The following is a 56,457-nucleotide window of genomic DNA, read 5'->3' as shown; positions in this document are numbered from 1 at the left end:
GGCAACCTGTCCAACCTGTTCCGGCAGATGGCGATTACCGGCATGCTCGCCTGCGGTATGGTGTTCGTCATCATCGCCGGCGAGATCGACCTCTCGATCGGCTCGCTGCTCGGCCTGCTCGGCGGCGTCGTGGCGATCCTCACCGTCAACGAAGGCTGGGGCACGTGGCCGGCCATCGGCGCGGTGCTCGTCCTTGGCCTGCTGCTCGGCGCGTTCAACGGCTTCATCGTTACCAAGATGCGCGTGCCGTCGTTCATCGTCGGCCTCGGCGGCATGCTCGCTTTCCGCGGCATCGTGCTGTACGTCACCGGCAGTTCGACGATCGCGCCCGCCCCCGACGACCTCATCGCGCTCGGCCAGGGGTTCGTACCGCAGGCGCTGTCGCGCTGGATCGGCGCCGTGATCTTCCTCGTGATGATCGGCCTGACCGTGCGCCGCCGCATGCGCCGTTCGACGCTGGGACTCCATCAGGTCGCGGTGTGGATCGACGTGGCGCGGCTGGTCGCCATCGGTGCGTTCGTCGCGGGCTTCATCCGCATGCTCAACGATGCGAACGGCATCCCCATCCCGGTGATGATCCTGCTTGGCCTGCTGGCCGCGTTCACTTACGTGTCGACGCAGACCGTGTTCGGCCGGCACATCTACGCGGTGGGTGGCAACATGGAGGCCACGCGCCTGTCCGGCGTGAACGTGGCGCGGGTCAAGCTGGTGGTATTCGCGTTGATGGGCCTCATGTGCGCCTTCGCCGGCATCATCACGGTGGCGCGCACGGGCTCGGGTTCGCCCTCGGCCGGCACGGGCGGCGAACTCGATGCCATCTCGGCGTGCTTCATCGGCGGCACGTCCATGCGCGGCGGATCGGGCACGGTCTATGGCGCGCTCATCGGCGCCCTGGTGATGGCCAGCCTCGACAGCGGCATGCAGCTGATGGACGTGGACAACTCATGGCAGATGATCATCAAGGGCGTCATCCTCGTGCTGGCTGTGTGGGTGGACGTACTTTCCGGTTCCAACCGTAACGCCTGACCCGGCCACGACATCCGACGTGTAGGAGCGCGCCCTGCGCGCGACAGCTTTTGAGGCCGAGAGCACAGGCCCTGTAGCTCTCGGCGAAAAGCTGTCGCGCGCAAGGCGCGCTCCTACAGCGCGTCGTTACGGCAAGGTCCTGGCCATCTTCAGATAGTGCTTCAACGTCGGCAGGGTCTTCGTCGCGAAGGCTTTCAGCTGCGGGCTGGAGCCCTTCTCGATCTCGGTCTCGAAGATCGCCACGGCCTCTTCGTGGTCGGCGACCATCATCGTCGCGTAGGCCTTGTCGAACTCGGCACCGCTCATGCGCGACATGGCGTCGAGGTTCTTCTGGCTGTCCGGTGGGGGCGCATCGACCAGCGCGTAACCCTTGTCGCCGGATTTCAGTCCCGCGAGTTCTTCGTTGACCCGGGTATGGTCTGCGACCATCTTCTGCGCGAATGCCTTCACCTTGCCGGAGGACGACTGCTTCAGCGCCAGCTGGCTCGCAGCCACTTCGGTGAGCCCCGAAGCTCCCGCGTTCTTGAAGAATCCGCTATCGGTAGGCGTGCCACCCTGGCTGTCCTTTTCCTGGGCTTGCGCAGACAGGCCCAGCGTGGCGGTGAGAAAGGCGATGGCAAGGGCAGGGCGGCGGCGGCGGTTCATGGTGAGATCTCCGGCAGGGAAGGGCTAAGGTTTCGCACCACGCCCATGAAGTGCTTGTGACAACTGCCGTGGCACGTTGCGTTGGCGCCGCGGCCTCTTGGTCGATGCCGCTGAAGGGTTCGTCTCGCGTGTTGTAGGAGTCGCCATGGCGGCGAGGGAGTCTTGCGAAACGCCGCCATCGAAAGCGACATAGGCCTTAGCGGCGAGGGGCACGGTTGCCGGCTGCCATCACGTCCTACGAAGCGAAGGACCACGAAAATGCTCATTCTCCGCATGCTGATGCTGCTCGTTAAAGAACGCCGCAGGGGCGGTCGTTGTTAGCCGAAAAAGCTCGACGACTCCCGATTACAGCGCAAATTTGTTTATCACATGAATGGACACCGTACCGAAAACCTTTGCGTCCATGTTTCTCAAACAATCGCCGAAGCGAACTGATAAAAGGTCGCGGCGAACATGCCACTCCGTCCCACGTCTGTAGGACAGGGCGTTCGCATAGTCAGACTCGCCAAGGAAACTCAATGAAGAGCATCTATCTGAAGCTGTCCGGCCCCGACATGAAGGGCGAATCGATGGATAAGGAGCACAGCCAGTGGATTGAACTGAGTGCGCTGCACCATGAAATAATGCAGCCCGCGTCGCGCAACGCGTCGACCGCAGGTGGTCACGCAATGGGGCGCACCGAGCATGGCGACATGACCGTGGTAAAGGACCTTGATATGGCCAGCCCGTTGCTCGCGCAGGCCGTATCCAGCGGTATCACCTTCGATGCTGCGCAGATCGTGTTCTATCGCGCTGCCGGCGATGGCAAGCGGGTGAAATATCTGGAGATCCAACTCAAGAATGTCCTCATTTCTCGTCTTGAGCTAAGCGTCAACGATGTCCTTCTCCCAGTCGAGTCCATATCACTCAGGTACGCCGCGATCCAGTGGAAGTACCAGAAGCAGAAGATCGACGGCGGAGTCGCCGGCAACACGTTGGGCACATGGAGCCTGACGAAGAACGATAAGACGTTCTCCGTCTGATGTCAGATCGGAAGGAGTGAATCATGCTAGATGGCGTTTTCAAACTGAAGCCCGATACGGCGCTGGTCATTGCCGGGTTTTCATTCCCGGCGTTCTCCGGTCTCGGCGAACTTCGAAATCGGCGTACACATATGTGTGTCCCCAATCAAGGGCCCATTCCCGTAGGAATGTATTACATCGTCGATCGGCCCGAGGGAAGGACTTTCGGGCTAGTCCATAAGTTGTTCAAAGGCGATTGGTTTGCGTTGTATGCGAAGGACAAGGTGATCGATGACGAACGATATTGTGCAGGGCTACTGAGGGGGCAGTTCCGATTGCATCCGAAAGGTTCCAACGGAAGGAGCGAGGGATGCATCACTGTTGAGCATCAGTCAGATTTTGACTTGCTTTACAGCTTGTTGAAACAAACCGGGAAGGAGTCGATTCCGGGGACGGACTTCATGACCTATGGAACAGTGCGGGTGTCATGACCGTAGTCGGCAGAATTCTCGGGTGGGCATCGTGGCTGGCCGTCGCGGCATGGCTATATGGAGTCATCTGGACACATCTGGATCATTCTCTGGACTTTTCATTCCCAGAAAGCTTCTATTCCTGGTGGGGAGACCTGCTGGACGTTCAATCACACGATGGCTCCCACTACCTGTTCATATGGGGGACTTCGCTTCCCATGGTTTTGGGCTTGCATGCCGCTGCTTGGGTAGTCCTTCATTATGTTGGTTTCGCGTCCGGCCCTCATCGTCTGGTCTACCTACGATGGCAGCGAAGGGTCTCTGCCATCGTAGGCTGGACTAGTTGGCTGTTAGTGGTAACACTCGCGGCCCTAGCCATCAGCGATGCGATCGACAAGGCGAAGGATGGCGAGCTCACGAAATATTCCGGCAGCGAAATTGCGATAATTGTCGCCAGCGTGTTTTGCGCTGTCGGAATCGTTCATCTGGTCGCCCTGCGAATTGCACGTCGACGCAGGCTTGCCGCGAGCACCCATCGCCGCTGATTTGAGCGGTGAGGGGCGTACCCCGACGCTTCTCGCCAGACGCAAACGGCGTGCGTGCCAAACACGATGGCGAAGCCGGGCCCGGACAACCCGGACATAGGAAAGAGCCAAAAAAAACGGGCACCCGAAGGTGCCCGTTTCATCCGGCAGGTGGCGTCCGCTTACTTGCGGGCGACCTTCGCACCAAGGCCTGCGGCGTCGCGCAGGATCTCGGCCTTGTCGGTCTTCTCCCAGGAGAACGCCGTGAACGTATTGCCGTTCTTGTCGGTGATCTCGTAGGGCTTGCGACCGAAGTGGCCGTTCGAGGCCGTCGGCTGGTACATCGGGTGGACCAGGTCGAGCATCTTGATGATGCCGTACGGGCGCAGGTCGAAGTGCTTGCGGATCAGCTTCTCGATCTTCTCGTCGGAGATCTTGCCGGTGCCAAACGTGGTGACCGAGATCGACGTGGGCTCGGCCACGCCGATGGCGTAGCTGACCTGGATCTCGCAACGGTCGGCCAGGCCGGCCGCCACGATGTTCTTCGCGACGTAGCGCGCGGCGTACGCGGCCGAGCGATCGACCTTCGACGGATCCTTGCCCGAGAACGCACCGCCGCCGTGACGGGCCCAGCCGCCGTAGGTGTCGACGATGATCTTGCGGCCGGTGAGGCCGCAGTCCCCCACCGGGCCACCGATGACGAACTTGCCCGTCGGATTGATGTGGAACTTGGTGCCCTTGTGCAGCAGCTTCGCCGGAAGCACGGGCTTCAGGATCAGCTCGCGCACACCTTCGATGAGATCCTTCTGCTTCACGTCCGGATCGTGCTGGGTGGAGAGCACGACGGCGTCGATGGCGACGGCTTCGCCGTTCTCGTAGCGCAGGGTGACCTGGCTCTTCGCGTCCGGGCGCAGCCACGGCAGCGGCGAGTTCTTCTTCTTGCGGACCTTGGTCTGCTGCTCCACGAGACGGTGGGCGTAGTGGATCGCCGCCGGCATGTACTCGCCGGTCTCGTTCGTGGCGTAGCCGAACATCAGGCCCTGGTCGCCCGCGCCCTGTTCTTCAGGCTTCTTGCGGTCCACGCCCTGGTTGATGTCCGGGGACTGCTTGCCGATGAGGTTCAGCACGCCGCAGGTTTCGCCGTCGAAGCCGACTTCGGAGGAGTCGTAACCGATATCCAGGATGACCTTGCGGGTCAGGGCCTCGAGGTCGATCCAGGCACTGGTGGTGATCTCGCCCGCGACGATGGCCACGCCGGTCTTCACCAGCGTCTCGCAGGCCACGCGCGCGCGCGGATCCTGGACCAGGATCGCGTCCAGGACGGCGTCGGAGATCTGGTCGGCGATCTTGTCCGGATGGCCTTCGGAGACCGACTCGGAGGTGAAGAGGTAGTTGCTCATCGGGGCGATATATCCTTCTTTACGGATAAAGAGATAAATGGGGCGCGCCATGATACACGGCCCCGGTCCGTTTTGCAGCGGGGAGGGTACTGCCAGGGGGTGACGATTGCATGGATGTTCAGGAGGCCCGGCCTCCGGACGCCCGGGCAAGGCGCCAGGGGCGGCCCCTTCGCCGCTAAAGCGGCTCCTGAATAATCAGAAGCCCTCCAGGGGATGCGGGCCGTAAGCGTCTTCCAGGAGCGCGGTTTCCTCGGCGCTGAGAACGAGGTCGATCGCCGCCACGGCATCGTCGAGGTGGTGTGGCTTCGATGCGCCCACGATCGGCGCGGTGACGCCCTGGCGATGCGCCACCCAGGACAGCGCGACCTGCGCGCGGGGCACGCCGCGCTCGTCGGCCACCTTCTTCACCGCCGCGACGATCGCCTTGTCCGAGTCCACGGTGGCGTTGTACAGCGTGCCGCCGAACAGGTCGTTGTCCTGCCGCGCGCTGCGCTCGTCCCAGTCGCGGGTGAGGCGGCCGCGGGCGAGCGGGCTCCATGGCAGCACGGCGATGCGCTGGTCGACGCAGAACGGAATCATCTCTCGCTCCTCCTCGCGCTGGAGCAGGTTGTAGTGGTCCTGCATGCTCACGAATTCCGTCCAGCCATGCAGGCGCGAGGTGTATACCATCTTCGCGAACTGCCACGCGTACATGGACGACGCACCGAGATAACGCACCTTGCCGGCCTTTACGACGTCGTGCAGCGCTTCCATCGTTTCCTCCACGGGAGTAGTGCGATCGAAGCGGTGGATCTGGAGCAGATCGATATAGTCGGTGCGGAGGCGCCGGAGGCTGTCGTCCACGGAATGGAAGATCGCCTTGCGCGACAGGCCTCCGGCGTTAGGTCCTTCGCGCCAGCGGTAGAAGGTTTTCGTGGCGATCACTACTTCGTCACGCCTCGCAAAATCCTGCAGGGCGCGACCCAGGATGTCTTCCGACGTTCCGTCGGAGTAGAAATTCGCCGTGTCGAAGCAATTGATGCCCAGATCCAATGCCTTGCGGATGAAAGGACGGCTTTCTTCCTCGCCGAGCGTCCATGCATGGGTGCCGCGATCGGACGCGCCATACGTCATGCAGCCCAGCACGAGGGGAGAAATTTCGAGGCCGGTGCGGCCCAGTTTCACGTAGCGCATGAAGGAACTCCGTCGGTAAGTCGTTCTTGCCGTAGTGGCGTAGACGTTACATATACCCGCCAGGGCTATCTTCAAAGGTCTCACCCCTTTGGAGAAGCACCATGTCACCGATCGGCGCTACGCGGCGCGCGCCACGCATCACCGGCATCGTCGTCGGCATCCTGGGACTCGCGCTTGCCCTGGGCGGCATCTGGCTCGTCGCCCTGGGTGGCAGTGTTTATTACCTCGTTGCAGGTGCGGCTGCGTGAAGGACCTCAAAGTCGCATGGACGGCGCGCACCGGCGACACCATCCGCCCCGGTGAGGACAAGGGCGGCACCGATGCGGGCCATGAGTTCAATTTCGAGAACACGCCCATCAAGGTCGGGGACACGCTTTCCGTGTGTACCGGGCATAGCTGGGTGGTGGCCTTCGATGCCGCCACCGGGCAGAAGAAGTGGAGCTTCGATCCCAAGGCCGACACGGAAGCGGATGTCTATCTCGCTTGCCGGGGTGTGGCCTATTACGAGGCGCCGCCGGGAACGCAGACCGGCTGCCCGCGCCGGATCATCGCGCCCGTGCTCGATGCCCGCCTCATGGCACTGAACGCCGACACCGGCAAACCGTGCGAAGACTTCGGGCAGCATGGCTTCGTATCGCTCACGCAGTATCTCGGCCACGTGCCGGCAGGCTTCCACTTCGTCACCTCGCCGCCGCTGGTAATCAAGGACCGCGTCATGCTGGGGGGATGGGTGTACGACAACCAGGCCGAGGGCGAGCCCTCCGGCGCGGTGCGCGCCTTCGATCCCCTTTCCGGGAAGCTCATATGGGCATGGGACGTGGGGCACGATCCGCAGAACTGGACGCCGGGCCCGGGCGACCAGCTGACCCGGGGCACGCCCAACGCGTGGGGCGTCTATACCGCCGATCCGGACCTCGGCCTGGTCTACCTGCCGATGGGCAATGCCACGCCGGATTACTTCGGCGGCCACCGTCGCCCGATCGACGAGAAGGTGTCCAGCTCCACCGTGGCGCTGGATATCGAAACCGGTGCGCCGAAGTGGGTCTACCAGAACACGCACCACGACGTATGGGACATGGACGTGCCGACGGGGCCTTCGCTGGTCGACCTGCCGGACCGGCAGGGAGGCAGCGTTCCCGCGCTCGTGCAGACAACGAAGCGGGGAGAGTTCTTCGTACTCGACCGCCGCACGGGTGCGCCGTTGACCGACGTACGCGAAAAGCCGGTGCCGCAGGGTGCGGTGCCCGGCGACTTCACGTCGCCGACGCAGCCATATTCCGTCGGCATGCCATCGCTGGCGCCTAAGGACCTCACCGAACCGTCGATGTGGGGTGCGACGCCGTTCGACCAGCTGATGTGCCGCATCGAATTCCGCAAGGCGTACTACAAGGGCCAGTTCACGCCGACGCAACGGGAGGACACCATCGTGTATCCGGCGTTCGACGGCGTGATCGACTGGCATGGCGCGTCCATCGATCCGTACAACAAGCGGCTCATCCGACGAACGCACGGGCAAGGAGTTGTGGAAGGCACGCCTTCCGGCCGGCGGACAGGCTAATCCGATGTCATATTCGGTGAACGGCAAGCAGTACGTCGTCATCGCCGCCGGCGGCCACAGCGGCCTGGGCACGAAGTCGGGTGATTACGTGGTGGCGTACACCCTGCCGTGAGGGCGATTCCTGCGAAGCGAGCCCTTGAATCCGTGAGAACACCCCTTATCTCAGCTGCCAGCACGGAAACACGCCTTGGCGGAAATTAAATCAAGGCGTAACATTTCCACCCGTCACGAGAGCCAACACCATGTTCCGCTGCAAGCACGATTTGATGCACATCCCAACGATCGCCCCACGGGCGCGTCGCGGGTGCGCGCGCGCCGTGCTTGGAGTTACATCGTCATAAGACCATGTTCCGGCCTCGAAGAACCTGAAAAGCACCCGCAAGGGTGCTTTTTTTTGCCTCCAGGAACCGTAGCCATGAGTACCACCCGAGAAACCCGTATCCCCGTCGACCGCTGGCGCAACCTCGGCATCATCGCGCACGTCGACGCAGGGAAGACCACGCTCACCGAGCGCCTCCTTTACAAGACCGGCACGATCCACCGTACGGGCGAGGTGCACGACGGTGCGACTACTACCGATCATATGGAACTCGAGCGCGAGCGTGGCATCACGATCGGCGCCGCGGCCGTGCGCGCGAACTGGGCGCCGGATGGCGGCCAGCCGCACCGTCTCACCCTCATCGACACGCCGGGACATATCGACTTTGCGATCGAGGTCGAGCGGTCGTTGCGCGTGCTTGACGGCGCGGTGACGGTGTTCTCCGGCGTAGCCGGCGTGCAGCCGCAATCCGAAACCGTGTGGCACCAGGCGCGTCGTCACGGCGTGCCGCTCATGGCCTTCGTCAACAAGATGGACCGTCCCGGCGCGGACTTCGACGCGGTGGTCACGCAGATGCGCGACAAACTCGGTGCGAATCCGTGGGTGGTCGCGCGGCCGATCATCGAGGGCGAGCACATGACGGGCCTTGTCGACCTCGTTGCTGAACGCATCTGGCGTTTCGACGATGCCGGCAATCCCGCCGCGCATGCCTGGAACGAAGACGAACGCGTTGCTTACCGGGAATCACGCGCCGAACTCGTGGCAGCCGTCGCGGACCGCGACGAAACGCTGGCCGAGCTGTGGCTTGCCGAGCGGCCTATCGATGCCGTCGCGCTTACGGCCGCGCTCCGGCGCGGCACGCTAGCGGGTGCCGGTTCGCCGGTGCTACCGGGTTCGGCGTTCCGCAACGTCGGCATCGAACCCCTGCTGGATGCATTGGTGGCGTACCTGCCTTCGCCGCTCGATCGCCCCGCGGTCGTCGCTCATACCGACGACGGCGACACGATGGTCGCGCCCGAAGCGGACGCGCCGCTGGCCGCGCTCGTCTTCAAGGTCGTGAACCAGGCGCATGGGCCGCTGGCCTTCGTGCGGCTTTATGCGGGCCGCCTGAATGTGGGCGATGCTGTTTGGCGCAGCGGTACCGATCGCGTGCAGCGCATCGGCCGCCTCGCCGTCGTGCGCGCGGAAGAGACCGAAGCGGTGGAGTCTGCCGAAGCGGGCGACATCGTCGCCATCGCGGGCTGGAAGGACGTGTCCACCGGCGAAACCCTGGCCGACACGCATCGGCGCGTGCGGCTGGAGACGATACAGGCGCAGCCTGCCGTGTTGTCCTGGCGCCTGTCGCCCGAGCGTTCGGCCGACCTGCTCAAGCTCGGCAACGGATTGGCGCGCCTGGCGCAGGAGGATCCGTCCTTCCGCGTCGGCACCGATCCGGACACCGGTGAGACCCTGGTCTGGGGCATGGGCGAACTGCACCTCGAGGTGATGGTGGAGCGCCTGCGCCGCGAATGGGGTGTGCAGGTGCGCACCGGTTCGCCACGCGTGGCGTACCAGGAAACGCCGGCCGCCGCGTCGGGTGCGATCGAAGGGAAGCTTGCGAAGCAGACCGGTGGCAGCGGCCAGTTCGCGCGCGTCGTGCTGTCGGTCACGCCGAACGGCGGCGAGGCCAACACGTACGAAGATCGCACGACCGGTGGTGTCATTCCGAAACAGTTCCAGGCGGCGGTGGCGAAGGGTGCCGCCTCGGCACTGCTGGAGGGACCGCGCGGCTATCCGGTAGTCGGCGCTGCGGTCGCTGTACTGGACGGACAGGCGCACGCCGTGGACTCGAGCGAGATGGCCTTCCATCGCGCCGCGCAGATCGCCGTGAAGTCGGCGCTGGACGCGACGGGCACGGTGCTTCTGGAACCGGTGATGCGCGTCTGCGTGAGCGCGCCGGGTCCGGCGGTCGGCGACGTGCTGGGCGACCTGCAACGGCGTGGCGGGCAGATCGTGAACCTGGTCGACCGGATGGAGCGCACGGAGATCGAGGCCGACGTGCCCCTGGCCCAGCTGGACGGATACAGCACGGCATTGCGCTCGCTGAGCCAGGGCCGGGCCTCGGCGACGGTGGCTTTCCATGCGTACCGCCCGGTGACGCAGGAGCCGTCCCGCCGTTCGGCGTGAGAACGCCGGCTTTGTAGGAGCGCGCCCTGCGCGCGACAGCTTTTGAGGCGGCGAGCAACCGGCCCCCGCTGCTCTTCGCGAAAAACTGTCGCGCGCTGGGCGCGCTCCTACACGAGCCGGCTGTGGCGAGGTACGCTTCAGTCATGATTTCTTATCCCGACGCGCTTGCGCTCCTTCTGAACGAAGCCCAGCCCCTCGGCAGCGAAGACGTTGCGCTCGATGGGGCCACGCGACGATTCCTTGCCGGCGACATCCGCGCCCCGTTTGTGCTCCCTTCGTTCGACAACGCGGCGATGGATGGTTACGCACTGCGCGCGAGCCACGAAACGATAGCCGCCGGTTCGACCTTCGCCGTCGCCGCCATGCAGGCGGCAGGCGATGCGACACCCACCTATCCACCCATGGAAGCCTGCGAGATCGCCACGGGCGCGCGCATGCCCGAAGGTTTCGACACGGTCGTGCCCGTGGAGCGCAGCGATCGGCAGGGCGAACGGGTACGGTTTCCCGTCGAAGAACGCCGTGGCCAGAACGTGCGCCTCGCGGGCTCCGATATCGCGCTGGACGCGCAGGTACTCGAGCGTGGTCGTCGCGTCGACGCCGCCGCGGCGATGCTGCTTGCCGCGCTCGGCATCGAGCGCGTCGACGTCATTCGGCGACCGCGTGTCGCCATCGTCACGACGGGGAGCGAACTCAACGCCGCGGGGCCCTTGCCGCCCGCGGGTATCCACGATTCGAACGGACCGTTCCTTGCTGCGAGCCTGGCCCGGTGGGGCGTCGAAACGCTGTCGCGTTCACGGGTGCGGGATTCCGGTGGCGCGTTCGCAACGACGATAAGGGATGCGCTCGATGCACACGCGGACCTGATCGTCACCACCGGTGCCGTATCGGCCGGACGTTTCGATTTCGTCCCGGCGGCGCTCGCCGCACTGGGTGCGCGCGAACTCTTTCACAAGGTGGCGATACGCCCCGGAAAACCGCTGCTTGCGGCGCGCTTCGACGGCGGCCCGCTGGTGCTGGCGCTGCCGGGCAATCCGATGGCGGTCGCCGTCGGCTATCGCTTCTTCGTGGCGCCCGTGCTGCGCGCGATGGCTGGCCTCGCACCGGAACGCCCCGATCGCGTTCGCGTGGTCGCACCGCTTCGCGGCCGCGAAGGCATGCAGCACTTCGCCCTCGGCCATATCGGGCGCGACGCGGACGGGCGGCAGGTGGCGCGCATCACCCAGGCGCAGGCCGCCTACCGCATCCTGCCGTATGCGCAGGCGAACGCATGGCTCACAGAAGCCGACGGCGCCGATGACGTGGGCGATGCGTGGCCCCTCGATCCGGCGGACGCCCCATGATCGTGGGCCTCGTACTTGCCGGCGGCCTCTCGTCGCGCATGGGCGAAGACAAGGCGATGCTGCGTATCGACGGCCGCAGCTTGCTGGAAATGACGATAAGGACACTGTGGGATGCCGGCGCGGGCGGGGTGGCGATCAGCGGCACCCGTGCGGGGGGCATACCGGACCGCTGGCCTGGCGCCGGGCCCGTCGGCGGTATCGCGAGCGCCATGCACGGGCAGCCGGATGGCGAATGGCTCGTGGTGCCCGTGGACATGCCGCGTCTGGGCAGCGAGGTACTCGCCCCGCTGCTTGCCGAGCGTAGCCGTGCCGCGACGCACTGGCGGGATCATCCCCTGCCCATGCGCCTGACCATGGATGCCGCCGCGCGCGAGGTCCTTGACGAACTGATGACCCGGCCCGGGCGCGCCTGTTCCATCGCCGCGTTGCAGGCGCGACTTGGCGCGACGGCGCTGCCGCTCGACGGTCTGGACACGCGGCTGCTGGTCAACTGCAATACCCCCGACGAATGGCGCGAGGCGAACGCATGAGAGTGCAATTGGAGGAGGACACGATCCGCGTGCGGATCGACGAGGACGAGCTGAGCGAACTGCTCCAGGACATCGCATTGCTGGGGTCCACCGCGTTCGGCAGGGCCTTTACCATGCGTTATGCGATCGACGCCACCGACAACGGCTGCACCTTGTCCGGTACAGCGCACGAATGGCGCATGGAGGTGCCGCGCGAGGCGTTGCGCGACCTGCAGTCGCGTTTGCCGAGCAAGGACGGTCTCGTGTTCGACATCCCCGGCTACGACACCGTGGCGACCACGGTCCGCTTCGACGTCGACGTGAAGGACAGCCTGCGCCGGCGCAGAGGCTAGCGGATACGTTCCGGGCGGCTGTAGATGTTGAAGCGGCCGGGGCGTGCGAAACCGAGCAGCGTCACGCCGCAATCCACCGCCAGATGCACCGCGAGTGCCGTGGGAGCCGAGATGGCCACGACGATCGTCATGCCCGCGACGGCGGCCTTGGTAACCATCTCGTAGCTGGCGCGGCTGGTGATCGCGAGGAAGCCGTCGCGCGGATCGGTACCCGCGACGAGCATGGCGCCGATAAGCTTGTCGAGCGCGTTATGCCGGCCCACGTCTTCGCGCACGTCCACGATCGTGCCGTCCGGCGCGGCCCAGGCAGCGGCATGCACCGAGCCGGTGAAGGCGTTGATCGGCTGGCGCGAGCGCAGCGATTCGAGCGCGTGTTCGATGGCATCCGGGCCGATGACGGGTCCGGCGGCTACCGGTGGAGGATGGCGTACGACGTCCTCGAGCTCCCGGCTACCGCAGATGCCACAACCGCTGCGGCCTGGGAGTTCGCGTGCACGCTGCGGCGCTAGCGATAATCCGGAGGCCGTGCGCACGTCCACCACGATACCTTCCAGCACCTCGCGCACCTCGATGTCGACGATGTCGGACACCGATTGCACCTTTCCTTCCGTCAGGGAGAAACCCCGGGCGAAATCCTCGAGGTCGGCCGGCGTGGTCATCATCACCGCGAAGGGCTCGCCGTCGAAATGCATCGCGACCGGCACTTCTTCGGCCAGGCGATCGTCGTCCTCGCTGCGCCGGCCACGCTCGAAGCGGATCACGGGGCGCGTGGCGCAGCCGGGTGGCGAACGTCTCTCAGGTGGCATGCGCCGCCTTCGGTCGGGCCGGGCGGGAGGCGGGCGCGGCTGCCGCCTCGATGCGTACAGGCACCGACTTGTACGCCGGCGTGCCTGAGCGGCGGTCGTGACTTTCCAGCGCGATGAGCACGTTGCCTTCCGGGTAGTACATCGCCACGGAACCCTCGGCGATGTCGTACGCCACGGCGACGAAGTTGCGCACGGCGCGCAGCTTGCCGTCGGCCGCGTTCGCGCCCGTGGCGAACACATCGATGCGGTCGCCATGCGCGAGTCCCCGCGCGGCGAGGTCGTTCGCATGCATGAAGACCACGTCGCGGCGACCAGTTACACCGCGATAGCGGTCGTTGAGGCCGTAGATCGTGGTGTTGTACTGGTCGTGCGAACGCACTGTCGTAAGCATCAGCCCGTTCACGTCCAGCGGCGGATTCTCTTCAAGGCCAGGGGCAAGAAGGAAGTGCGCACGCTTGTCCGGCGTGGCCCAGTCGCGCTCGCTGGCCGACACGCGCAGGCGGAAGCCGCCGGGCACGCTTACGCGGCGGTTGAAGTCGCGGAAGATCGGGAAGACTTTCTCGATGTCGTCGCGGATGAGGTTGTAGTCGCCGACGAGGCGAGCCCAGTCCACGCGCGTGCGCGGCAGGGTGGCCTTGGCGATACCCGCCACGATCCACGGTTCGGAACGCAGGTGCCCGGAGGCCGGCGCCAGGGTGCCGGCGGAGGCGTGCACCATCGACATCGAATCCTCCACCGTCACCGCCTGTGGGCCGGTGGCTTGCTCGTCCAGCTCGGTGCGGCCGAGGCAGGGGAGGATGATCGATTCCTTCGCCAGGATCAGGTGCGAGCGGTTGAGCTTCGTGGCGATGTGCACCGCGAGGTCGAGCTTGCGCATCGCCTCGAAGGTTTCCGCGGTATCCGGCATGGCGACGGCGAGGTTGCCGCCAAGCGCGATCAGCGCCTTCGAACGGCCCTCGCGTATCGCGATCACCGCTGCGACGGCGTCGTGTCCATGCGCCACCGGCGGCTCGAAGCCGTACGTGCGGCGAATGCCTTCGTTGAGCTCGTCGTTGGGCTTTTCCGTGATGCCCACGGTGCGGTCGCCCTGCACGTTGCTGTGTCCGCGCAACGGGCAGATGCCGGCGCCCGGGCGGCCGATGTTGCCGCGCAGGAGCAGGAGGTTGGCGATCTGCTGGACATTCTCCGTGCCATGCGCGTGCTGGGTGATGCCCATGCCGTAGCAGATGATCACGTTCTTCGCCTTGGCGTAGATGTCGGCAGCGTCTTCGATCTCGGCCCGGGTGAGGCCGGAATGGCGCTCGATGGCCTCCCAGGACGTGCGGGTGACGTCCTCGGCGAGTGCCTCGAAGCCGGTGGTGTTGGCTGCGATGAACTCGCGGTCGAGCACGCCTGGCATGCCTGCGGCCATGGCGCGTTCGTCGACGGCGAGCAACGATTTCATCATGCCCTTGAGCACGGGCACGTCGCCGCCGATCTTCAGCTTGTAATAGGTGGAGGCGATGCGTACCGACTTGCCGGTGAGCATTTCCACCGGATGCTGCGGGGAGGTGAATCGCTCCAGGCCGCGTTCGGGAAGGGGATTGAGCACGACAATGGGTACGCCGCGCAACGATGCCTCACGAAGCGTGGACAGCATGCGCGGATGGTTGGTGCCCGGGTTGTGGCCGATGCAGAAGATCGCGTCGCACAGTTCGAAGTCGTCCAGCACCACCGTGCCCTTGCCCGAACCGACCGATTTCGGCAGGCCCACGCTGGTGGCCTCATGGCACATGTTCGAACAGTCGGGAAAATTGTTCGTACCGTATTCGCGGACGAACAGCTGGTAGAGGAAGGCGGCCTCGTTCGACGCCCGGCCGGAGGTATAGAACTCGGCCATGTTCGGATCGGGCAGGGCGCGCAATGCCGCACCGATGCGCTGGAAAGCCTCGTCCCAGGCGATCGGCTTATAGGTGTCGCTGGCGCGGTCGTACGCCATGGGGTGGGTGAGCCGGCCGAGACCCTCGAGGGCATAGTCGGTGAGGTTCCAAAGGTCCGCCACCTTATTGCTGGCGAAGAACTCGGGCCGAACCCGCTTGGCCGTCGCTTCCCAGGAGACCGCCTTCGCGCCGTTCTCACAGAATTCGAAGGAAGAGGTTTCCTTGGGATCGGGCCACGCGCAGCCGGGGCAATCGAAGCCCGTGGGCTGGTTCACCTTGTGCAGCGCGAGGGACTCTCGTGCGATGGCCATCTGGCCGCTGATCGCTTTGGCCACGGCACCCAGCGCGCCCCAGCCGCCAGCCGGACTCTCATACGGTTCGAAGCCAGGTACGGATTTCTCGCTCATAGGGGCGCTCGACAAGGAATGGACTCAGCCCGAATCATTCTACGCGCGCGTCGGGCGATGCAATTGAACGAAGGTACGACGCCCGCAAGGCGACGGAGGCCTCTGCCGCGCCGCCACATGCGAGAGCGTGATGGACGTCACGAGGCGGCACGGAGGGTTTGTGCAATGCACAATAGTCATGACGTAAGTTAAGTCATGCATTCCATGCATAACTGATAGTGGCATGATCGCATTGTTCCCACCGCCCACGGGGACGAGCATCGCCACCGCTCCGCCGGCGTTTCGGCGGGTTCGGGGGTTCCACCATGACATTTCGCCGCTTCGCCATCGCCGCGTTCGCAACGCTCGCCGCATCTACTGCCTTCGCGCAGAGCACGCCGGATGCGCAGCAGCCACGCCAGACCGCACCAGCCGCCACGAAAGACGACAAGAGTCCGGTCGACCGGTGGCGCGACGAAGGCGTGTCGCTACGCTTCGTCTGGTCGAACGACTGGGCAGGCAGTGTCCGCGGCGGCGAACGGGTCGGCGCGACCAATGGTGGCGGCGCGGTCGGCGGCGCCGACCTCGACATGGCCAAGCTTGCCGGCATCGAAGGCGGCAAGGTGCACATCACGTTCTCGCGCTACTACGGGCACAGCGTGGCGGCGGACGATATCGGGGTGGTGCAGAAGATCCAGGGCTACTGGTATCCGAAGCGTCAGTGGGAGCTGGCCCAGCTGACCTGGGAGCAGCAGTTTTCCAGCAGCCACATCAACGTGCTCGCGGGGCGGATGAACGCGACCTGGCAGTTTGCCCGTTCCACTTACGGCTGTCGCTTCGTCAGTGCACCGGACTGCCCGTACCAGCTCACCAACACGTCGGGTGGGTTCACCGGCTTTCCGTACGTGAACTGGGGCGCACGCGTGAAGTACCAGCCCGATGCACGCTACGTGTCGATCGGCGCGTTCGAGATCAATCCGGACCGTCGCAACAACAATGGCCTGGACTGGGGTATCGGCAAGGCGACGGGCGTGCTGATTCCGGTGGAAGTGGGTTACGGCACAAGCTTCGCCAACGACCCGTACCCGAAGCACCTGATGATCGGTGGCTGGTATAACTCCGCCCGGTTCACCGATCCCGAACTCAACACACGAGGCCTGCATCGTGGCCTCGTTGGCGGTACCGCGCGCAATTACGAGGGCGGGCGTTACGGCCTCTACCTCCTCGCCGACAAGGTCGTATGGAAGCCGGATCCCACCAGGAATACTCGCAACCTCGCACTGTTCGGCTCGGTCACCGGCCCCATGGATAACGCCGAGAACTACACGCTGCAGTCGACCGTCGGCATGTTATGGACCGGTCTTTCCGCTGCTCGCCCGACCGATTCGCTGGGCTTCCAGGCCACGCTGTTCCGTTTCAGCAGGAAAGCGGTGGGTTTCGAAGACGACCTGGTCCACAAGAACAGCGGCGCGAACGATCACTTCGCCCGCAACGAATGGATGACCGAGCTCAACTACAGCTACAAGCTGCTGCCGGTGGTGAGCCTGGTGCCTAACCTGCAGTACATCGTGCATCCGGACATCCTCGGCAACACCGTGGGCGTGAATCGCGTGTCGGCCAATGCGATCGTGGTCGGCCTGCGCGTGATGGTGAACATGGGTGGGCCCGGTAGCCGGTGAAGCACCCTGCGCCCCGTTCGGCACATAATCGGGTCACCCTGAGCGGCTGGCGCGTGGCACACCCGTGGACCTGAAACACCTGCAGAGCTTCATCCGCATCGTCGAGTTCGGCAGCCTCACGCGGGCCGCCGCCACTCTTGACGTGTCGCAGTCGCTGCTGAGCCGCCAGGTGCGCCAGCTCGAGATGGAACTGGGCACCCACCTGCTGGAGCGCAATGGCCGGGGCGTGGTCGCCACCGAAGCCGGACGCGAACTGGTCGAACATGGCCGCGGCATCCTGCGTCAGGTGGAAGTGGCGCGCATGCAACTGGGCCAGGCGCGCGGCGTCTTTGCCGGCAAGCTCGCCATCGGCTTGCCGCCCAGCGTGGGCGGCTTGCTCACCGTCGACCTCGTCATGCGCTTTCGCGAACGCTACCCGGCCGCGCAGATCAGCGTGGTGGAAGCCCTGAGCGCCAGCCTGCTCGAATGGCTGCAGCTCGGCCGCCTGGATTGCGCACTGCTGTACAACCCCGCGGTGAACGCCAACATGCGCTTCCGCCACGTGCATACCGAGCAGCTCTACCTCATCGGCGGCATGAATGACGGCCACGAGTTGCCAGAGAGCGTGCCGCTGGCGACGCTCGGCCAGTACCCGTTGATCATTCCTTCGCCGCTACACTCGGTGCGGCAGCTCATCGAAGCGGATGCCGCGCGCTATGGCGTATCCCTCGACATCCGGCTGGAAATCGACTCGGTCCGCTCGCTGCTGGACCTGGTCGAGCGCGGTGTCGGCTATGGCGTGCTTTCCCGCAACGCGGTGCTGGCGCGGCGCGGTCCCCACCAGCTGCGCGCCGTGCCGATCGTGATGCCGAACATCGTCACGCGGCTGGTCGTGGCGACGCCCACGCAGCGTCCGATGAGCCCCATCACGGAAAGGGCACTCGTGCTGGTGGACGAACTGATCGCGGAAGGAAAGCTCGACCCGCTGAACTGAAAGCCGTGCTGCATTGCATCAAATGCAAGACACCCGTACAGATATGACGATTGTGCATAACAGATAGGCGTTTGATCGCGTTGTACGCCCCCGTCGACGGGAAGACCATCCTTCCGTTGACTCCTCTTTAGGCGAAAGCCATGGCGCACGAAATTCCCTGCTGGTACATGCGAGGCGGCACCTCGAAAGGTCCCTTCTTCCTTGCCCGCGACCTGCCTGGGGACCGTGCCACCCGCGACGCCGTGATCGCGGCGGTCATGGGCTCGCCGGATGCCCGTCAGATCGACGGTCTGGGTGGCGCGAAGACACTCACCAGCAAGATCGGCATCCTCTCCATCCCGACCGATGGCGTCGCCGATCTCGATTTCCTGTTCGGCCAGGTCGGCATCGCCGATGCGACGGTGGACACCACGCCCAATTGCGGCAACATGCTCGCGGCAGCGTTGCCGGCGGCGATCGAGTCGGGACTGATCGAGGGCGACCACGGCACCACGACTCGCCGCGTACGCACGGTGAATACCGGTGTGGTGGCCGAAATCACCATCGAGACGCCATTCGGCAGGCCGGTGTACGACGGCGACGCGCGCATCGATGGCGTGCCGCGCCCCGCGGCGCCCGTAAGCTGTGGATTCCTCGACACCGAGGGGTCGCTCACGGGAAGCCTGCTGCCCACCGGCAACGTACGCGACACGATCGACGGCATCGAGATGACGCTGATCGACAACGGCATGCCGGTCATGGTCATTGCCGCCGCGGCACTCGGCGTGCGTGGCGACGAGAGCCCTGAGGAACTCGACGGCAACGCCGCGCTGAAGGCGCGCATCGAGGCGCTGCGCCTGAAGGCGGCGCTGCTCATGAATCTCGGCGACGTCAGCAACAAGCCCGTACCGAAGATCACTCTGGTGTCGCCGCCGCGTGCCGGCGCCATCGGCACGCGCACCTTCATTCCGCACGACGTGCATACCTCGATCGGCGTGCTCGGCGCCGTCACCGTCGCGACGGCAGCCGTCCTTCCCGGCTCGGTGGCATACGACGTCGCCAATCCGGGCGAGGGCGACGTGCGCACCCTTTCGATTGAACATCCCACGGGCGAGTTCAGCGTCGAGGTCGGCATGGAAGGCACGCGCGTGGTCCGCGCGGCGCTCCTGCGCACGGCACGGCTGCTGATGCGCGGCACCGTTCCCGTCTCCCTATCGATCTGGCGCGGCCCCGCCGCCTGATCCCATTCCCTGGAGCTAGCCATGTCCGAACAGAAGACCGCGCTTATCGTCAGCGCTCATTCCGCCGATTTCGTCTGGCGCGCCGGCGGCGCCATCGCGCTGCACGCTGCCCAGGGATGGCGCGTGCACATCGTTTGCCTGTCGTTTGGCGAGCGCGGCGAGTCCGCGAAGCTATGGCGCCAGCCGGGCATGACGATGGATAAGGTGAAGACCGACCGCCGGGCCGAAGCGCAGGAAGCCGCGGACATCCTCGGCGCCAGCGTGGAATTTCTCGACATTGGCGATTACCCGATGCGCGCGGACCTCGACGTGGTGTTCCACCTCGCCAAGGTCTACCGCGAACTGCGTCCGTCCTTCGTGCTCAGCCACTCGCTGAAGGACCCGTACAACTTCGACCATCCGCTCGCCACCCACGTGGCCCAGGAAGCACGCGTGGTCGCCCAGGCGCACGGCCACGAGCCGCAGGTGCCGGTGATCGGCGCGCCGCCGGTGTTCCTGTTCGAGCCGCACCAGCCCGAGCAGTGCGAATGGAAACCGGAACTGTTCCTCGACATCACATCGGTATGGGAGAAGAAGCGCGCCGCTTTCCAGACCATGCGCGCGCAGGAGCACCTGTGGGAGTACTACACCCGGGTCGGCTTGCAGCGCGGCGCCCAGGCCACGCGCAATTCGGATTTCAAGATCACCTATGCGGAAGCCTTCCAGCGCGTGTTCCCGCACGTGACACAGGGGACGCTCGCATGATCGGCGTGGTCGTTCGCAACCGGCCGTCCATCGGCGCGGAGCGGGCCAGCACGCTGGCCGCGCTCGGCGTCGCCACGGTGCACGAGGCGCAGGGCCGCACCGGCCTGTTCCAGCCGCCGATCGCGCCGATCCAGCAGGACCGCGCCATCGCGGGATCCGCGGTCACCGTGCTGGCCCAGCCGGGCGACAACTGGATGCTTCACGTGGCCGTCGAACAATGCCGTCCAGGCGACGTGCTGGTCGTCGCGTGCACCACCGAGAACACCGACGGCATGTTCGGCGACCTGCTCGCCACGTCGTTGATGGCTTGCGGCGTGGCCGGCCTGGTCATTGATGCCGGCGTGCGCGACAGCGCGGAACTGCGCCGCATGGGCTTTCCGGTCTGGGCGCGCGCGGTGCACGCGCGCGGCACCGTGAAGGCCACGCTGGGCTCGGTCAACGTCCCCGTCGTCATCGGCGGCCAGGTGGTGAAGGCGGGCGATGCCATCGTCGCGGACGACGACGGGGTGGTCGTGGTGCCTTACGCGACCGTGGATGCCACCATCGCCGCATCGCGCCAGCGCATGCTGAACGAAGAAGACAAACGTAAGCGCCTTGCGGCGGGTGAACTCGGCCTCGATATCTACGGGATGCGCCCGAAGCTCGAAGCCGCCGGCCTGCGCTACGTCGACGACCTTCCGAACGAGTAACCCATGAAATCCTGCCTTCCCCCCGATCCGCATCCCACCAGGCCGCAGCAGGCGCTCCCGCCGCTCGCCTGCGATGCGCACTGCCATGTGTTCGGCGCCGCCGACCGCTTCCCCTTTGCGCCGGACCGCACCTATACGCCACCCGACGCGCCTTACGAACATCTCGTCGCGCTCCACGACTTCCTCGGCCTCGACCGTGGCGTCATCGTGCAGGCCAGCTGCCACGGCACCGACAATACGGCCATGCTCGACGCCATCGCGCGTGGCGAAGGCCGTTATCGCGGCGTGGCCATCGTCGACGACGGCATCGACGACAAGGGCCTCGAGGCGCTGGACCACGGGGGCGTTCGTGGCGTCCGCTTCAACTTCGTGCAGCATCTCGGCGGCCGGCCGGACATGAATGTGTTCTGGCGTGTGCTCGGCAAGGTGGCGGAGATGGGCTGGCACGTGGTACTGCACCTGGACGCCAATGACATCGTGGAACTGAACGACGACGTGCTCGCGAAGATCCGTGTGCCCTTCGTCATCGATCACATGGGCCGCGTGCAGGCCGCCAAGGGCCTGGAACAGGAACCTTTCCGCCTGCTGCTTGCGCTCATGCGGGACAACCCGCTGGCGTGGGTGAAGGTGAGCGGTGCCGAGCGTGTCTCCGTCGGCAAGCGGCCGTTCGACGACGCTATCCCGTTCGCGAGCGCGCTGATCGAGGCCGCACCCGATCGCGTGCTCTGGGGCACGGACTTCCCGCACCCGAACATCTCGAAGGACATGCCTAACGATGGCGGCCTGGTCGACCTGATGTTCCGTTTCTGCCCGGACGAGGCCATGCGCAGGCGCCTGCTCATCGACAATCCCGCGCGCCTGTACGACTTCGCCTGATCGATCCACGTCACGAGAACCCCATGTCCGATATCGCCGCCACCGTTCCGTCGTCGCAGAAGCCACGCAAGCCGTTCTACCGGCAGCTCTACGTCCAGGTCCTGGTGGCGGTGATCATCGGCGTTATCCTCGGCTACCTGTCGCCAAAATACGCCGTGGCGATGAAACCTCTCGGCGACGGCTTCATCTTCCTCATCAAGATGGTGATCGGGCCGATCATCTTCTGCACCGTGGTGACCGGCATCGCGGGCATGCGCGACATGCGCAAGGTCGGTCGCGTGGGCGGCAAGGCGCTGCTCTACTTCGAGATGATTTCCACGTTCGCGCTGTTCTTCGGGCTTGTCGCCGCGCATGTGTTCCATCCTGGCACAGGCTTCAACGTCGATCCGTCCACCCTGAAGGCGGACGAGGTGAGCAGCCTCGTCGCCCAGGGCCACAACATCGAATCCATCGGCTTCCTGCTGTCCATCATCCCGACGACCTTCGTCAGCGCGTTCGCGAAGGGTGACGTGCTCTCGATCCTGCTCATCTCGGTGCTGTTCGGCAGTGCCCTGGCTTCCGTGGGTGCCCGTGGCAAGCCTGTCTACGACGTGATCGAGGCTAGCGCCCAGGTGTTCTTCAAGATCGTCCACTACATCACGGCGGTCTCGTCCATCGGCGCATTTGGCGCCATGGCCTTCACCATCGGCAAGTACGGCGTGGTGTCCCTGGTGCCGCTGATGAAGCTGATCGGCAGCTTCTACCTCGTCTGCGTGGTATTTGTCGTGGTGGTCCTTGGCGCGGTCGCGCGCTTTACCGGATTCAGCATCCTGCGCTTCTGCGCGTACATCAAGGACGAACTGCTGATCGTGCTCGGCACCAGCTCGTCGGAAGTCGTACTGGCTCCGTTGATGCGCAAGATGGAAGACCTGGGATGCCCGAAGGAGACGGTGGGCCTTGTCGTGCCGACGGGCTATTCGTTCAACCTCGACGGCACCAACATCTACCTGACCATGGCGATCCTGTTCATCGCGCAGGCGCTGAACATCCAGCTCTCCCTCGAACAGCAGATCACGGTGGCAATCGTGGGCATGCTCACCTCGAAGGGCGCCAGCGGCGTCGCCGGCGCCGCACTGGTGATGCTGGCCTCCACGCTGAGCGTCGTGCCGGTGGTACCGGTGGCAGGCATGGTGCTGATCCTCGGCATCCACCGCTTCCTCGGCACCGGCCTCGCGATGACGAACCTCGTGGGCAACGGCGTGGCCGTGATCGTGGTCTCGGCGTGGGAGCGCGAGCTCGACCGCCCGAGAATGGCGGCCGTACTGAAAGCGGCATAACGATCCGTGGCTCCTGCGCTTCGCTCCGTCGCCTACTGGATCGGGTAGCCCGCTGGCGCAGGCTCATGTCCCGTGCGGCTTCGCCGCCGCATCCTTGACGTGCTTCGCTTCGTAGGGTGGGCTCGCCTTGCGGCCTCGCGCGCGGCGCTTGCGGCGTGGCGGGGAAGCCGGCAGCCGTCGCCCTCGCCGCGAAGGCTTGCGTCGTTCCTTGGGAAAGGATGCCGCTGCGCGGCAGTGTCTTATGGCTTACGCCCCGGCGGACCCGGGCGTCCGGGCGGGGGTCTTCGACTCGGCATCCCTGCCTCGACGAAGACGGCCGGCCATCCAGGCCGGCCCCCTGCGGGCCTTTTCCGCCCGAACGCCCTCGACTCCAGACATCGCGGCGAGGGCGACGGCTGCCGGCTCCGAACGATACGGTGACGTGCGGGAGAGCTGGGGTGTCGATGCTTGGTGTGGGAGCCGCTTCAGCGGCGATCCCGCGGCAGCGGGCAACCTTGCCTCAAGCACCCATCGACGCTGAAGCGGCTCACAAAGCGATAGCGGCTTCTGCATGTTCGCTTCCACGTGAGGTGGGGAGTCGTCGGGTGTCGCCCTGGGAGCGATTGCGCAGGGAGGCGAAGGCCGGACGAGCACTTAGCGACCAGGGTGACGCGCGGCGACTCCCCTGCCTCACCGCCAAGAGCGGAACACGATGGCGAAGCCGAGCCGGCAGTGTCTCAGGAAATACGCGAAGACCGAAAAACGACTCTGGCCCCTTTTTAAGCGGCCAGGGAGATGCCCGCTTCCAGTGCGTCGAAATACTCGCGGGTGAGCCGCAACTGCGTTGCTGCATCTTCCGCCTTGTTCACCACGTGGCGGAATGCCGCGTTTTCTGGACGATCCTTCGCGTACCAGCCCAGGTGCTTGCGTGCGATGCGCACCCCCATCGTCTCGCCGTAGAAGGCGTAGAGGTGTTCCAGGTGGCCGGTGAGGATGTCTCGCACCTCGCCGGGCGTGGGTTCCGGAAGGAAGCCGCCTGTGTCGAGGTGGTGGGCGATTTCGCGGAAGATCCATGGACGGCCCTGTGCGCCGCGGCCGATCATCACCGCATCGGCGCCGGTCAGGCGCAGCACTTCGCGGGCCTTTGACGGGTCGACGATGTCGCCGTTGGCGAGGACGGGAATGGAAACGCTGGCCTTTACCGCGGCGATGGTCGCGTACTCGGCTTCGCCTTCGTATTTGTCGGCACGCGTGCGCCCATGCACCGAGAGGGCGGCGATGCCCGCGTCCTCAGCGATGCGCGCGATGTTCAGAGCGTTGCGATGGTCGCGATCCCAGCCCGTGCGGATCTTCAGCGTGACCGGTATGTCGACCGCCTTCACCACGGCATCGAGGATGCGCGCCACGAGCGGTTCGTCCTGGAGCAGGGCGGAGCCCGACCACACGTTGCAGACCTTCTTCGCGGGGCAGCCCATGTTGATGTCTACGATCTGCGCACCGTTGTCGGCGTTGTACCTGGCGGCCTCGGCGAGCATGCCAGGGTCGTAGCCCGCGATCTGCACGCTCACCGGCTCGGGTTCGCCGTCATGGTCCATCCGCCGCAGCGACTTGCGCGTATTCCACAGGCGCGGATCGGCCGTGGTCATCTCTGACACGGCAAGCCCGGCCCCCATGCGTTTGCACAGGAGCCGGAACGGCTTGTCGGTCACGCCAGCCATGGGCGCGAGCACCACGGCGGGCGCGATGGAGTAGGGGCCAATACGCATGGCCTTGATTTTACTGCTTTCTGGCCTCTGCGCCCAGCGCGGCGACAGCCGCGGCGGCATCCACCTCGAGCATGCCGTGGGTGACGCTGCTCGTGCGCAGAAGGATGTCGCGCGCCGTGCGTGCATCCAGTCGTGGCGACAGCGAAAGCAGCAGGGCGAGGATGCCACTGACGTGCGCGGCGGCCATCGAGGAGCCCGAGGTGAAGTCGTAGCCGCCGCCGGGCTGGGTGGTGAGGATGTCCTTGCCGGGTGCGCTGAGGACGCCCGCCGGCGCCGGGGCGGTGTCGCTGGAACGCACCACGATGACGCCCGGCGCGCTGTCGGGAAATCCGCCGGTGCCGCCGCCGGGCGGCAGCGCGGCCACGACGATGCGGCCACTGCTCAGCAACTGCTCGAGCAGCTTGCCGAGCAGCGGATCCGGCGGTCCGCCCAGGCTCATGTTGACGATGCGCGCATCGGTATCGTTGACCGCGGCGAGCGCCTTGGCGAGGGTGAACGAGTTGCACCGCGCACCTTTGGCGGGATCGGGATACCAGCAGGCCTTGTATACGCTGATGCGCGATGTCGGCGCGATGCCGACCATGCCCTGGTGGTTGTCGCCCTCGGCGGCGATGATCCCGGCCACCTCGGTCCCGTGGCGGTCGCTATTGAATGCGTTGGTGTTGTTGTCGTCGACGTCATCGCCGCCATCGCGCACATGGTCGCGAAGATCGGGATGGCTCATGTCGGCGCCGGTATCGACGACCGCGATGTGCACGCCGTCGCCCTGTGTGACCGTATGGGCGACTGCGGCGCGTGTTTCGACGAAGCCGCGCTGAAGGTCCGTATAGGGGTCGTTGTAATGGCGGCCGTCCTGGGGCGCCGCCTGCTGCGAGCCATTGTCGTTGCCGTAGACGGAATACTCCTGCAGGGGCTGCGCCAGTTGTACGCGCTTGTCCGCCGCGAGCCGCGCGATGAGCGCGTCGCGATCCACGCCAGGTGGCGGCCGCAAAACGACGCAGTAAAGCCCCAGCGCCTTGATCGGCCAACCCGTGATCGTGCGCACGCCATAGGCCTTCTCGATATCTGCCAGGGCGGATGCTGCACGCTGTCCCGCGCCGTAATTGGCGGACGGTGTGTAGCCAAGCAGGTTAGACCCTGCATGCGTCGCCGCTGGCTCCAGCGGATTGGCCACGGCCAGGACGATATCGCGCTTGCCGTCCATGGATGCGACGTCCCCGGTTGGGGACGCGCCGCCTGCGGAAGTGCCGCGTGGGGGGCGCACCGCTGCGCACCCGCCGAGCATGGAAAGAACCAGCGATGCCGAAAGGACGAAGAGCAGCCGCTTCATGGTGCTCCGCTGACGGGCTCCGCAAAGCGGATGCCCGGTGTGGCGCGCAGGCGCAGCAGGGTCTGTGTCGACGCGGCCTTGCCGTCCTCGGAAACCAGCGTATAGGCACCCACGTCGTTGGGTCCGCCCGTGACGCGCAGGTGGAAGTCCTGCAGGACCTTGTTCCACTCGGCGACTTTCATGGTCGACTGTGGAACGACGCGCAGCGCGCCCGGCACCATCGGGGCCTCGGCCTGGCTCAGCGTACGGTATGCCGGCGCCGGCGATTCCTCGCCACGCAGCTTGATGCCGAGCACGCCGATGCCGATGGCCTGCACGAGCACCGCGGCGACCAGGCCACGGACCAGCCAGCCCGACGAGGTGAACCGGCGCGTCACCGGTGGCTGTGCCTGGGCTTCGTCGATGCGAGCCATCAGCTGGGCAAGGCCCGCGTCCGCGTCGACAGGGAGGTCGGACGGCAGCGACAGCGCCGCGCGCAGGCGTTCCTGCTGCGCGAATTCCTCGCGGCACGCAGGGCAGCCGGACAGATGGGCCCTCAGCCAATTGCCCTGTTCGGTGGGGGCATCGCCCCGGAGTACCCAGGGCATCGCTTCCCAGGCTCGTGTGCAATCCCTGCCAGCATCCTTTTGGAGGGTCATGGCGCGTTCTCTCTGTTGATGGTTCGCTCCCCGGCCAGTCCGGGAAGCACATTGCGCAGCTTCACGCGCGCATGGAATAGCCGTGCCTTCACGGTGCCCACCGGGCACCCCATGATCGTCGCGACGTCGTCCAGCGTGTGGCCGACGCCATACACCAGTTCGACCACGACGCGCTGGTCGGCGGAAAGTCTTTCAAGGCCCTTGCCCAGCCAGTCGCGCAGCACGCGGTCCTCGTCGGGATCGTGAGCCGGCGTGCGATCTTCGGGAAGGCTGTCCTCGTCCACGGGTTCGGCGCCGTGCTGGCGCAGCGCCTTGAGGCCGCAGCGGTAGGCGATGCCCATGATCCACGTGGATACGCGGGAATCGCCCTGGAACGTGGCGGCCTTCTGCCAGGCGATCCAGAAGCAGTCATTGATGGCTTCCTCGACGATGTCCGTGCGCCGGGTGATACGCGACAGAAATCGGCATAACCGCCCGTGATAGGCGCGGTACATGACCGCGAGCGCGGCCCGGTCGCCGTCGGCCATGCGGCGCAGCAGCTGGCGATCGGTCGCGTCAGCCTCGTTGTCGGCATGTCTCATGGGCTGGCCCATTGGTTCGGATGACTCGTGGGTTCCGGCCGGACGGCAAAAGGTTGCCTCTGTTACCTTTCAGAACGCCCGCGAGACGGTTGCTGTCCACGGTGAGATTTCGGGCTGGAAGGCACGGCGATCGCGATTGCTGGTGATATGGGCGACCTCGATCCGCCACGGCCCGTTATCCCATGTGAGGCCAGCGTGCCCGTAATAGTAGTGGTTCCGGCGCTCATAGCCGGCCCCGCGCGGGGGCACCAGCTCCTGGGCCGCACCGGCGCTCGCCGAGAGCGAGAATCCGCGGGCCAGCGGCCAGTGGAGTCCGAGGTCGGCGGCGCCGCGCGGACGCTGGCCGCCGTAGCGGTTCAGATGCGAGGCGGACACCCCGAACGTGAGCACGTCACGATAGATCCAGCTGACGCCGAGCTCCGTACGGTCATAGGTTCTTCCGCGTCCGTGGCTCGGATACCGGTAATCGAGGAGGTTCGCCTGCATCTGCCAGTCGGTGGCAAGCGACCAGGAGTGAGCCACCTGGGCGACGAAGCTGACGAAACCACGCGGTGTACGGGCCTGTGCGCTGGCGGAGACACCGGCGGACCATCCGGAGGGCGAGGTCCAGTTGATCGCACCCTGAAGGACGGGCCCCGGCGGGGTGATGGCCATGCCGCGGTCCACCAGCTGCGAACTCAGCGCGAAGGTGCCGGTCAGCGGCGAGGTTTGCGCGTCGGTTGCCGGGGAGGCCAGGATCAGGGCCACGACGAGGAAACCCGGACGGGCCCGGGGGCTCGCGTAGGTGTGGGTGACCTGTCGCTGGTCTAGGGCATGCGGGAACGCGGCACCATACTCCCTCTGCGGTATCCGGCCGATCCGGGCGCCAGGGACGCCGGGATCCACTCTAGTGCTGGGTGTCGAGATAGGAAATCAGATCGTCCAGGTCCTTCGCATTATCGAGGCCCTCGTACTTCATTTTCGTGCCTGGGTTGGCCTTTTTCGCCGGTTGCGAAAGGTAGGTATGCAGCTGTTCCGGTGTCCATGTCCACGCACTCTGTTTCAGCGCGTCGGAATAGTCGTAGTCAGCAATGCTTCCGGCCTTGCGCCCCACGATGCCGAACAGGCTGGGGCCCTTCTTGTTGCGGCCCTCCCTGACGGTGTGGCACTCGGCGCACTCGGATTTGAAGACGTCCTTGCCCGCGTCGGCATCGCCGGCCCGGGCCGGCGGTGCTGCCCAGCCGGCGGCGACGATGACGAATAGGGCGAGATGCAGGTTTTGTCGCAGGGTGGATGTCGACACTCGAACGGCTCCCTTCATGGTCAGAATGCGATGCTGGCCGAGAGGGAAAACGCGTTCAGGTCGTGCGCATCGGTCGTCTGCGTACCTGGTGGCGCGAAGAAGATGTCGTCTTCCCTGCCGGCGAAGCGGCTGAAGCGGAACCAGGTAGCCGCAATCTTCAGGTTGGCGATCGAGGTATACGAATCGTCCTTGCCGAAGGGTGCCCAGTACACGCTGATGAGGTTAGTGGTCGTGTCCGGATCGCCCGAGGGTCCGAAGCGCGCCAGGTCGTGCGACCCGGTGCTCTTGAAGTGGGCGACGCTCACGCCGTAGGTCTGCTTGAACGTGTAGGTCACGCTCATGGTCTGGTCGTGCACGATGCCGTCGTCGCGTGCGATGACGCCCCCGATGACCGGCGTGCTGCCGTAATCGCGCTTCTCCAGGATGTTCACGTAGGCAAGCTGCACGATGTGGTCGCGGTTGCCCAGGTACTGATAGGTCAGGTCGTAGCCCATGTCGACAAGGTCGTCGCTGGGTCCGGACCGGGGCAACTGCCGTTTCGTCGTCAGCCCGACCACGCCCGCCGAGAAGAATTGTTTCTTCATGTCCTTCATGTACGCAAAGCGAACATAAGCCATATCGCTGAGGCGTCCCGGGTCGCCGCCGATGTCGTACCCGAGGTTGTCCTGCTGCGACGTGGACAGGGAGCGGTAGCTGCCCACCTCGCCGTACCAGTTCTTGTCGAAGAGCGCATAGGCCGTCGCACCGATCACGCGATTGGACAGTGAGTTCGCGCTGCCGGGATTGAGCAGGGTGCCGGTGACGCCGGCGGGTCCGAGGAAGCTCGAAGACGGCAGCACGGAGATGGGATCGTCGAAGCCCGGGCTGTTGTTCACGCTTACGCCGAACAATGCTTCCTTGCCGCCGATCTTCAGTTCCTTGGCGACGAAGCGCAGGTCCACGCTGCTGAGCTTCGTGTTGTACGTGTTGTGGCCGGTATGATCGGCCTCGACTTTCACGTAACCGCCGATCTGGTCGGTGAGCCGCCCGGCCAGGTACAGGTCGCCCTCGGTCAGGGCGGTAGTGCTGTCGCCGCGCGCGGGGTTGGTATGCGTCTCGGTCAGCTGCATCGCCAGGGGGATCTTCGTGCCCTTGCCATCGGTATCGGTATAGCCGCCCAGCTTGAAGCGCATGCCATAGGGCGTGAGCGCGGGGCCATAGGCGCCCGCATGGCAGTCCGCGCAGGCCGCGCCGGTCTGGCGCGCATAAGCGGGAATGGCCTGTGCGGTCGTAGTGGCGAAGAGCAGGAACGCGGCCACGAGGCCGCCGAGGAGCAACTTGTCGGTCCTTCGCTTCACGCGTGGGCTGGATAACGGCAGCATGGTCTGTTCCTTCTTCCTATCGATGGGTCGCAACGTGCAGGCCACCGCCGCCCATCAGCGACGACGCCTCGGTAACATCATTCGGAGCGTGTGGTCGCGCAGCACGAAGTGGTGCCAGAGCGCGGCGGCCAGATGCAGCGTGGCGAGCACGAGCAGGGCCCAGGCGGCATCCACGTGCAGGGACTGCAAGGCGTCCGCCAGGTCCTCGTCCTCGCCGACCAGCGCCGGCAGGGTCAGGCCAAAAAAATGCACGTCCTTGCCCGCGGCGCTGGACATCGTCCAGCCCAGGAGGGGCAGGGCGAGCAGCAGGGCATAGAGGGCGACGTGGGTGGCGCCAGCGCAGATCCTCACGACCCGCGGATGGTCGCCGCCCGGCTGCAGCTTGCCGTAGCGGATGCGCAGGCCCACGCGGGTGCCGAAGAGCAGGAGCACGAGCAGCCCGGCATGGCGATGGCCCTCAAGCAGCCACATGCGCACCGTGCGCCCGTCCAGTTCGCTGCGTACCAGGATCAACATCGCCGCGACGACGACGCACAGGACCGTGAGCCAGTGGAGCGCCACCAGCGTGCGTGGGCGCATCGGTACCGGTGCCTCGTTCGTCATCGCCAGGCGTCCTCGTGTGCCATGTCCGTTTTGAGTGCCGGCCGGCGGGAGGAAGGTTGCGCCCGCGTCCCGCAACCTTTTGCCGCCGGCACCGGCACTCAGGTGGGAGTCCGCCGTGAGCCCAGCAGGTCGCCCCAACATGGACATCCAACCGATCCTCCTGCAGACGCACGGCGACAGCCGCGGCATGCTCGTCGCACTCGAGCAGGAGCGGAACGTGCCTTTTCCCATCCGGCGCGTCTATTACCTTTTCGCGACCAGCACGGAGGTGCATCGCGGCATGCATGCGCACCGGCACCTCAACCAGCTGGCGGTGGCCGTGCGCGGCAGCGTCACCATTCTTCTCGACGACGGCACCGGGCCTGCGCAGGTGACCCTCGACGATCCCGCCAGGGGATTGCTGCTGGGGAGCATGGTGTGGCGGGACCTTTACGATTTCAGCGACGACTGCGTGCTGATGGTGCTGGCCGACCAGTTCTACGATCCGGCCGACTACATCACTGATTACGATGAATTCCTGAGCGAGGTACGGGGCGATACGAGGCGCGGAGGAACCGCGTGGTGACTGTCGCGTCGCCCGCGGTGCCGTTCCTTGAGCTACGCGAGGTCAACGCGGCCCATGCCGATGAGCTGAAGGCCGCCGTGGCCCGCGTCATCGACTCCGGCCATTACGTGCTGGGAGAAGAACTGTCGGCATTCGAGCGTGAGTTCGCCAGGTGGTGTGGCGTGCGCCATGCGATCGGCGTGGGCAATGGCCTGGATGCCCTTTCGCTGGTCCTGCGCGCCTACATGGAACTCGGCGCCATGAACGAGGGCGACGAGGTGATCGTCCCCGCCAACACGTTCATCGCGAGTTTCCTGGCCGTGAGTGCCAACCGGCTGGTCCCGGTACCCGTGGAACCGGACGAGGAATCGTTCAACCTCGATCCGGCTCACGTCGAGGCGGCCATTGGGCCGCGTACACGGGCCATCATGGCCGTCCATCTCTACGGCCGCCTCGCTGACACACGGATGCTCGCGACGATTGCGCGACGATACGGCCTGCTGCTGATCGAGGATGCCGCACAGGCCCATGGTGCCGCTTACTGCGGGCGCAAGGCGGGTTCGTTTGGCGACGCGGCGGGTTTCAGCTTCTATCCGGGCAAGAACCTCGGCGCACTGGGCGACGCGGGCGCGGTGGTGACGGACGACGACGCCCTTGCGGCCGCCGTTCGCGCGCTGCGCAACTACGGCTCCGTGGAGAAGTATTGCCACTCGCGTGCAGGTGTGAATTCGCGTCTCGACGAGATACAGGCGGCCGTGCTTCGCGTGAAGCTTCGCCATATCGACGCGGAGAACGCGGCGCGGCAACGCATCGCCACCGTTTACCGGGAAGCGATCGCCAATCCGGCGATCCGCCTTCCCGCCGAAGGCCATCCTGGCGGCCATGTATGGCACCTGTTCGTGATACGCAGCGCGTGGCGCGAGGCGTTGCGCGCGCACCTCGCCGATGCGGGCGTGCAAACCCTGGTCCATTACCCGATCCCGCCGCACAGGCAGGGGGCTTATTCCCCGTTGCACCGTCTGTCCTTCCCGCTGACGGAGCGGATGCACGACGAAGTGCTGAGTTTGCCGATGGCGCCTAACCTGGGCAACGAGCAGGTCGAGCGGGTGATCGACGCCTGCCTGTCGTTCGTGGCGCCATGAACTTCGTTCGTTCCAGTATGTATGCGGCGGCCGGTACGGCGGCGCGCCTGCTTGCCGCGCTGCTGGTGGTAAAGCTCGTGGCCTCTTTTGCCGGTCCTGCCGGCGTGGGGCGCCTCGGTCAGTTCATCAGCCTGATGTCGCTGCTGGCAGTCTTCGCCGGCGGAGGCATCGGTTCCGCGGTGGTGAAATACGTGGCCGAATACCGCGAGGACAGCGCTCGCCTGTCGCGACTGCTGGCCGCGGCGCTCTGGTACGCCTTGCTCGCTTCCTGCGCGATGGGCGTGGTGACCTGGCTGTTCAGCGCGAAGATCGCCGTGTGGCTGCTGGGCGACGCGAGCTACGCCAGCCTGGTTCGTGTCCTCGCCTTCGCCCAGCTGGGCGTCGCCGTCGTCAACTATATCCTCGCGGTCATCAACGGCTTCATGGACGTGCGCCGGCTCGCGCTCATCCATGTCGCGGGCTCGGCGCTGGCCATGCTGGCCGCGCTCACGCTGTCGCGCTGGCTGCATCTGTACGGTGCCTTGCTTTCCCTGGTGCTCGGCCAGGTACTGTGGCTCATCGTCGGCCTGCCTGCGTGGTGGCGCAGTCCGTATTTCAGCCGGGGCATGCTGCGCATGCGCTTCGACCGCGAGATGACCGGGCGGCTCGCGGCCTTTTCCACGATGACGCTGACGTCGGCCCTGGTGCCGCCCCTGGTCAACATCGCCGTCCGCGACGACCTTGCCAGCCGCTTCGGTTGGGAGCAGGTCGGTTACTGGCAGGCGGTGACCCGCGTGTCGGACGCCTACCTGCTGTTCATCGTCACGGCGATCAACATCTACTACCTGCCGCGCCTGGCGGCGGCGAAGCAAAAGGGCCCACTGGTCGCGGCGCTCCGCGAAGCCTGGCGCTACCTGCTGCCGGCCGTGACGCTGGTGGCCGCCCTCATCTACCTGCTGCGCGATACGGTGACCGCGGTGCTGTTCAGCGGCGACTTCGCCGCGGCAAACGCGCTTTACGCCCCGCAGCTGATCGGCGATGTCCTGAAGATCGCTTCTTTCGTCCTGGCCTACCTGATGCTGGCCAAGGCGATGACCCGTCTTTTCATCGTTTCCGAGCTGGTCTTCGCGGCCACGTACTTCCTGCTCGTCCATGCGTTCACCGCACAGTTCGGGCTCATCGGCGCGATGTACGCATTCGCCGTGAACTATGCGATCTACCTGCTCTTCAATCTCGTGGTGGCGCGGCGCTACCTGGGAGCCCTTTGACATGGCCGCTTCAGTCGCCTCGATGCCGCTGGTGTCCGTACTGGTCCCCGCTTACAACCACGAAGCCTTCGTGCAGCACTGCCTGGACAGCATCCTGGCCGACCCGTATCCGGCCAAGGAGATCGTCATCATCGACGATGGATCGACCGATCATACCGCCGAGCGGATCGAGGCATGGCTGGCGCTGCACCGCGACCATATCCAGGTGGAATACGTCAGTCGCGAGAACAGGGGTATTGCCGCCACGCTCAACGAACTGGCCGCCCGCGCGCACGGGGACTTCCTGCGCATCGGTGCCAGCGACGATTACCTCCTGCCGGGCGGCTCGGAGGCGTTGGTCCGCTATCTCATGGCGCATCCGGCCAAGGGGGCGGCCATCGGCGACTGCGTCGTGGTCGACGGTAACGGCAACAAGATCCTCGACAGCGGCATGTGCGACCTGCACGGTGCCGACAAGCGCCTCTACCGGTCCGACGACGGCATCCGCCGGGCGGTAATCAGCCATTGGGCGATCGGTGGTCCGGTGACGATGCTGCGCAAGGGTGCGCTGGAGACCGTCGCGCGCTGGACCGAGGGCTTGCGCATCGACGATTGGGACCTGTTCCTGCGTCTGGCTGCACGCGACGCCATCGGCTTCATCGACGTCAAGGTGTGCGCGTACCGCCTGCATGGCGCGAACTTCAGCAAGACACGACATACCGCCACGCGCATCGTCAACCTTACGGAAGCGCGGGAGGTGGCTTTGCGGCGGGTTTGCATGTTCGCCGAGCCCGATCGCACGCGGCTGCGCGCCGAGGCCTGCCACATCGGCGCGAAGATCGCTTTCCTGCAGGGCCGGATGGGACGCGTCGCCGTGCATATGACGGCCTATTTCTCGTTGCTGGCGATCTCGAAGCTGCGCTTCGTCCACGCGCGTCACCGTGTGGGCGCTGCATGAAGGGGCTTCTTCGCCTGCCGTCGTCCTACCTTTGCCTGCCGATGCTCCTGGCGTGCGGCGTCACGTTGCTCACCTACGACCTGCCGGCAGGCTATGGGCAGGGGATCCTGCTGCTGGTGCTCGTGGCAGTGGGCATCATGCTGGCCGACATGGTGTCCGGAACCAGACTACCCCCGCCGGAGCGATTTCGCGCGCGGCACTACGCGGGAACGCGCGAGGCGTTCGTGGCGCTCGCGTTCGCTGCCGTGGTGGTCGTGTTCTGCGTGCTGGACGTAGCGCTCTACCCGGTGCCGCTGATCAGCGACCCCTCGTCGTATGCCACCCTGGCGCCCGGTCGCGAGCATCTCCGGCATATCTCCGACATGTGCTGGATACTGCCGGTCATCGGCCTGCTTTGCGCGCGCCACCCGGGGCTGCGTTACGGGCTGGTGGTCGTGGGGCTGCTGTTCCCGGTGCTGGTGATCGACCGCAATCGCATCTTCGCCGGGTTGTTCTCCATCGCTTTCGTGCTGACGTTCCGTCGCGATGTCGCGCGACCCCTGCCGTGGAAGGCCATCGGCCTGCTGGCAGTCCTCGGCTGCGTGGTGTTCTCGGTGCTCGGTACGCTGCGCTCAGGTTCCATCGAGCAGGTGAGGTTGCCCTTCGGCGATCTCTACAAGGCAGCGCCGCAAGGCGTGAAGTGGTTGTTGCTTTACGTCAGTGCGGGTCCGTACAACTTCGCGTCGATGCTTGCCAAGCATTACGCCAACCCGGATTTCCTCTTCCACCAGCTCGTACCGGGTAGCGGGCCGCTACTCACGGCGGATACCGATATCCCGTTCGATGCTGGCAACATCAACGTCGGCACCGAATACCTTCCCTTCCTGCTGGCCTGGGGCGTAGGTGGCGCGATCGCGTCCATGCTGGCGGCATATGCGCTGCTGCTCTGGTGCGTTCGGCGGTTGAGCGCGGGGGTATCCCTGTTCGGCCTCCTGATGTTCCTGCGCATCGCCTATGTCTCGGTCATGGCGCCGTTCGCACCCCAGATCTTCATCGGGATGAACGGCGGCTTCCTCGTGCTTTGCCTCCTGCTGCAGATGCTGGCAGGGCTGCTGCCGAACCGGCGCCTGGCACTCCCATCCCGTTCCACCCATCGTGAGTTACCGGCATGGCAAGCGACGACGAAATCTATTTGATCGACATGTGGCGCATCGTCGTCCGCGAGTGGCGCTGGTTCATCAGTGTCGGTTTCGTGGTCCTCGCGGCCACCTTCGCCTATCTGCACCATGCACGTAACCAGTGGGAGGCCACAGCCTGGATACAGATCGGCCAGGTGGGCACGACCCCGGTGGGGCAAGACCCCCACGTCGAGGCTTTCTCGCGCACGGTCGAACGGCTGGAAACCGCGGCGTTCCAGGACGAGGTGCTGAAGAGCGTCGGCGTGCCCGTGGACGCGGCCGAGGGCAGGCTGTATCGCCACAGCATGAAGATCGAGCAGCTGGCATACGCCAATCTCATCAAGCTTCGGGTACGCGGGTATTCGGCTGAAGATGCCAAAGAGCTGGCGACGGCAACGGCCACGGTGCTGCATGCCGTGCACGCCCGGATCGCCGCCGCCCCCGTGGCGCTTGCCAAGGGACGCATGGAGGAGCTGGAGGCGACGCTGAAAGAAACCCGGGCCAATCGCGACCGCCTGATGGCGGAAGCCTCGGGCGACGGACAGGCAGCTGGCCTGGCTGGCGTGGCACTGGCCACCAGCAACGACGACCTCCGTGCCCTCGAGCAGTCGCGTTCCGAACTGGCGGGGCGCCAGCTCGCCAACTACACCTACGAGACCTCGATGGCCTGGCCGGTCTATGTGCCGAAGGAGCGGGCGTTCCCGAATACCTTTCTCACTGCTGCTATCGGGCTACTCGCCGCCGCCTTCCTTGCCACGCTAGCCGCGGTGGCGAGGCATGCGCTGCGCTCACGCGGATTCAACCGAAGTCGCGCATGACGGCACTTACCGACATGAACCAGCAAACAGGAACCGGGCATGCCACATCCGGTGGTTTCGACGAGGCGCGGCTGCTCGACACGCAGCGGGCGTTCGACAGCGTCGCGCCCGATTACGACGGGCCGCGCGGCAACAACGAACTGATCCAGCGCATGCGCACGACGATGTGGAATACCGTCGGCGCCGAACTGCCATCCGGATCGCGCCTTCTCGACCTGGGCTGCGGCACGGGCCTGGACGCGGTGGAGTTCGCGCGCCACGGGTACCACGTGGTGGCCAGTGACTGGTCGCCCGAGATGGTGGAGCGAACGCGTGGCCGGGCCATCGACGCCGGTGTCGAATCGCGCCTGAGCCCCGTGCACCTGGGCATACAGCAATTGCACCTGCTCGGCGGCCGGTTCGACGGCATCTATTCCAACTTCGGTCCGTTGAACTGCGCGCCCGACCTGCGCGCCGTCGCGGACGAATGCGCCCGGCTGGTGCGTCCCGGCGGTAGCCTGGTCTTCTCCGTGATGGGCCGGATCTGTCCGTGGGAGCTAGGCCATTACGCCTTGCGCCGCCGATTCGGCCGCGCGCGCGTGCGTTTCGGCACCGGTGTGCAGGCGGTAGGCATGAACGGCCACACCATCTGGACGTGGTACTACACGCCGCGCGAGTTCCACGCGGCGTTCTCCGGACACTTCACCCTTGCCAGCTACCGTGCACTCAGCCTCTTCCTGCCGCCCCCCTACATGGTGGACCGCTATCGCCGCCGCCCCGGCTGGTACGAGCGTCTTGGCCGGGTGGACGACCGCTTCGGCGATCTTCCCCTGCTGCGCGACATGGGCGACCACTTCCTGATCGTCATGCATCGGCGCTGAGCATGCGCGTCATGGCATCCCTTCCGGGCTTCACCCTCACCGGCGCCGCACTGGTCGGCAGCGGCCGCGCCACTCGCGCACCGCTGTATCTGCGTGGTGGCCACATCGCCACGCGCGCCGCGACGCGCGACGTTACGATTAACCTTCGCGACCACCTGGTTTTTCCCGCCCTGTTGAACGCGCACGAGCACCTGCAGGTGAACAACGTGCCGCCGCTACCCGGGGACACCGTCTTTCCGAATGCCTACGACTGGATCGACGCTTTCCAGGCGCACTTCGCCGAGCCGGCGACGGTGGCCGCGCTCGCGGTCCCGAAAGCGAGGCGCATGCGCCACGGCGGACTGAAGAACCTGCTTGCGGGCGTCACCTGTGTCGCACACCACGACCCGTGGCACCCCGTGCTCGACAGTCCCAATTTCCCGGTGAGCGTGTTGCGCGACCATGGCTGGAGCTACGCGCTGCACGGTCCGGTCTACGGACCGCCGGTGCGGTCCAGTTTTGCCGCGACCCCGTTCGGCCGGCCGTGGATGATCCACCTGGCCGAAGGCACGGACGCGGTGGCAGCGAGCGAACTCGACGAACTCGATCGCATGGGCTGCCTTGCCGCCAACACGTTGCTCATCCATGGCGTGGGTATGGGTGCACGCGACATCCAGCGGGTCATCGCCGCCGGTGCCGGCGTGGTCTGGTGCCCGGGGAGCAATCGTCGATTGCTCGGGCGCTCGCTCGATCCGCGCCCGCTACAGGCTGCGGGCCGCCTGGCGCTGGGCAGCGATTCGCGGCTGAGCGGCGCCCGCGACCTGCTCGAGGAACTGCACTGCGAACGCCTGCGCGGCGAACTCGGTTCCGAGGCGTTGCTTGGACTGGCGACGGTGGATGCCGCGCGCATCCTCGGCCTTCCCACCCGTGGCAGCCTCGATACTGCTTGCGTCGCGGACTTCGTGGTCGTCGAAGACCGCGGTGGCAACGTGGCGGATAACTTCGTGGGCCGCTCGCGTGCCGAGTTGCGTGCCGTGGTGCGCGACGGCCTGCCTTGCCTGGCCGATCCCGATTTCGCCGACTGGTTCGCCGCGGCGAATGTCGACACGATGGCGGTGACGCTCGACGGCAAGCCGAAGCTGCTGGCTCGCGCTTTCGTCGATCCCGACCTGCTGGCCATGGAGCCGGGGCTGGAAGCGCGGCCTCACGTCGAGCGTGCGATTCGCCGGGCAGGTGGCAACGCATGACCGCTACGACCGCTACGCCCATCCTTGAACCTGCGCTGGCCTACGCGCTTTGGGCCGCGGACTATCCGGCGTACGCGCACAACCCGGTCATGCGCGCGGAAGAACGCGCGATGCTTGGATTGCTGCCCACCGACCTGCGTGACACGGTCGTGGTAGATGCGGGTTGCGGCAGCGGGCGTTACATGCGCCACGCGCTTTCGCGCGGGGCCGCCCATGTGCATGGCGTGGACCTGTCGCCCGAGATGCTGGCACGGGCCGCCGCGGTGCCGGCGGAAGCGAATGCGGCGTCTCGCGTGGCGTTGGTACAGGGCAGCCTGGACGCATTGCCGCTGGGCGATGGCGTCGCTGATCTCACCCTGTCCGGACTGACGATCGGACACCTCGAACGGCTCGAGCCGGCGCTCGCCGAATTGCGCCGGGTGACGCGTCCGGGTGGCCGTATCCTCTGCAGCGATGTGCATCCGACCGGCCACGCGCTCGGATGGCTGCGCGATTTCAAGGCGGGCGGTCACCGCTACGCCGTGCGCCATACGCCCCATCTCTATAGTGACTGGCACGCGGCCTGCCTGCGCCTCGGCCTCGCGATCGAACGCGTGCTCGAACCCATGCTGGACCCCACCGACATTCCCGAGGGCGCGCATTTCGATCGCCAGGCGCTCGATGTACCGGTGGCGCTGGTGTTCCGGTTGCGCCGCATTCCCGCTCCTCCGCCCGGTTCGCTGCCATGATGTCGTCCCCGAACACCTTGTTGGTCAACCCGACCATCACCTCGCGCGCCAGCGCGCGGTTCCCTCTGTCGCTGCTGCACCTTTCCGCGGCGCTGGATCGCAGCGGAACGAGCCGTATCGTGGACGGGAACGTGGATCGCGACGTGGTCGGCGCCACGCTGCGGGCGCTGGAGGAAGGGCGTTTCGACGCGGTCGGCCTCAGCGTCATGGGCGGCCCGCAGATGGAACCGTCAATCGCCGTCTCCAGGGCGATACGCGAACGCCATCCCCACCTGCCCATCATCTGGGGAGGCTACTTCCCGACGCTGTATACCGATACCGCGCTGTCCGCCCCGTACGTCGATTACGCGATACGTGGACAGGGCGAGGAGAGCCTGCCCGAACTGCTGGCGGCGCTGGGTCGCCCCGACCAGGACGTATCGCGCATCGGCGGGCTTTCGTGGAAACACGACGGTGTCGCCGTGCACAACCCGAACCGGCGCTTCTCGCTCGACGACAGCGGCATCGTGCTGCCTTACGGCAAGCTCGGCGATCCGCGCCGCTACCTTGCGCCCACCTTCCTCGGCCGGCGCACGGCCGCTCACCAGGCCGCGATCGGCTGCCGTTTCCGTTGCACGTTCTGCGGCGTGGCGGCGATGTTCGGCGGCACGACGGCACTCCCCACCACGGCGCGCCTCGAACGCGACCTCCGCTATCTCAAGCACGAACTGGGTGCCGATTCCATCCAGTTCTTCGATCACAACTTCTTCGATCGCGAGGCGGACATGGTGCCGCTGCTCGAAATCATGGCGAAGCTGGAACTGCCCTGGTGGTGCTACGCGCGCTCCGATGCGTTGCTGAACCTCTCTGAATCGACCTGGAAGCTGGTGCGCAAGAGTCGCCTGCGGATGGCGTATATCGGTGCCGAGTCGCCCAGCGGGGCGATGCTGAAGGAGATCCGCAAGGGCACTCGCCCGGACCAGACCCTGGAAGTGGCGGAACTGTGCCGGCGCAACGGAGTGATCCCGGAACTCTCCTTCATGGTCGCGCCCCCCGTGAACACCGAGGAAGAGACCATCCATACCTTCGAGTTCATCCGCGAACTGAAGAAGATCAATCCGCAGTCGGAAATCATCGTGTACATCTACACGCCACTGCCGGAAGGCAGCAAGCACGAGAAGGATCGCGGCAAGCGCGCGTCCATGCCGCTGCTGGACCTGGACGGCGAGCCGGTGGCGTTTCCCTCGTCGCCGGAGGAGTGGACGGAGAAGCGCTGGGTCGACTATGCCTGCCATGCGGATGCGCCATGGCTGGGCGACGACCTGCGCCGGCACATCCAGGATTTCGTCACGGTACTGCGCTGCCGCTTCCCCACGGTGCAGGACCTGCGCTCGCCACCGTGGGCGAAGCGTGGCCTGAGCGCGATGGCGGCGTGGCGTTATCGCCGTCGCCGCTACGACAAGCCATGGGAGCTCAACCTCGCCAATCGCCTGGTGCGCCTGCGGCTGCCGCAGGTGTCGGGCCTCTGAGGGCATCGCGCTTGCACGCCGTCATGGTCAACTTCATCGGCGCGCCGCCGGCCCTGACAGTGGACGACGTGTTAAAGAGCTGGAGCTCGCTCGCGGACATCGCGGACATCGTCACCCGGGGCGGCACGCGGGTATCGGTCGTGCAGATGGCGGGATTCGACGCCCAGGTAGAGCGGGCAGGCGTGGACTATCGCTTCGTCGACACGGGGGGTACGCGCAACGCGGGCGAACTAGGCCGTCGTGCCGCCAGCGTCGTCGCTTCACTCCGTGCGGATGTCATACACGTACACGGGCTCGCCTACGCCCGCCACGCGGCGGCCATGGCGCGGGCCTACCCTTCGCCGCCGGTCGTTCTCCAGGATCACGCCGACGGCATACCGCGCGGCTGGAGGCGCCTGCCATGGCGGTACTGGTACCGCGTGGCCTCGGGCATCGCTTTCACGTCGCCGGAGCTGGCCGAGCCTTTCCTGCGCCGGGGCCTGTTCCGCCACGACACCCGGTTCTTCGCCATACCGGAAAGCAGCAGCCGCTTCACGCCCGGCGACCGGGCGGAAGCACGCGCAGCCACGGGATTGCACGGCGCCCCGTGCGTACTTTCGGTGGGCCACCTGGCTCCGGGCAAGGACCCCATCACGATGCTCGACGGCGTGGCACGTGCCGCCGAGCGCCTGCCAGATATCCAGTTGTACTGCGCGTTCGGCACCGCGCCCTCGATGGTCGACGTACAGGAGCGGATCGGTAGGGACGCGCGTCTCGCTGGACGCGTGCACCTGCTCGGCAACGTGCCGCATGCCCGGATCGAAGCGCTCATGCGTGCGGCGGACGTGTACGTTTCCGCAAGTGTCGCCGAAAGCTCCGGTTATGCCCTGCTGGAAGCGATGGCCTGCGGTACGTTCCCCGTGGTGACGGACATCCCCGCCGCGCGGGCGATCACGGGAGATGGCCGCGTGGGCAAGCTGTGGCGGCGGGGCGACGCAACGGCACTCGCCGACGCGCTCGCTGCCACGTTCGTGAAGGGAAGTGATCGACGCGCGGTGCGCGAACACTTCGACCGGACCCTCTCCTTCGATGCCTTGGGTGCGCGCTGGGCTGACGCTTACGCGCAGCTGATCGCCGCGAAGGTTTCGCCGTGAAGATCGCCATGGTGCTCCCCGGCGGCGTGGCCCGCGACGGCGAGAGGCAGGTGATCCCCGCGTTCCTCGCGCTGATCGAGCGGCTGGCGCGCGGGCATGAGGTGCATGTGTTCGCGCTGCACCAGGAAGCGGAGCCCGGGTCGTGGCCACTGCGGGGGGCTACCATCCATAACATCGGGACGGGGCGCACCGTCTGGCGCGCCATCCAGGCCATCCGCGCGGAACACCGGCGCATGCCGTTCGACGTGGTGCAGGCGATCTTCTCCGGACATTGCGGTTTCATCGCTGTCGCTTCCGCGAAATCGCTCGGTTTACCCAGCCTCGTGCACATCGCCGGCGGCGAACTCGTGGCGCTGCATTCGATCCTCTACGGTGGCCGCCGGAAGTGGCGCGGCCGCCTGCGCGAAGCACTCGTGCTGCGCATGGCGGACACCGTCAGCGCCGCGAGCGCGCCGATCGTTCGTTCGCTGCGTGCGCTGGGTATTCCCGCGTACCGCATACCGCTGGGCGTGGATACCGATGCGTGGACACCGCTCGCACCGCGCCCGCGCGACAGGGGTCCCGCGCAACTCATCCACGTCGCGAGCCTGAATCGCGTGAAGGATCAACCGACCCTGTTGCGAGCCATGGCCAAGCTGGCGAACGCGGGCATGGACTTCGACCTCCGCATCGTCGGTGTGGATACCCTGGATGGCGAGGTCCAGCGTTTGTCGCGCTGCCTTGGCCTCCAGAAGCGCGTGAGCTTCCTCGGCTTCCGCACCCAGCGCGAACTGCGTCCGCTCATAGCCTCGGCGGACCTGCTCGTCATGTCGTCGCTGCATGAGGCAGGCCCGCTGGTGCTCCTCGAGGCGGCCGTGGCGGGCGTGCCCACCGTCGGTACCGCGGTAGGACACATCGCCGAATGGGCATCGACGGCGGCGCTCGCCGTTCCCGTGGGCGATGCGAACGCGCTGGCCGATGCCGTCGCCGAGGTCATCGACGACGACCACCTGCGCCTGCGGCTGGCGACAGAAGCGCAACGCCTTGCGCTAGCGGAAAACGCGGACCATACGGCAGCATCGTTCCAGATGCTCTACGACGACCTGACCCGTTCCCGTTGAGCCCTCGTCCTAGATGGTGAGCGGCGCGCCATGTTCGAGCGCCTTGCGCACCACGTACAACGTATCCATGCGCGGAACCGGCCGGGTCAGCCAGGTCAGCAGGCGGCGGCGGTGGCCCAGGGTGACCCAGTCCTGGCCTTGCAGCCACGCCTGCGTGCGGACCATGTCGGCGCGTTCCTTCACGCTTTCCTGCGTTGGACGGAGGCGGTTCTTCAGATAGCGGACAGCGTCACCGGGGGAGCGCGACCATTCCAGCCCGGGAAGCGCGTTCAGCCAGAGGTTCGAGCAGGACAGGCTCGTGAGTGTCTGGCGGCGGGCGAAGGCGCGGAGGAGTGGCGGGCAGTCGCGCTCCAGGCGGGCCAGCACGGCCTTGGGAACCGCGCCCTGGTAATAGCGTGCGACGAGGCCGAGCGGCGGCAAGGCCCACCACGGAGCGTCCGCCTCCCACAACGGCTCCCAGTCGGCCGGTGCCATGCGCGAAGCTAGCAGCGCGATGTCGTTGAGGTGGATCAGGCGCAGGCTTCGGCCGCAGATATTGCCCGCGGCGTGCAGGAGCAGGTGGCTCATCAGCGCACCCATCGACGGATAGGCGTTGATGCCGGGCGGCGCTTCGTGCGAACGGACCTGCGCGGTGATGTCGACGGTGGCGACCGGCAGGCGTTCGTGGATGCGTGTATGCAGTTCGATGTTCACCGGCGTGTCGCGATGCTCGCCGAGGCCCGTCACGGGCACGACGCCGGCTGGCTTGAACACACGGTGTTTCCACTGCGCGAAGGATGCTTCGTAACCGAGCGACGCCAGCAACCCTGCCGTCGCATCGGCATGCACCTCGTCGACGAGCAGGTCGATGTCCGCCATCGGCCGGTCGCCCGGGGCGTAGAGCCCCAGCGCATGCAGCGCCGCGCCTTTCAGTGCCATGAGCGGCAAACCCGCGGTCCGGGCTGCCGCGTCGATGTGCTGGAGCAGCGTGGCGATCCTTTCATGCCGCTGCGCCACATGCCCGCGTTGCTCCACGAGAAACCGTCGCCACGCCGGGCGCTGCCAGGTGGAAAAACGGCAGAGCAGAGGCGAAATGCCATGGGCGACTGCCGCGGCGGTCGCAAGGCGCCACTCCAGTTCGGTCCAGCGCGGCATGTCGGTACCGGGAAGCGCGAGCGCGAGTTCCGCCGCCAGGATCTCGGTGGTGTCGTGGAGACCGCGACGTACGAGCTTGAGCGGAGGGGACATAACGGGCCTCAGACGAAGGGCAGGGCGACGCTTTGCATCGCCATGGACGATGGCAGCGTGGGTTGTTCGCTACGGTGGGCGCGCTCGCTTGCGATCAAGGCATCCCAGCGTTTGCACAACGCGGCTTCCGCGGTGCTGTTGATGACGCCCTGCCGCAGCGTCACCTGGTCGTGCAGGAGATCGCGGAAGCTGCGGTAGAAGTCGGAGTCGTAGGCACCGCGGAACATCATGGCCAGGTCGGCGCTGTCGTCCCAGTGCGTCTTGTCGCCGAGCTGCGCCTTCACCTCTTCGAAGAACGTTGTGCCTGGCAACGGATAGGAGACGCTGACGCCGATATCGTCCGGCGCGGCGTCCGCTACGAGTTCGCGCGTGGCGAGCAGGTCGTCGAGTTGCTCGCCGATATAGCCGAGCTGGATGAAGAAGCCGACACGGATGCCATGCGCGCCCAGGCGCCGACGGGCTCCGATGAGTTCGGGCACGCGGGTGCCTTTGGTCATGCGATCGAGCACCCGCTGGCTGCCGCTTTCCGCGCCGATCCAGGCTTCGGCGCAACCGGCCTTCGCAAGCGCGGTACACATGCGTTCGCTGGCAAGGTCGGCGCGCGTCTGGATGGTGAAGGGAACCGATCCGTCTTCGTCGTGCAGGTGCTGCGCGAATTCGCTCACCCAGTCGGCGCGGAAACCGAAGATGTCGTCTGCCATCCAGATATGGTCGGGCGCGTAGGTGCGCTTGAGCCATGTCATCTCGGCGGCGACGTCCTGCGCGGTCCGCTGGTTGTAGTGGTTGCCCCAGATGGGTTTAGCGCACCAGTTGCAGCGGAACGGGCAACCGCGCGAGGCGGCCATGTTGAGGCTGAAGTAGCCGTGGCGTTCGCGCCAGAAATCGCGATAGCGCTCGATGTCGAGCAGGTCCCAGGCAGGTTGTCCCACCACGCGCGGGTCGGGCGGCCGCGGGCCGACGTGGCCCCTGCGGACGACCCCGTCCACGATGGTGGCGACGCCGGGCAGGCCTGCCGTCCACGCATCGTCGTCGATGTCCGGGTCGCGCTCCAGCCGCTCCACGAGCGCGGTCAACGCGGCGATGCCTTCGCCGACGAGGACCACGTCGGCGCCGGCGGCGAGGAACGGCTCGGGCTGGTCGGACGCGTCGGAGCCGGCGACGATCACGCGGGCGCCCGCGGCCTGGGCCTCGGCGATCATCCGGCATGCGGCATCGCGCATGCGGCCGAGGCACATTTTCGTGAGGAAGTTGAAGTTGTCTTCGTAGAAGACGACGAGGCCGGGTGCCGCCTGCTGGAAGGCCGGCATATAGTCCTCGACGCCGTCGGACAGCATCGCGTCGAACAGCGAAAGCTCATGGCCCATGCGACGCAGCAGTGCCGCGATCTGGATGGTCGCGAGCGGGGGATAGGGTTTGCCCCGCTCCCACTGCTTCCTGTCGTAACGAAGGAAATAGGAGTGGCCTACCTGGATCTTCAGCATCGGGTGGAAGCCTCGAACGGAACCATCGGGACGCCGCGCGGGCGACGCTGCAATGGTCGTAAGTGCCGTACCCACCCGGGGAGGTTGCCTCACGGTGTTCCCGGGTCGCGGGACAACCATTCCCGTCGCGCGACGCACCCACGGGTCCGTGGGCTCCGGCCAGAGGATGACCGACCGGTAATGATGTTCCCCAGCGATATCCCCCTGCGCGACGACCCGCTCGCCGACCCGTTCGGGGAGCGCCTGCGTCCGGCCATCTGCATGAGCCGTGAGGTCCTCGGTGCCCGTTTCCGTTTCGAGAGCGACAGCATCGCCTTGCTCGAACTGGTCGAAGCGGCCTATGGCGGCCTTCCCGGGCACCGTTTTCCCGGACTTTCCCCAGAGTTCCACGTCGAACTCCGCGTGGTGCCGCGAACGGCGGGGGAGGGTTTCGTCGAGCCGCCACCCGTCCGCATGCAAGGGGGCAGGGGCCTGCTTTGCGGGGTCGTCGACGCGTCTAACTACGTGGTCCTCGCTCCGGCCCAGCGCCGGGGGCTCATCATCGTTTCCGAAGACATGCTCGCGTTCCCTTACCACGTGCGCTACGAGTTGCTGGAGTTCGCCGTCTTTCTCCTGGCCCCTCGCGTGCTGAACCTCGTGCCACTGCATGGCGCGTGTATCGGCAAGAACGGCCTGGGCGTGCTCCTGCTCGGACCTAGCGGCGCCGGTAAATCGACCCTGACACTGCAAGGCCTTCTGCACGGCATGGACTTGCTCGCGGAAGACAGTGTCTTCGTGCACCCCGAAAACCTGCTCGCCACCGGCGTGCCGAACTTCCTCCATGTGAAGCACGACACGCTACGCTTCGTCGACGACCCCGTCGCACGCGAGTGGATCGAACGTTCGCCGGTGATCCGCCGACGCAGCGGTGTTGCCAAATACGAGGCCGACCTGCGCGAGCGGCCGGGGTTTTCCGCGCAGGCGCCGTTGCGCCTGGCTGCCGCGGTCTTCGTCTCCAGCGAGCCCGCCGATGGGCCGGACGACCTGCTCAAACCCGTCCCCTGGGAATTCGTCCCGTCGATGTTGTCGGCCGACCAGCCGTATGCGGCAGGACACGCGGGATGGGACCGTTTCGTGCAGCGGATCAACCGGACCGGCGTTTACGCGTTGCGCCGCGGTCCGCATCCACGCGACGCCATCCAGGCCCTGGACCGGCTGCTGGATCGCTCCGGCACGACGGACTGACATGGCTACCGGCCCCACCGAGCGAACCCCCTCGCCGCTGCGCGCCCTGCTGGACACGCTGCCACGAGGCGATCGTCCGAAGATCGCGATGTACGTCGCGCTGTCGCTGGGCTCGGCCCTCGCGGGCAGCGTCGCGGCATTGCTGCTCGTGCCGCTGGTGCAACCGGTACACGATCTCTCCTTGCCGCACTTCCTCCTCCCGGCACCCGACAGCGACGCGCCGGCGGCCATCTTCGCGCTCGCGACCGCTGTGTTCACCCTCCTGCGCTGGCAGGCTGCGCGACTGGGCGCACGACTCACGGCGGGCTATGGCCTGGACTTGCGCCGGCGCGTCCAGGCCCGCCTGGTGGATGCGCCCTTGCCAGCCCTCGCGGATGCCACGTCGGCGGAAATCGCCAATGTGCTCACCCATAACACCGAGATCGCGGTCCAGGGACTCAGCGCGTTGCAGCAGTTGCTCGTCGCGGGCACGACCGCTGCCGTGAATCTCGCCTTCGCCTTCTGGGTGTCGCCGCCGCTGATGCTTGCCGTGCCGGTGTTCGCCGCGGCGGGCCTGCTGGCCTCGCGTGCCTTCGGCCGGGAGCAGACCGAGGTGGCAAGAGCCTACGTCGCAGGTATGACGCGCCTGTTCTGGCACAGCGAGGATCTGCCGCGCCGGTTGCGCCACGTTCGCTCGTTCGGGCGCGAGGATGCGGAGAAGGCGAGCTATGGCGAGGTCGCCGCCGGGCTGTGCCGTGGCTACGCACGCCAGTTTGAACTGATCGCATCCGGTCGTCTGGTGCTCGAACTGGTCTGCGCGGCAGGCATCGCCGGCCTCTTCATGCTGGCGCGGCGCTGGCACGGCATCGATGCCGCTTCGCTTGTCGCGGTTTGCCTGCTGCTGGGGCGCCTGCTGCCCTATGTCGCGACCACCCGGCAGAGTTTCCAGCAATTGCGCTCGGCGGTGCCGGCCATCGAACTGTGGCGCCGGTACATGGAGCTGCCCGTGGCGCAATCAGGCCTGCATGGTGCCGGCGATCCGTCGGGCGCCGTGCCGGTTCACATCGACCACATGCTGGTCCGGCCGCCGGTACGTGGGATCGAGGTGACGAATATCGCGCTGGTGCCGGGGGAGCTCACGCTCGTGCAGGGCGACTCCGGGATCGGCAAGACCAGCCTCGTCGACGTCCTTGCAGGGATGGCGCCGCCGGAAACGTTCTCCGCGTGGTCGGACCAGGGCAGCCTGAGCTTCGACGCGTATCGCGCCCTGGTGCGCAAGGGTGCCTATGTCAGCCAGGGCGTCCGCCTCTGGCAACACTCGGTACGCGAATGCCTGGCATGGGCGGCACCGGATGCCGACGACGCGACCTTGCGCCTGGCCCTTGCCGACGTGGGTCTGGATCACCGCCTCGACGACAGCGCGGAAGGCCTGGATACCGCGCTGGCCGACGCATCGAGCCGGCTTTCCGGTGGCGAACTGCAGCGTCTGCTGCTGGCCCAGGTGATTCTGCGCCAGCCGCGGCTGGCCGTGCTGGACGAGGCGACCAGCGCCCTGGACGCGGCCGCCGAACTGAACGTGCTGGCGGCCCTGAAGCGGCGCCTTCCCCACACGATCCTGCTGGTGGTCTCGCACCGCCCGGGCGTCGCGGCCCTGGCAGAGCAATCCATCGCCATCGACAGCGAACGGACGGTGGTCTCGCGGAAAAAAAGTCCTGCCGCTCGGTCTATTGTCGCCCTTCGTCAGGGGCCCTGACGTCGGCAGCGGCCACAGGGGAGCCGGCCGATCCATCGCTGAACCCGCTTCGGCGTACGATGCCGTCGTATCGTGGGCCAGACGCTGGCGCGCGACCTGGAAGGCCGCGCCTTGTGTCGCCCGCCACGGTGGCGAGGCTGGCCTTTCACGCGAGTTCAAGGCCGGTGACGGTGACGATGTCCGGTGGCATCACGCAGTTCCATGCGCATGAAGGCGCCGCCGATGCATTCGATCGCGCGGATCGCGCGCTCTATGCCGCGAAGCGCGAAGGACGCAATCGCTGCATGCTGCCCTGAGTCATAATGGTCCACCTCAGTTTCGCAAAGAGGTGATCCGAGCCCATGGAAGCAACGACACAGTGTCGCCCGGGTGCCGGTGCGGCGGCCAGGACCGAGGCCATCGTCGAGCGCGGCGAGGTCCGCTTCACCGTGCTCACGCCGCGCCTCGTCCGCCTTGAATGGAGCGCCGCCGAGGCATTCCGCGACGGCCGTACGCAAATCGTCGTGCATCGGGCTTTGGACGTTCCGCCATTCACCCTGATCGAAGACGACCGCTTCATCGAGATCGACACCGGTCCGTTGCGGGTTCGTTACGACAAAGACAGTGGCCGCTTCAGCGCCGCGAACCTCGCCGTCCTCGTCCGCCGCGACGGCGAAGCGGTGACCTGGAATCCTGGCGACGCGCAGAAGGCGAACCTGGGTGGCACGTATCGCACGCTGGATCGCTACGAAGGCGATACCTGGCAGGATGGCAGCAAGCTGCCGCTGGAAGACGGGCTGATCGCGCGTGACGGCTGGCATGTGATCGACGACACGGATAGCTTCGGCATCGACGACGCCGGCTGGGTGGTCGATCGGCCGCAGGGCGACCGCCAGGACCTGTACTTCTTCGGGTACGACCGCGATTACCGCGCGGCGCTGGGCGACTTCGCCGCGATCGCCGGACCGCAACCGATCCCGCCGCGCTTCGTGTTCGGTTACTGGTGGTCGCGTTACTGGAACTACTCCGACGAAGAGCTGCGCACACTCGGTGCCCGCTTCGAAAAGGAGCGCATTCCGCTCGACGTGCTGGTGCTGGACATGGACTGGCACACGACGCCGGGCCTGTCGCTGCGGCCGGGCCACGAGCACAAGGACGTTTTCGGCGAGGCATCGGGCTGGACGGGATACACCTTCAACCGCAGCCTCTTTCCCGATCCCAAAGCCTTCATGCGCTGGGCGCATGGGCAGAACCTTCGCATCACACTCAACCTGCATCCTGCTTCGGGCGTGATGCCGCACGAGGAGCGATACGAAGCGATGGCGAAGGCATTGTCGTGGGATACGTCCACGCAGGCACCGATACCTTTCGAGGGCGCATCACAGCCTTATATGCGCGCGCTGTTCGACACCGTGCTCGGTCCACTGGAGGCGCAGGGTGTCGATTTCTGGTGGCTGGACTGGCAGCAGTGGCCCGAGTCGAAGGCTCTCCCGGGCCTCTCCAACACGTGGTGGCTCAACCATGTCTTCTTCACCGGGATGCAGCGCGACGGCGACCGGCGCGGCCTCATCTACCATCGCTGGGGCGGGCTCGGTAACCACCGCTATCCGATCGGTTTCTCCGGCGACAGCGTGATCTCGTGGGCGTCGCTCGCCTACCAGCCGCATTTCACGTCGATGGCGTCCAACGTGCTCTACGGTTACTGGAGCCACGATATCGGCGGGCACACGTTCGACAAGAAGATCCCCCGGCCCGAGCGCCACCTCGAACCCGAACTCTATGCGCGCTGGATGCAGCTCGGCGTGTTCAGCCCGGTGCTGCGGACGCATTCGGCGAAGGAGGCGAGCCTGCACAAGGAGCCGTGGCACTTCGGTCCCCCCTACGGCGATGCGATCTTCGCGGCGATCCGCCTGCGCTACCAGCTTGCCCCGTATATCTACGCGGCGGCACGCCATGCCTACGATACCGGCGTCTCGATCGTCCGGCCCATGTACTACCACTGGCCGGGGCACGAGGAAGCGTACGCGTACCCGGGCCAGTACATGTTCGGCGAGGACATCCTCGTTGCGCCGGTGACGGTGCCCGCCGGCGCCGACGGCATGGCGCCGTTCCCCGTATGGTTGCCGCCGGGCCTGTGGTACAGCCGTGACGGTGCCGAGTCCTTCGAGGGCGGCAGCGTGTTCAGGCGCGCGTACACGCTCGGGGAGATTCCGATCTTCGTTCGCCCGGGAAGCGTCGTACCGTTGTATCCGGAAGGCTTGCGTGACCTCGCCACCGTGCCCGATACGCTGATCCTCCAGGTGTTTCCCGGTGCCGAAGGGTGCACATCGCTGTACGACGACGACGGTACGAGCCAGGGCTACCGGCGCGGCGAATTCGCGCGTACCCGTGTCCGCAGCCGGCGTGCCGGCCAGGCCCACCGCGTGCACATCGACGGCATGGACGGCGCTTATCGCGGACGTCCCGCGTCGCGCTCCTATGTTGTCGAATTCCTCGACGCCGGCATCCCCGAGAGCGTGGAACTCAACGGCGAGGTCCTGCCTTACAGTGCCGAGCCGAAGCCCCGTACCTGGCTGTTCGACACGGCCTGGCTCTGCATCCGCGTGGACCTCGGCGCGGTTTCCGTGAACGAGGCCAAGGACGTCGTCGCCCGTTTCGCGCCCGAGCACGCGCCGCCGGACGGCCTGTTGCATCGCATGCGCCGGGCCGGCGATGCGGTGAAGTACCTCAAGCAGGTATGGGGCGATATTTCGTCCTTGCCCGACGATGTGGATCTGGCCGGGCAGGCTGCCCGCGTACTGGCCTACGCCGTGGACGAAGGCGACGACGGAGGCAGGGCGGAGCGGTTCGCCGCGGCGGTGAGGGCCTTCGAGGCGCGCTTCGCTGCATTGCCCGCCAGCGTGGAGGCAACGCCGATCGACGACGCGTTCAAGCGCGGCTTCAACGACATGCTGGGGCGCTGAGTGTCGCGCCGACTTGCCGGAATCGTCCTCGCCCTCGTCGCCTGCGCGGTCCAGGCGCAGGTGCCCGTGCGGGTGGGGTCCAAGGCGGACAACGAGGGCGCGTTCCTCGGCCAGGTGATCTTGCAGGTGCTTCGCCACGAAGGCGTGCCCGCGGTCGATCGCACCCAATTGGGGCCGACGTCGATCGTTCGCCGTGCGCTGCTCAACGGCGACCTCGACGTCTATCCGGAATACACGGGGAACGCGGCCTTCTTTTTCCATCGCGAAAGCGATCCGTCGTTCCGCGACGCCGGCAAGGCCTATGCGCTCGCCGCTTCGCTGGATCTTGCCGCTAACCGGCTCGTCTGGCTGACACCGGCCCCCGCCGACAATCACTGGGCGATTGGGGTGCGTAGCGACGTGGCGAAGCGTGAGGACCTGCATACGCTGCGCGACTTAGCGCGCTGGGCGAACGGTGGTGGCGATGTGCTGCTGGCCGGTTCGGCGGAATTCGTGGAGAGCGATGCGGCGTTGCCGGCCTTCCAGTCCACCTATGGCTTCAGCCTGCGGGGCGATCAGTTGCTGGTGCTCGCCGGGGGCGATACGTCGGCGACGATCAAGGCTGCGGCGGAAGGCATCTCGGGCGTGAATGCGAGCATGGTCTATTCCACCGACGGCGCGATCGCGATCACGGGGCTCACGGTGCTGGCCGATCCCGCGCATGTGGAGATGGTTTACCAGCCCGCGCCCGTGTTTCGCGAGGAGGTGCTGCAGCGTTATCCCGGTGTGCGTGCGCCGCTCGAGGCGGCATTCCGCCCGCTGACCGTGGACGTGCTGCGCCGGCTTAATGCGCGAACGCAGATCGATGGCGAAGAGGCCTCGAAAGTGGCGGCGGATTACCTGCGCTCCGAGGGGCTGCTCAAATGATCCGCCGGCCGAACGGTATGGCGTTGCCAGTTCTCGTGTTGTCCATCGTCGGGGTGATCGCGGCATGCCTGCCGGCGTTCCTGCGGATCGCACCGAACCGTCTCCTGACGGGTGAAGCATTCAACCCGCATGCGTGGCCGGTACTGGGTGGATGGCTTCTGGTCGTCGTGTGCTCGTCGGTCGCCTTTCCGGGGCGGCGGGTGCTCCTGCTCGCCATAGCCTGGGCCGGCGTCGTCGGCTTGCCACTGCTTGCCGGTGCTGACGCCCATCGGATCCTCATGCACGCCACCCCTTATACGCGGGTGCAGGCTGGTGCAGGCTTCTGGCTCGGTTGGCTTGCCGCCGCGTTGCTCCTGCTCGACCACCTGCGCGGCATGCACAAAGCCGCACAGGCCGGTGCATGGCTCGCTGCGCTCGCAGCCGTCACCCTGGCCTTCGTGGCCGGTGCGTTCGACAGTCTGTCGCTCGTGCGCGAATGGCAGGCACAGCGCGCGCCGTTCACCGCCGCGACAGGCGAGCACCTGCGGCTCGCCGCGATCACCCTTGTGCTGGCGCTTCTGATCGGCGCGCCGCTGGGGTGGTGGGCATGGCGTACACGTCGCGGCGACGGCGTGCTCGTCGGTATCCTCGCGTTCCTGCAGACCGTGCCGTCGCTGGCATTGTTCGCCTTGCTGATAGCTCCTTTCGCCTGGCTTGCACACGCGTGGCCGGCGCTCGGCGCGCTGGGTTTCGGTGGCACGGGGGCCGCGCCCGCGGTGTTCGCGCTGCTGCTCTATGCGTTGCTTCCCGTGGTGCGCTATACCGTCGCCGGCCTGGACGCCGTGCCGGGCGATGCGCGCGAAGCGGCACGGGGCCTCGGCATGAGCCGCGCGCAGTTGCTGTGGCGCGTGCAGCTGCCGCTCGGCTGGCCGGTGCTGCTCGCGGGCCTGCGTATCGTCGCCGTGCAAACCATCGGGCTTGCCGCCGTCGCCGCATTGATCGGCGCGGGCGGGCTGGGCCGGTTCGTCTTCCTCGGCATCGGACAGGGCGCCATGGACATGGTGATGCTGGGTACGCTCGCCATCATCGTGATGGCCCTGGCTGTCGACCTTCTTTTCCAGGGGCTGCTGGCCCTTACGGAGCGCCGCGCATGATCGAGTTCGAGCACGTCCGCAAGCGCTTCGGTGACCATGTCGTGATCGACGACCTGTCGCTGCGCGTCGAGGATGGTGAGTTCTTCGTGCTGGTGGGGCCATCGGGCTCGGGCAAGTCCACGTTGTTGCGCACGGTGAACCGCCTCGTCCACGTCGACGCGGGTTGCGTGCGCGTGGATGGCGAGGATGTCGCCACGCGCAACGTCGAAACCCTGCGCCGCGGTATCGGCTACGCCATCCAGTCCGTGGGCTTGTTCCCCCACCGCACGGTGGCGGAAAACATCGCGACGGTGCCACGCCTGCTGCGCTGGCCGGAAGCCGACATCCGCGCACGCGTCGACGAGCTGATCGCGCTGCTGCGCCTTGACGGCATGGCGGAGCGCTATCCCCATACGCTCTCGGGCGGTCAGCAGCAGCGTGTCGGCGTGGCGCGCGCCCTCGCGGCCCGCCCGCGCATCGTGCTGATGGACGAGCCGTTTGGCGCACTCGATCCGCTGACCCGCGAATCGTTGCAGGGCAGCCTCAAGGCCATTCAGCGCGACATGGGCACGACGATCTTGTTCGTCACGCACGACATGGACGAAGCCTTCGGCCTGGGCGACCGCGTGGGCCTGATGCTGGACGGCGGCCTCGTGCAGGTGGGCAAACCGCTGGAACTGCTCCATGCTCCCGCCGACGAACGCGTGCGCGATTTCGTCGGCGGCACGCGCGCGCGACTGCGCGAACTCGCCGTGCGCACGGTCGGGGAGAACATGCGGCGCGGCGAACAGGCGGAAGGCGAGCCGGTGGATGCGGGTACCACGTTGCAGGAAGCGCTCGGGGCGATGCTCACCCAGGGACGCGACCGTTTGCCGGTGCACGAGCATGGTCAGGCCGTCGGTGCGATCGTCCTCGTCGATCTCGTGGCGCGCGGCGCATGAGGGTTTTCGCGCCTTTCGCGGTGCTGGTCCTGCTGTTGCTGGGGCTGCCGCACGTGGGCGGATGGTTTCACGCCTGGCAGCCCGAACTCACGCATCCGCTGTACACGCGTACATCGTTCCTCTCGTTGACGCTGGCGCATCTCGGCCTGGTCGTGGCGGCTACGTCGGTGGCGGTCGCGATCGGCCTCGGTCTCGGCATCGTCGCCACGCGTCCGGCGGGGCGTTCGCTGCTTCCCACCGTCCGCGCGGTGGCGGTCATCGGGCAGACCGTTCCGCCGGTGGCGGTATTGGCAATCGCGGTGCCCTTGCTGGGCTTCGGTGCTGCGCCCACCTTGCTGGCGTTGGTTCTCTACGGCGTGCTGCCCGTGCTGGGCCAGACCGTGGCGGGGCTGGACCAGGTGCCGGCGGACGCGTTGCACGCGGCGGACGGCATGGGTTACGGCCGCTGGCGCCGCCTTCTGGACGTGGAACTGCCGTTGGCTGCCGGGCCGGTCATGGCCGGCGTACGTCTATCGGCGATCGTGGGTGTCGGCACGGCGACCATCGGTTCGGCTGTCGGTGCGACCACGCTAGGCTCGCCGATCGTGGAAGGCCTGGTCGGCAATAACCCCGCGTACGTCGTGCAGGGCGCATTGCTGGTCGGCGCGCTGGCGCTGACGGTGGATGCCGTCCTGGCGGCGCTAGAACGCCGCGTGCGTCGACAAACCTGATCGCGGATTGTAGGAGCGCGCCCTGCGCGCGACCGCCTTTCGCGAAATGCAACAGGTCCCGTTGCTCTCGGCGAAAAGACGTCGCGCGCAGGGCGCGCTCCTACAACGAAGCCTTGTTACCAGATCCGCACGCGCTGCTTCGGATCGAGGTACAGCTTCTGCCCCGGCTTCGGCTGGAACGCGTCGTACCACGGGTCGAGGTTGCGCACGGTCTGTGCGCGGAACGGGCCCGGCGCGTGACCGTCGCCGATCACCTGCTGGCGCAGCGCGGCGTCGCGGGTCTTCGTGCGCCAGGACTGCGCGAAGGCGAGGAAGAAGCGCTGGTCGCCGGTCATGCCGTTGATGATCGGCGCGACTTTGCCGCCCAGCGAGGCGTGATACGCCTCATAGGCTGCGGTCAGCCCCGCCACATCGGCGATATTCTCGGCGAGCACCTGCTTGCCGTTGAGGCGCAGCCCCGGCAGCACTTCATAGCCGCTATACTGGTCCGCCAGCGCCGTACCCGCCGCCTCGAAATGCTTGAGATCGTCGGGCGTCCACCAGTTGCGCAGCGTCCCGGCCGAGTCGAAATCGGCGCCGGTATTGTCGAAGCTGTGGCTGATCTCATGCCCGATCACCGCGCCGATCGAGCCATAATTGCTCGCCGCGTCCGCCGCCGGATCGTAGAACGGCGCCTGCAGGATCGCCGCCGGGAAGTTGAGCGCATTCTGGAGCGGCAGGTTGACCGCATTGACCGTCTGCGGCTCCATCCACCATTCGCCGCGATCGACCGGCTGGCCGAGCTTGGAGAGCTGGTGGCGATATTCGGCGAGCCGGGCGCGGTGCATGTTGCCGACCGGATCGTCGGCCCTGACCTCCAGGCCGGCATAGCTGCGCCATTTCTCGGGATAGCCGATGCCGACGCGCATCGTCTCGATCTTCTTGCGCGCCTCGGCCTTGGTCGCCTCGTCCATCCAGGTGAGGCCGGAGACGCGCTTGTCGAACGCCGCCTTGATGTTGGTCACCATGTTCTGGATGTCGGCCTTGGACGAGGCCGGGAAATAATCCTTCACATAAAGCTGGCCGACCGCGTCGCCCAGATTGTTGTTCACGCTGGCAATCGCGCGCTTCTCGCGGGCGCGCATCGCCTGCTGGCCGCGCAGCTGCTTCG

At 66.4% G+C, this 56,457-nt stretch carries 53 protein-coding genes (1 of these 53 only partly in view); 37 read left to right on the top strand and 16 right to left on the bottom strand.

The genetic code is table 11. The features are described 5' to 3' along the window. On the top strand, positions 1-1,026 hold the 3' portion of the coding sequence (locus tag VGM71_RS13745; protein WP_331546074.1) for a sugar ABC transporter permease. The gene continues 120 nt to the left of window position 1, outside the view; only the last 1,026 of its 1,146 coding nucleotides appear in the window; its start codon lies off the left edge, out of view; it ends in the stop codon at positions 1,024-1,026. 126 nt (positions 1,027-1,152) lie between these two features. Here VGM71_RS13745 and VGM71_RS13740 read toward each other — a convergent pair whose 3' ends face one another. After that, on the bottom strand, positions 1,153-1,671 hold the full coding sequence (locus VGM71_RS13740) for a DUF4142 domain-containing protein (protein ID WP_331546072.1): 519 nt from the start codon (positions 1,669-1,671) through the stop codon (positions 1,153-1,155). A 518-nt stretch (positions 1,672-2,189) separates the two neighbouring features. Between VGM71_RS13740 and VGM71_RS13735 the strand changes: the two genes are divergently transcribed. Genes VGM71_RS13735 through VGM71_RS13725 form a run of 3 tightly spaced genes read left to right on the top strand, consistent with a single transcriptional unit; the run spans position 2,190 to position 3,687 of the window. Continuing rightward, the gene (locus VGM71_RS13735) at positions 2,190-2,693 is read left to right on the top strand and encodes an Hcp family type VI secretion system effector (protein ID WP_331546070.1); all 504 of its coding nucleotides are present in this window, start codon (positions 2,190-2,192) and stop codon (positions 2,691-2,693) included. Positions 2,694-2,716: 23 nt separating this feature from the next. Continuing rightward, a complete protein-coding gene (locus VGM71_RS13730; RefSeq protein ID WP_331546068.1) occupies positions 2,717-3,163 on the top strand; it encodes a DUF2778 domain-containing protein in 447 nt (148 codons plus the stop codon). Continuing rightward, on the top strand, positions 3,160-3,687 hold the full coding sequence (locus VGM71_RS13725; protein WP_331546066.1) for a hypothetical protein: 528 nt from the start codon (positions 3,160-3,162) through the stop codon (positions 3,685-3,687). The genes VGM71_RS13730 and VGM71_RS13725 overlap by 4 nt, the downstream gene beginning before the upstream one ends. 161 nt (positions 3,688-3,848) lie before the next feature. Here VGM71_RS13725 and metK read toward each other — a convergent pair whose 3' ends face one another. Continuing rightward, a complete protein-coding gene (gene metK, locus VGM71_RS13720) occupies positions 3,849-5,066 on the bottom strand; it encodes a methionine adenosyltransferase (protein WP_331546064.1) in 1,218 nt (405 codons plus the stop codon). 195 nt (positions 5,067-5,261) lie between these two features. Beyond that, positions 5,262-6,239 (bottom strand): aldo/keto reductase, encoded by a 978-nt coding sequence (locus VGM71_RS13715; protein WP_331546062.1) that lies wholly within the window; start codon positions 6,237-6,239, stop codon positions 5,262-5,264. 101 nt (positions 6,240-6,340) lie between these two features. Here VGM71_RS13715 and VGM71_RS13710 point away from each other — a divergent pair, with 101 nt between their 5' ends. The 6 genes from VGM71_RS13710 (at position 6,341) to VGM71_RS13685 (ending at position 12,484) form a co-directional block, all read left to right on the top strand. Continuing rightward, positions 6,341-6,487 (top strand): hypothetical protein, encoded by a 147-nt coding sequence (locus VGM71_RS13710; protein ID WP_331546060.1) that lies wholly within the window; start codon positions 6,341-6,343, stop codon positions 6,485-6,487. Continuing rightward, positions 6,484-7,797 carry a PQQ-binding-like beta-propeller repeat protein gene (locus tag VGM71_RS13705; RefSeq protein WP_331546058.1) on the top strand — a complete coding sequence of 438 codons (1,314 nt, stop codon included), beginning with the start codon at positions 6,484-6,486 and terminating at the stop codon, positions 7,795-7,797. Before VGM71_RS13710 ends, VGM71_RS13705 begins: the two co-directional genes overlap by 4 nt. A 415-nt stretch (positions 7,798-8,212) precedes the next feature. Further along, positions 8,213-10,282: an elongation factor G gene (fusA, locus tag VGM71_RS13700; protein ID WP_331546056.1), complete on the top strand. Its 2,070-nt coding sequence runs from the start codon at positions 8,213-8,215 to the stop codon at positions 10,280-10,282. Between the two features lie 143 nt (positions 10,283-10,425). Next, positions 10,426-11,622 carry a molybdopterin molybdotransferase MoeA gene (locus VGM71_RS13695; RefSeq protein WP_331546054.1) on the top strand — a complete coding sequence of 399 codons (1,197 nt, stop codon included), beginning with the start codon at positions 10,426-10,428 and terminating at the stop codon, positions 11,620-11,622. Beyond that, positions 11,619-12,152, top strand: coding sequence for a molybdenum cofactor guanylyltransferase (mobA, locus tag VGM71_RS13690; protein WP_331546052.1), 534 nt, complete (start codon positions 11,619-11,621; stop codon positions 12,150-12,152). The genes VGM71_RS13695 and mobA overlap by 4 nt, the downstream gene beginning before the upstream one ends. Further along, positions 12,149-12,484, top strand: a complete 336-nt coding sequence (locus VGM71_RS13685) for a hypothetical protein (RefSeq protein ID WP_331546050.1) — start codon at positions 12,149-12,151, stop codon at positions 12,482-12,484. Before mobA ends, VGM71_RS13685 begins: the two co-directional genes overlap by 4 nt. On the opposite strand, the gene fdhD is transcribed toward VGM71_RS13685, so the two are convergent. Beyond that, the gene (gene fdhD, locus VGM71_RS13680) at positions 12,481-13,290 is read right to left on the bottom strand and encodes a formate dehydrogenase accessory sulfurtransferase FdhD (RefSeq protein ID WP_331546048.1); all 810 of its coding nucleotides are present in this window, start codon (positions 13,288-13,290) and stop codon (positions 12,481-12,483) included. The two genes, VGM71_RS13685 and fdhD, sit on opposite strands and share 4 nt — an antisense overlap. Further along, positions 13,280-15,616, bottom strand: coding sequence for an FdhF/YdeP family oxidoreductase (locus tag VGM71_RS13675; RefSeq protein WP_331546046.1), 2,337 nt, complete (start codon positions 15,614-15,616; stop codon positions 13,280-13,282). The genes fdhD and VGM71_RS13675 overlap by 11 nt, the downstream gene beginning before the upstream one ends. Positions 15,617-15,921: 305 nt before the next feature. On the opposite strand from VGM71_RS13675, the gene VGM71_RS13670 reads away from it, so the two are divergent. The 7 genes from VGM71_RS13670 (at position 15,922) to dctA (ending at position 23,092) form a co-directional block, all read left to right on the top strand. Next, positions 15,922-17,274: a carbohydrate porin gene (locus VGM71_RS13670; RefSeq protein WP_331546044.1), complete on the top strand. Its 1,353-nt coding sequence runs from the start codon at positions 15,922-15,924 to the stop codon at positions 17,272-17,274. Positions 17,275-17,338: 64 nt separating this feature from the next. Further along, positions 17,339-18,247, top strand: coding sequence for a LysR substrate-binding domain-containing protein (locus tag VGM71_RS13665; RefSeq protein ID WP_331546042.1), 909 nt, complete (start codon positions 17,339-17,341; stop codon positions 18,245-18,247). Between the two features lie 140 nt (positions 18,248-18,387). Further along, positions 18,388-19,467: a 4-oxalomesaconate tautomerase gene (locus VGM71_RS13660; protein WP_331546040.1), complete on the top strand. Its 1,080-nt coding sequence runs from the start codon at positions 18,388-18,390 to the stop codon at positions 19,465-19,467. Between the two features lie 21 nt (positions 19,468-19,488). Beyond that, complete coding sequence (locus VGM71_RS13655) at positions 19,489-20,211, top strand: PIG-L deacetylase family protein (RefSeq protein WP_331546038.1); 723 nt, start codon at positions 19,489-19,491, stop codon at positions 20,209-20,211. Continuing rightward, positions 20,208-20,900: a 4-carboxy-4-hydroxy-2-oxoadipate aldolase/oxaloacetate decarboxylase gene (locus tag VGM71_RS13650; protein ID WP_331546036.1), complete on the top strand. Its 693-nt coding sequence runs from the start codon at positions 20,208-20,210 to the stop codon at positions 20,898-20,900. The genes VGM71_RS13655 and VGM71_RS13650 overlap by 4 nt, the downstream gene beginning before the upstream one ends. A gap of 3 nt (positions 20,901-20,903) precedes the next feature. Further along, positions 20,904-21,776, top strand: a complete 873-nt coding sequence (locus VGM71_RS13645) for an amidohydrolase family protein (protein ID WP_331546034.1) — start codon at positions 20,904-20,906, stop codon at positions 21,774-21,776. 23 nt (positions 21,777-21,799) lie between these two features. Beyond that, positions 21,800-23,092: a C4-dicarboxylate transporter DctA gene (gene dctA, locus VGM71_RS13640; RefSeq protein ID WP_331546032.1), complete on the top strand. Its 1,293-nt coding sequence runs from the start codon at positions 21,800-21,802 to the stop codon at positions 23,090-23,092. A gap of 758 nt (positions 23,093-23,850) precedes the next feature. On the opposite strand, the gene dusB is transcribed toward dctA, so the two are convergent. From dusB to VGM71_RS13600, 8 genes are all read right to left on the bottom strand, one after another. Next, on the bottom strand, positions 23,851-24,837 hold the full coding sequence (gene dusB / locus VGM71_RS13635) for a tRNA dihydrouridine synthase DusB (protein ID WP_331546030.1): 987 nt from the start codon (positions 24,835-24,837) through the stop codon (positions 23,851-23,853). Between the two features lie 10 nt (positions 24,838-24,847). After that, positions 24,848-26,167, bottom strand: a complete 1,320-nt coding sequence (locus tag VGM71_RS13630) for a S8 family serine peptidase (protein WP_331546028.1) — start codon at positions 26,165-26,167, stop codon at positions 24,848-24,850. Then, on the bottom strand, positions 26,164-26,805 hold the full coding sequence (locus VGM71_RS13625) for an anti-sigma factor family protein (protein ID WP_331546026.1): 642 nt from the start codon (positions 26,803-26,805) through the stop codon (positions 26,164-26,166). Before VGM71_RS13625 ends, VGM71_RS13630 begins: the two co-directional genes overlap by 4 nt. Then, on the bottom strand, positions 26,802-27,386 hold the full coding sequence (locus VGM71_RS13620; RefSeq protein WP_331546024.1) for an RNA polymerase sigma factor: 585 nt from the start codon (positions 27,384-27,386) through the stop codon (positions 26,802-26,804). Before VGM71_RS13620 ends, VGM71_RS13625 begins: the two co-directional genes overlap by 4 nt. 69 nt (positions 27,387-27,455) lie before the next feature. Beyond that, positions 27,456-28,133 (bottom strand): TorF family putative porin, encoded by a 678-nt coding sequence (locus VGM71_RS13615; protein WP_331546023.1) that lies wholly within the window; start codon positions 28,131-28,133, stop codon positions 27,456-27,458. 139 nt (positions 28,134-28,272) lie between these two features. Beyond that, the gene (locus VGM71_RS13610; RefSeq protein WP_414675138.1) at positions 28,273-28,653 is read right to left on the bottom strand and encodes a c-type cytochrome; all 381 of its coding nucleotides are present in this window, start codon (positions 28,651-28,653) and stop codon (positions 28,273-28,275) included. Between the two features lie 35 nt (positions 28,654-28,688). Continuing rightward, on the bottom strand, positions 28,689-30,029 hold the full coding sequence (locus VGM71_RS13605; protein WP_331546019.1) for a cytochrome C: 1,341 nt from the start codon (positions 30,027-30,029) through the stop codon (positions 28,689-28,691). A gap of 54 nt (positions 30,030-30,083) precedes the next feature. Next, positions 30,084-30,632, bottom strand: coding sequence for a cytochrome b (locus tag VGM71_RS13600; protein ID WP_331546017.1), 549 nt, complete (start codon positions 30,630-30,632; stop codon positions 30,084-30,086). 139 nt (positions 30,633-30,771) lie between these two features. Between VGM71_RS13600 and VGM71_RS13595 the strand changes: the two genes are divergently transcribed. The 12 genes from VGM71_RS13595 to VGM71_RS13540 are packed head-to-tail and all read left to right on the top strand — an operon-like array spanning position 30,772 to position 43,032. Further along, the gene (locus VGM71_RS13595; protein WP_331546015.1) at positions 30,772-31,197 is read left to right on the top strand and encodes an FdtA/QdtA family cupin domain-containing protein; all 426 of its coding nucleotides are present in this window, start codon (positions 30,772-30,774) and stop codon (positions 31,195-31,197) included. Next, positions 31,194-32,318: a DegT/DnrJ/EryC1/StrS family aminotransferase gene (locus tag VGM71_RS13590; RefSeq protein ID WP_331546013.1), complete on the top strand. Its 1,125-nt coding sequence runs from the start codon at positions 31,194-31,196 to the stop codon at positions 32,316-32,318. Before VGM71_RS13595 ends, VGM71_RS13590 begins: the two co-directional genes overlap by 4 nt. After that, on the top strand, positions 32,315-33,565 hold the full coding sequence (locus VGM71_RS13585) for an O-antigen translocase (RefSeq protein WP_331546011.1): 1,251 nt from the start codon (positions 32,315-32,317) through the stop codon (positions 33,563-33,565). The genes VGM71_RS13590 and VGM71_RS13585 overlap by 4 nt, the downstream gene beginning before the upstream one ends. A 1-nt stretch (position 33,566) precedes the next feature. After that, complete coding sequence (locus tag VGM71_RS13580) at positions 33,567-34,502, top strand: glycosyltransferase family 2 protein (protein WP_331546009.1); 936 nt, start codon at positions 33,567-33,569, stop codon at positions 34,500-34,502. Continuing rightward, positions 34,499-35,677: a hypothetical protein gene (locus tag VGM71_RS13575; protein WP_331546007.1), complete on the top strand. Its 1,179-nt coding sequence runs from the start codon at positions 34,499-34,501 to the stop codon at positions 35,675-35,677. Before VGM71_RS13580 ends, VGM71_RS13575 begins: the two co-directional genes overlap by 4 nt. Next, positions 35,650-36,477, top strand: a complete 828-nt coding sequence (locus VGM71_RS13570; protein WP_331546005.1) for a Wzz/FepE/Etk N-terminal domain-containing protein — start codon at positions 35,650-35,652, stop codon at positions 36,475-36,477. The genes VGM71_RS13575 and VGM71_RS13570 overlap by 28 nt, the downstream gene beginning before the upstream one ends. Before the next feature lie 14 nt (positions 36,478-36,491). Beyond that, positions 36,492-37,337 carry a class I SAM-dependent methyltransferase gene (locus VGM71_RS13565; protein ID WP_331546189.1) on the top strand — a complete coding sequence of 282 codons (846 nt, stop codon included), beginning with the start codon at positions 36,492-36,494 and terminating at the stop codon, positions 37,335-37,337. 2 nt (positions 37,338-37,339) lie between these two features. After that, positions 37,340-38,563: an amidohydrolase family protein gene (locus VGM71_RS13560; RefSeq protein ID WP_414675134.1), complete on the top strand. Its 1,224-nt coding sequence runs from the start codon at positions 37,340-37,342 to the stop codon at positions 38,561-38,563. Continuing rightward, the gene (locus VGM71_RS13555; protein ID WP_331546001.1) at positions 38,560-39,291 is read left to right on the top strand and encodes a class I SAM-dependent methyltransferase; all 732 of its coding nucleotides are present in this window, start codon (positions 38,560-38,562) and stop codon (positions 39,289-39,291) included. The genes VGM71_RS13560 and VGM71_RS13555 overlap by 4 nt, the downstream gene beginning before the upstream one ends. After that, complete coding sequence (locus VGM71_RS13550) at positions 39,288-40,799, top strand: B12-binding domain-containing radical SAM protein (RefSeq protein ID WP_331545999.1); 1,512 nt, start codon at positions 39,288-39,290, stop codon at positions 40,797-40,799. The genes VGM71_RS13555 and VGM71_RS13550 overlap by 4 nt, the downstream gene beginning before the upstream one ends. A gap of 23 nt (positions 40,800-40,822) precedes the next feature. Then, the gene (locus tag VGM71_RS13545; protein ID WP_414675137.1) at positions 40,823-41,932 is read left to right on the top strand and encodes a glycosyltransferase family 4 protein; all 1,110 of its coding nucleotides are present in this window, start codon (positions 40,823-40,825) and stop codon (positions 41,930-41,932) included. Further along, positions 41,929-43,032, top strand: coding sequence for a glycosyltransferase family 4 protein (locus VGM71_RS13540; protein ID WP_331545995.1), 1,104 nt, complete (start codon positions 41,929-41,931; stop codon positions 43,030-43,032). Before VGM71_RS13545 ends, VGM71_RS13540 begins: the two co-directional genes overlap by 4 nt. A gap of 9 nt (positions 43,033-43,041) precedes the next feature. On the opposite strand, the gene VGM71_RS13535 is transcribed toward VGM71_RS13540, so the two are convergent. After that, positions 43,042-44,259: a nucleotidyltransferase family protein gene (locus VGM71_RS13535; protein ID WP_331545992.1), complete on the bottom strand. Its 1,218-nt coding sequence runs from the start codon at positions 44,257-44,259 to the stop codon at positions 43,042-43,044. Between the two features lie 8 nt (positions 44,260-44,267). Next, positions 44,268-45,740: a radical SAM protein gene (locus tag VGM71_RS13530; protein WP_331546187.1), complete on the bottom strand. Its 1,473-nt coding sequence runs from the start codon at positions 45,738-45,740 to the stop codon at positions 44,268-44,270. Between the two features lie 180 nt (positions 45,741-45,920). On the opposite strand from VGM71_RS13530, the gene VGM71_RS13525 reads away from it, so the two are divergent. The 8 genes from VGM71_RS13525 to VGM71_RS13490 all read left to right on the top strand — a co-directional run bounded on the left by VGM71_RS13525 (position 45,921) and on the right by VGM71_RS13490 (position 55,307). Further along, the gene (locus tag VGM71_RS13525; protein WP_331545990.1) at positions 45,921-46,964 is read left to right on the top strand and encodes a serine kinase; all 1,044 of its coding nucleotides are present in this window, start codon (positions 45,921-45,923) and stop codon (positions 46,962-46,964) included. Position 46,965: 1 nt separating this feature from the next. Next, positions 46,966-48,696 (top strand): ABC transporter ATP-binding protein, encoded by a 1,731-nt coding sequence (locus VGM71_RS13520; protein WP_331545988.1) that lies wholly within the window; start codon positions 46,966-46,968, stop codon positions 48,694-48,696. A 113-nt stretch (positions 48,697-48,809) separates the two neighbouring features. Continuing rightward, positions 48,810-48,992 (top strand): GGDEF domain-containing protein, encoded by a 183-nt coding sequence (locus VGM71_RS13515; RefSeq protein ID WP_331545986.1) that lies wholly within the window; start codon positions 48,810-48,812, stop codon positions 48,990-48,992. A 45-nt stretch (positions 48,993-49,037) separates the two neighbouring features. Beyond that, entirely contained in the window at positions 49,038-51,638 is a 2,601-nt protein-coding gene (locus VGM71_RS13510) for a glycoside hydrolase family 31 protein (RefSeq protein ID WP_331545984.1), read from the top strand. After that, positions 51,639-52,544: a glycine betaine ABC transporter substrate-binding protein gene (locus VGM71_RS13505; RefSeq protein ID WP_331545982.1), complete on the top strand. Its 906-nt coding sequence runs from the start codon at positions 51,639-51,641 to the stop codon at positions 52,542-52,544. Continuing rightward, complete coding sequence (locus tag VGM71_RS13500; RefSeq protein WP_331545980.1) at positions 52,541-53,677, top strand: ABC transporter permease; 1,137 nt, start codon at positions 52,541-52,543, stop codon at positions 53,675-53,677. Before VGM71_RS13505 ends, VGM71_RS13500 begins: the two co-directional genes overlap by 4 nt. Continuing rightward, on the top strand, positions 53,674-54,597 hold the full coding sequence (locus VGM71_RS13495) for an ABC transporter ATP-binding protein (protein ID WP_331545978.1): 924 nt from the start codon (positions 53,674-53,676) through the stop codon (positions 54,595-54,597). Before VGM71_RS13500 ends, VGM71_RS13495 begins: the two co-directional genes overlap by 4 nt. Beyond that, positions 54,594-55,307, top strand: a complete 714-nt coding sequence (locus VGM71_RS13490) for an ABC transporter permease (RefSeq protein ID WP_331545976.1) — start codon at positions 54,594-54,596, stop codon at positions 55,305-55,307. Before VGM71_RS13495 ends, VGM71_RS13490 begins: the two co-directional genes overlap by 4 nt. 116 nt (positions 55,308-55,423) lie before the next feature. Here the strand turns inward: VGM71_RS13490 and VGM71_RS13485 are convergent, their stop codons facing one another. Continuing rightward, a complete protein-coding gene (locus VGM71_RS13485; protein ID WP_331546185.1) occupies positions 55,424-56,449 on the bottom strand; it encodes a M13 family metallopeptidase in 1,026 nt (341 codons plus the stop codon). Positions 56,450-56,457 lie beyond the last annotated feature (8 nt).

Origin of the sequence: Luteibacter sp., from assembly GCF_036499525.1 — a bacterium.
In the GTDB taxonomy this organism is placed as follows: domain Bacteria; phylum Pseudomonadota; class Gammaproteobacteria; order Xanthomonadales; family Rhodanobacteraceae; genus Luteibacter.
The sequence above is the reverse complement of the archived record's forward strand: the minus strand, read 5'-3'. Positions and strand labels throughout refer to the sequence as shown.

Excerpts from the sequence above, each read along its gene's own strand:
- VGM71_RS13740 (WP_331546072.1), bottom strand. The coding sequence starts at position 1,671 with ATGAACCGCCGCCGCCGCCCTGCCCTTGCCATCGCCTTTCTCACCGCC.
- VGM71_RS13735 (WP_331546070.1), top strand. The coding sequence starts at position 2,190 with ATGAAGAGCATCTATCTGAAGCTGTCCGGCCCCGACATGAAGGGCGAA.
- VGM71_RS13730 (WP_331546068.1), top strand. The coding sequence starts at position 2,717 with ATGCTAGATGGCGTTTTCAAACTGAAGCCCGATACGGCGCTGGTCATT.
- VGM71_RS13725 (WP_331546066.1), top strand. The coding sequence starts at position 3,160 with ATGACCGTAGTCGGCAGAATTCTCGGGTGGGCATCGTGGCTGGCCGTC.
- metK (WP_331546064.1), bottom strand. The coding sequence starts at position 5,066 with ATGAGCAACTACCTCTTCACCTCCGAGTCGGTCTCCGAAGGCCATCCG.
- VGM71_RS13715 (WP_331546062.1), bottom strand. The coding sequence starts at position 6,239 with ATGCGCTACGTGAAACTGGGCCGCACCGGCCTCGAAATTTCTCCCCTC.
- VGM71_RS13710 (WP_331546060.1), top strand. The coding sequence starts at position 6,341 with ATGTCACCGATCGGCGCTACGCGGCGCGCGCCACGCATCACCGGCATC.
- fusA (WP_331546056.1), top strand. The coding sequence starts at position 8,213 with ATGAGTACCACCCGAGAAACCCGTATCCCCGTCGACCGCTGGCGCAAC.
- VGM71_RS13695 (WP_331546054.1), top strand. The coding sequence starts at position 10,426 with ATGATTTCTTATCCCGACGCGCTTGCGCTCCTTCTGAACGAAGCCCAG.
- mobA (WP_331546052.1), top strand. The coding sequence starts at position 11,619 with ATGATCGTGGGCCTCGTACTTGCCGGCGGCCTCTCGTCGCGCATGGGC.
- VGM71_RS13685 (WP_331546050.1), top strand. The coding sequence starts at position 12,149 with ATGAGAGTGCAATTGGAGGAGGACACGATCCGCGTGCGGATCGACGAG.
- fdhD (WP_331546048.1), bottom strand. The coding sequence starts at position 13,290 with ATGCCACCTGAGAGACGTTCGCCACCCGGCTGCGCCACGCGCCCCGTG.
- VGM71_RS13675 (WP_331546046.1), bottom strand. The coding sequence starts at position 15,616 with ATGAGCGAGAAATCCGTACCTGGCTTCGAACCGTATGAGAGTCCGGCT.
- VGM71_RS13670 (WP_331546044.1), top strand. The coding sequence starts at position 15,922 with ATGACATTTCGCCGCTTCGCCATCGCCGCGTTCGCAACGCTCGCCGCA.
- VGM71_RS13660 (WP_331546040.1), top strand. The coding sequence starts at position 18,388 with ATGGCGCACGAAATTCCCTGCTGGTACATGCGAGGCGGCACCTCGAAA.
- VGM71_RS13655 (WP_331546038.1), top strand. The coding sequence starts at position 19,489 with ATGTCCGAACAGAAGACCGCGCTTATCGTCAGCGCTCATTCCGCCGAT.
- VGM71_RS13650 (WP_331546036.1), top strand. The coding sequence starts at position 20,208 with ATGATCGGCGTGGTCGTTCGCAACCGGCCGTCCATCGGCGCGGAGCGG.
- VGM71_RS13645 (WP_331546034.1), top strand. The coding sequence starts at position 20,904 with ATGAAATCCTGCCTTCCCCCCGATCCGCATCCCACCAGGCCGCAGCAG.
- dctA (WP_331546032.1), top strand. The coding sequence starts at position 21,800 with ATGTCCGATATCGCCGCCACCGTTCCGTCGTCGCAGAAGCCACGCAAG.
- dusB (WP_331546030.1), bottom strand. The coding sequence starts at position 24,837 with ATGCGTATTGGCCCCTACTCCATCGCGCCCGCCGTGGTGCTCGCGCCC.
- VGM71_RS13630 (WP_331546028.1), bottom strand. The coding sequence starts at position 26,167 with ATGAAGCGGCTGCTCTTCGTCCTTTCGGCATCGCTGGTTCTTTCCATG.
- VGM71_RS13625 (WP_331546026.1), bottom strand. The coding sequence starts at position 26,805 with ATGACCCTCCAAAAGGATGCTGGCAGGGATTGCACACGAGCCTGGGAA.
- VGM71_RS13620 (WP_331546024.1), bottom strand. The coding sequence starts at position 27,386 with ATGAGACATGCCGACAACGAGGCTGACGCGACCGATCGCCAGCTGCTG.
- VGM71_RS13605 (WP_331546019.1), bottom strand. The coding sequence starts at position 30,029 with ATGCTGCCGTTATCCAGCCCACGCGTGAAGCGAAGGACCGACAAGTTG.
- VGM71_RS13600 (WP_331546017.1), bottom strand. The coding sequence starts at position 30,632 with ATGACGAACGAGGCACCGGTACCGATGCGCCCACGCACGCTGGTGGCG.
- VGM71_RS13595 (WP_331546015.1), top strand. The coding sequence starts at position 30,772 with ATGGACATCCAACCGATCCTCCTGCAGACGCACGGCGACAGCCGCGGC.
- VGM71_RS13585 (WP_331546011.1), top strand. The coding sequence starts at position 32,315 with ATGAACTTCGTTCGTTCCAGTATGTATGCGGCGGCCGGTACGGCGGCG.
- VGM71_RS13580 (WP_331546009.1), top strand. The coding sequence starts at position 33,567 with ATGGCCGCTTCAGTCGCCTCGATGCCGCTGGTGTCCGTACTGGTCCCC.
- VGM71_RS13575 (WP_331546007.1), top strand. The coding sequence starts at position 34,499 with ATGAAGGGGCTTCTTCGCCTGCCGTCGTCCTACCTTTGCCTGCCGATG.
- VGM71_RS13570 (WP_331546005.1), top strand. The coding sequence starts at position 35,650 with ATGGCAAGCGACGACGAAATCTATTTGATCGACATGTGGCGCATCGTC.
- VGM71_RS13565 (WP_331546189.1), top strand. The coding sequence starts at position 36,492 with ATGAACCAGCAAACAGGAACCGGGCATGCCACATCCGGTGGTTTCGAC.
- VGM71_RS13560 (WP_414675134.1), top strand. The coding sequence starts at position 37,340 with ATGCGCGTCATGGCATCCCTTCCGGGCTTCACCCTCACCGGCGCCGCA.
- VGM71_RS13555 (WP_331546001.1), top strand. The coding sequence starts at position 38,560 with ATGACCGCTACGACCGCTACGCCCATCCTTGAACCTGCGCTGGCCTAC.
- VGM71_RS13550 (WP_331545999.1), top strand. The coding sequence starts at position 39,288 with ATGATGTCGTCCCCGAACACCTTGTTGGTCAACCCGACCATCACCTCG.
- VGM71_RS13545 (WP_414675137.1), top strand. The coding sequence starts at position 40,823 with ATGGTCAACTTCATCGGCGCGCCGCCGGCCCTGACAGTGGACGACGTG.
- VGM71_RS13535 (WP_331545992.1), bottom strand. The coding sequence starts at position 44,259 with ATGTCCCCTCCGCTCAAGCTCGTACGTCGCGGTCTCCACGACACCACC.
- VGM71_RS13530 (WP_331546187.1), bottom strand. The coding sequence starts at position 45,740 with ATGCTGAAGATCCAGGTAGGCCACTCCTATTTCCTTCGTTACGACAGG.
- VGM71_RS13525 (WP_331545990.1), top strand. The coding sequence starts at position 45,921 with ATGATGTTCCCCAGCGATATCCCCCTGCGCGACGACCCGCTCGCCGAC.
- VGM71_RS13520 (WP_331545988.1), top strand. The coding sequence starts at position 46,966 with ATGGCTACCGGCCCCACCGAGCGAACCCCCTCGCCGCTGCGCGCCCTG.
- VGM71_RS13510 (WP_331545984.1), top strand. The coding sequence starts at position 49,038 with ATGGAAGCAACGACACAGTGTCGCCCGGGTGCCGGTGCGGCGGCCAGG.
- VGM71_RS13500 (WP_331545980.1), top strand. The coding sequence starts at position 52,541 with ATGATCCGCCGGCCGAACGGTATGGCGTTGCCAGTTCTCGTGTTGTCC.
- VGM71_RS13495 (WP_331545978.1), top strand. The coding sequence starts at position 53,674 with ATGATCGAGTTCGAGCACGTCCGCAAGCGCTTCGGTGACCATGTCGTG.
- VGM71_RS13490 (WP_331545976.1), top strand. The coding sequence starts at position 54,594 with ATGAGGGTTTTCGCGCCTTTCGCGGTGCTGGTCCTGCTGTTGCTGGGG.